The 57,671-nt window shown below is 42.2% G+C and carries 43 protein-coding genes and 2 pseudogenes (2 of these 45 only partly in view); 25 read left to right on the top strand and 20 right to left on the bottom strand.

Annotation, left to right across the window (positions count from 1 at the left end):
- From ppsR to ACQ96U_RS06180, 3 genes are all read left to right on the top strand, one after another.
- Positions 1-520, top strand: the 3' portion of a protein-coding gene (ppsR, locus tag ACQ96U_RS06190) for a posphoenolpyruvate synthetase regulatory kinase/phosphorylase PpsR (protein ID WP_431720373.1). It extends 299 nt beyond the left edge of the window; the window shows 520 of its 819 coding nt (coding positions 300-819); the start codon falls outside the window, past its left edge; its stop codon occupies positions 518-520.
- A 397-nt stretch (positions 521-917) separates the two neighbouring features.
- Complete coding sequence (locus ACQ96U_RS06185; protein WP_431720372.1) at positions 918-2,261, top strand: SH3 domain-containing protein; 1,344 nt, start codon at positions 918-920, stop codon at positions 2,259-2,261.
- A gap of 168 nt (positions 2,262-2,429) precedes the next feature.
- On the top strand, positions 2,430-3,500 hold the full coding sequence (locus ACQ96U_RS06180; protein ID WP_431720371.1) for a hypothetical protein: 1,071 nt from the start codon (positions 2,430-2,432) through the stop codon (positions 3,498-3,500).
- 241 nt (positions 3,501-3,741) lie between these two features.
- Here ACQ96U_RS06180 and ACQ96U_RS06175 read toward each other — a convergent pair whose 3' ends face one another.
- The 5 genes from ACQ96U_RS06175 to ACQ96U_RS06155 form a co-directional block, all read right to left on the bottom strand.
- The gene (locus tag ACQ96U_RS06175) at positions 3,742-3,960 is read right to left on the bottom strand and encodes a GDCCVxC domain-containing (seleno)protein (RefSeq protein WP_431720370.1); all 219 of its coding nucleotides are present in this window, start codon (positions 3,958-3,960) and stop codon (positions 3,742-3,744) included.
- A 204-nt stretch (positions 3,961-4,164) separates the two neighbouring features.
- Positions 4,165-5,613 (bottom strand): bifunctional 2-methylcitrate dehydratase/aconitate hydratase, encoded by a 1,449-nt coding sequence (locus tag ACQ96U_RS06170; protein ID WP_431720369.1) that lies wholly within the window; start codon positions 5,611-5,613, stop codon positions 4,165-4,167.
- Between the two features lie 70 nt (positions 5,614-5,683).
- Positions 5,684-6,808 (bottom strand): bifunctional 2-methylcitrate synthase/citrate synthase, encoded by a 1,125-nt coding sequence (prpC, locus tag ACQ96U_RS06165; RefSeq protein WP_431720368.1) that lies wholly within the window; start codon positions 6,806-6,808, stop codon positions 5,684-5,686.
- Positions 6,809-6,966: 158 nt separating this feature from the next.
- Complete coding sequence (prpB, locus tag ACQ96U_RS06160; protein WP_431720367.1) at positions 6,967-7,860, bottom strand: methylisocitrate lyase; 894 nt, start codon at positions 7,858-7,860, stop codon at positions 6,967-6,969.
- A gap of 109 nt (positions 7,861-7,969) precedes the next feature.
- Positions 7,970-8,674, bottom strand: a complete 705-nt coding sequence (locus ACQ96U_RS06155; protein WP_431720366.1) for a GntR family transcriptional regulator — start codon at positions 8,672-8,674, stop codon at positions 7,970-7,972.
- Between the two features lie 209 nt (positions 8,675-8,883).
- Here ACQ96U_RS06155 and ACQ96U_RS06150 point away from each other — a divergent pair, with 209 nt between their 5' ends.
- Positions 8,884-9,762 carry a carboxylate/amino acid/amine transporter gene (locus tag ACQ96U_RS06150; protein ID WP_431720365.1) on the top strand — a complete coding sequence of 293 codons (879 nt, stop codon included), beginning with the start codon at positions 8,884-8,886 and terminating at the stop codon, positions 9,760-9,762.
- 262 nt (positions 9,763-10,024) lie between these two features.
- On the opposite strand, the gene ACQ96U_RS06145 is transcribed toward ACQ96U_RS06150, so the two are convergent.
- Complete coding sequence (locus tag ACQ96U_RS06145) at positions 10,025-10,756, bottom strand: hypothetical protein (RefSeq protein WP_431720364.1); 732 nt, start codon at positions 10,754-10,756, stop codon at positions 10,025-10,027.
- Between the two features lie 550 nt (positions 10,757-11,306).
- Between ACQ96U_RS06145 and ACQ96U_RS06140 the strand changes: the two genes are divergently transcribed.
- On the top strand, positions 11,307-13,313 hold the full coding sequence (locus tag ACQ96U_RS06140; RefSeq protein WP_431720363.1) for a carbohydrate binding domain-containing protein: 2,007 nt from the start codon (positions 11,307-11,309) through the stop codon (positions 13,311-13,313).
- Between the two features lie 81 nt (positions 13,314-13,394).
- Here ACQ96U_RS06140 and ACQ96U_RS06135 read toward each other — a convergent pair whose 3' ends face one another.
- Positions 13,395-14,285, bottom strand: coding sequence for an ROK family protein (locus tag ACQ96U_RS06135; RefSeq protein WP_431720362.1), 891 nt, complete (start codon positions 14,283-14,285; stop codon positions 13,395-13,397).
- Positions 14,286-14,435: 150 nt separating this feature from the next.
- A complete protein-coding gene (gene asnS, locus ACQ96U_RS06130) occupies positions 14,436-15,836 on the bottom strand; it encodes an asparagine--tRNA ligase (RefSeq protein ID WP_431720361.1) in 1,401 nt (466 codons plus the stop codon).
- A gap of 255 nt (positions 15,837-16,091) precedes the next feature.
- Here asnS and ACQ96U_RS06125 point away from each other — a divergent pair, with 255 nt between their 5' ends.
- The 3 genes from ACQ96U_RS06125 to ACQ96U_RS06115 all read left to right on the top strand — a co-directional run bounded on the left by ACQ96U_RS06125 (position 16,092) and on the right by ACQ96U_RS06115 (position 20,838).
- Positions 16,092-17,690 carry a methyl-accepting chemotaxis protein gene (locus ACQ96U_RS06125; protein WP_431720360.1) on the top strand — a complete coding sequence of 533 codons (1,599 nt, stop codon included), beginning with the start codon at positions 16,092-16,094 and terminating at the stop codon, positions 17,688-17,690.
- Positions 17,691-17,746: 56 nt separating this feature from the next.
- Positions 17,747-19,735: a methyl-accepting chemotaxis protein gene (locus ACQ96U_RS06120; RefSeq protein WP_431720359.1), complete on the top strand. Its 1,989-nt coding sequence runs from the start codon at positions 17,747-17,749 to the stop codon at positions 19,733-19,735.
- A gap of 113 nt (positions 19,736-19,848) precedes the next feature.
- The gene (locus ACQ96U_RS06115; protein WP_431720358.1) at positions 19,849-20,838 is read left to right on the top strand and encodes a BMP family lipoprotein; all 990 of its coding nucleotides are present in this window, start codon (positions 19,849-19,851) and stop codon (positions 20,836-20,838) included.
- Positions 20,839-20,977: 139 nt separating this feature from the next.
- Here ACQ96U_RS06115 and ACQ96U_RS06110 read toward each other — a convergent pair whose 3' ends face one another.
- A complete protein-coding gene (locus tag ACQ96U_RS06110) occupies positions 20,978-23,299 on the bottom strand; it encodes a response regulator (RefSeq protein ID WP_431720357.1) in 2,322 nt (773 codons plus the stop codon).
- A gap of 242 nt (positions 23,300-23,541) precedes the next feature.
- Here ACQ96U_RS06110 and ACQ96U_RS06105 point away from each other — a divergent pair, with 242 nt between their 5' ends.
- Entirely contained in the window at positions 23,542-24,318 is a 777-nt protein-coding gene (locus tag ACQ96U_RS06105) for a substrate-binding periplasmic protein (protein ID WP_431720356.1), read from the top strand.
- A 352-nt stretch (positions 24,319-24,670) separates the two neighbouring features.
- On the opposite strand, the gene ribA is transcribed toward ACQ96U_RS06105, so the two are convergent.
- The 3 genes and pseudogenes from ribA to rlmJ form a co-directional block, all read right to left on the bottom strand.
- Positions 24,671-25,312, bottom strand: a complete 642-nt coding sequence (gene ribA, locus ACQ96U_RS06100; protein WP_431720603.1) for a GTP cyclohydrolase II — start codon at positions 25,310-25,312, stop codon at positions 24,671-24,673.
- Positions 25,304-25,723: pseudogene (locus ACQ96U_RS06095) on the bottom strand (NADAR family protein); the annotation flags it as partial. The gene ribA and the pseudogene ACQ96U_RS06095, both read right to left, overlap by 9 nt.
- Positions 25,724-26,123: 400 nt before the next feature.
- A complete protein-coding gene (gene rlmJ, locus ACQ96U_RS06090) occupies positions 26,124-26,984 on the bottom strand; it encodes a 23S rRNA (adenine(2030)-N(6))-methyltransferase RlmJ (protein WP_431720355.1) in 861 nt (286 codons plus the stop codon).
- Positions 26,985-27,778: 794 nt separating this feature from the next.
- Between rlmJ and pabB the strand changes: the two genes are divergently transcribed.
- The 3 genes from pabB to ACQ96U_RS06075 all read left to right on the top strand — a co-directional run bounded on the left by pabB (position 27,779) and on the right by ACQ96U_RS06075 (position 30,467).
- Positions 27,779-29,185 (top strand): aminodeoxychorismate synthase component I, encoded by a 1,407-nt coding sequence (gene pabB / locus ACQ96U_RS06085; protein WP_431720354.1) that lies wholly within the window; start codon positions 27,779-27,781, stop codon positions 29,183-29,185.
- A gap of 180 nt (positions 29,186-29,365) precedes the next feature.
- Positions 29,366-30,091: a phosphoadenylyl-sulfate reductase gene (locus tag ACQ96U_RS06080; RefSeq protein ID WP_431720353.1), complete on the top strand. Its 726-nt coding sequence runs from the start codon at positions 29,366-29,368 to the stop codon at positions 30,089-30,091.
- Positions 30,092-30,128: 37 nt separating this feature from the next.
- Positions 30,129-30,467: a hypothetical protein gene (locus tag ACQ96U_RS06075; protein WP_431720352.1), complete on the top strand. Its 339-nt coding sequence runs from the start codon at positions 30,129-30,131 to the stop codon at positions 30,465-30,467.
- A 140-nt stretch (positions 30,468-30,607) separates the two neighbouring features.
- On the opposite strand, the gene cysB is transcribed toward ACQ96U_RS06075, so the two are convergent.
- Positions 30,608-31,582 carry an HTH-type transcriptional regulator CysB gene (gene cysB, locus ACQ96U_RS06070; protein WP_431720351.1) on the bottom strand — a complete coding sequence of 325 codons (975 nt, stop codon included), beginning with the start codon at positions 31,580-31,582 and terminating at the stop codon, positions 30,608-30,610.
- Positions 31,583-31,740: 158 nt separating this feature from the next.
- Between cysB and ACQ96U_RS06065 the strand changes: the two genes are divergently transcribed.
- On the top strand, positions 31,741-32,523 hold the full coding sequence (locus tag ACQ96U_RS06065; RefSeq protein WP_431720350.1) for a sulfite exporter TauE/SafE family protein: 783 nt from the start codon (positions 31,741-31,743) through the stop codon (positions 32,521-32,523).
- On the opposite strand, the gene ACQ96U_RS06060 is transcribed toward ACQ96U_RS06065, so the two are convergent.
- Positions 32,520-33,455 (bottom strand): 5'-nucleotidase, encoded by a 936-nt coding sequence (locus ACQ96U_RS06060; protein WP_431720349.1) that lies wholly within the window; start codon positions 33,453-33,455, stop codon positions 32,520-32,522. The genes ACQ96U_RS06065 and ACQ96U_RS06060 overlap by 4 nt on opposite strands.
- A gap of 50 nt (positions 33,456-33,505) precedes the next feature.
- Entirely contained in the window at positions 33,506-34,432 is a 927-nt protein-coding gene (locus ACQ96U_RS06055) for a putative 2-dehydropantoate 2-reductase (protein WP_431720348.1), read from the bottom strand.
- A 108-nt stretch (positions 34,433-34,540) separates the two neighbouring features.
- Here ACQ96U_RS06055 and ACQ96U_RS06050 point away from each other — a divergent pair, with 108 nt between their 5' ends.
- The 3 genes from ACQ96U_RS06050 (at position 34,541) to ACQ96U_RS06040 (ending at position 41,876) form a co-directional block, all read left to right on the top strand.
- Positions 34,541-37,273, top strand: a complete 2,733-nt coding sequence (locus tag ACQ96U_RS06050) for a hypothetical protein (protein ID WP_431720347.1) — start codon at positions 34,541-34,543, stop codon at positions 37,271-37,273.
- Positions 37,270-40,656: a UvrD-helicase domain-containing protein gene (locus ACQ96U_RS06045; RefSeq protein ID WP_431720346.1), complete on the top strand. Its 3,387-nt coding sequence runs from the start codon at positions 37,270-37,272 to the stop codon at positions 40,654-40,656. Before ACQ96U_RS06050 ends, ACQ96U_RS06045 begins: the two co-directional genes overlap by 4 nt.
- A gap of 143 nt (positions 40,657-40,799) precedes the next feature.
- Positions 40,800-41,876, top strand: a complete 1,077-nt coding sequence (locus ACQ96U_RS06040) for a 3-deoxy-7-phosphoheptulonate synthase (RefSeq protein WP_431720602.1) — start codon at positions 40,800-40,802, stop codon at positions 41,874-41,876.
- Positions 41,877-41,938: 62 nt separating this feature from the next.
- Here the strand turns inward: ACQ96U_RS06040 and ACQ96U_RS06035 are convergent, their stop codons facing one another.
- The gene (locus tag ACQ96U_RS06035) at positions 41,939-42,280 is read right to left on the bottom strand and encodes a hypothetical protein (RefSeq protein ID WP_431720345.1); all 342 of its coding nucleotides are present in this window, start codon (positions 42,278-42,280) and stop codon (positions 41,939-41,941) included.
- 111 nt (positions 42,281-42,391) lie between these two features.
- On the opposite strand from ACQ96U_RS06035, the gene greB reads away from it, so the two are divergent.
- The 3 genes from greB (at position 42,392) to ACQ96U_RS06020 (ending at position 44,908) form a co-directional block, all read left to right on the top strand.
- Positions 42,392-42,892, top strand: a complete 501-nt coding sequence (gene greB / locus ACQ96U_RS06030) for a transcription elongation factor GreB (RefSeq protein WP_431720344.1) — start codon at positions 42,392-42,394, stop codon at positions 42,890-42,892.
- 572 nt (positions 42,893-43,464) lie between these two features.
- Positions 43,465-44,409, top strand: coding sequence for a lipase family alpha/beta hydrolase (locus ACQ96U_RS06025; RefSeq protein WP_431720343.1), 945 nt, complete (start codon positions 43,465-43,467; stop codon positions 44,407-44,409).
- A gap of 148 nt (positions 44,410-44,557) precedes the next feature.
- A complete protein-coding gene (locus tag ACQ96U_RS06020) occupies positions 44,558-44,908 on the top strand; it encodes an ArsR/SmtB family transcription factor (protein WP_431720601.1) in 351 nt (116 codons plus the stop codon).
- Between the two features lie 238 nt (positions 44,909-45,146).
- On the opposite strand, the gene nfuA is transcribed toward ACQ96U_RS06020, so the two are convergent.
- Positions 45,147-45,725: a Fe-S biogenesis protein NfuA gene (gene nfuA, locus ACQ96U_RS06015; protein ID WP_431720342.1), complete on the bottom strand. Its 579-nt coding sequence runs from the start codon at positions 45,723-45,725 to the stop codon at positions 45,147-45,149.
- Between the two features lie 256 nt (positions 45,726-45,981).
- Here nfuA and metH point away from each other — a divergent pair, with 256 nt between their 5' ends.
- The 3 genes from metH (at position 45,982) to ACQ96U_RS06000 (ending at position 52,298) form a co-directional block, all read left to right on the top strand.
- Positions 45,982-49,680: a methionine synthase gene (metH, locus tag ACQ96U_RS06010; RefSeq protein ID WP_431720341.1), complete on the top strand. Its 3,699-nt coding sequence runs from the start codon at positions 45,982-45,984 to the stop codon at positions 49,678-49,680.
- Positions 49,681-49,936: 256 nt separating this feature from the next.
- Positions 49,937-51,259 carry an MATE family efflux transporter gene (locus ACQ96U_RS06005; protein ID WP_431720340.1) on the top strand — a complete coding sequence of 441 codons (1,323 nt, stop codon included), beginning with the start codon at positions 49,937-49,939 and terminating at the stop codon, positions 51,257-51,259.
- Entirely contained in the window at positions 51,213-52,298 is a 1,086-nt protein-coding gene (locus ACQ96U_RS06000) for an aminopeptidase (RefSeq protein WP_431720339.1), read from the top strand. The genes ACQ96U_RS06005 and ACQ96U_RS06000 overlap by 47 nt, the downstream gene beginning before the upstream one ends.
- A gap of 15 nt (positions 52,299-52,313) precedes the next feature.
- Here the strand turns inward: ACQ96U_RS06000 and ACQ96U_RS05995 are convergent, their stop codons facing one another.
- Positions 52,314-53,345: a hypothetical protein gene (locus ACQ96U_RS05995; protein ID WP_431720338.1), complete on the bottom strand. Its 1,032-nt coding sequence runs from the start codon at positions 53,343-53,345 to the stop codon at positions 52,314-52,316.
- A gap of 408 nt (positions 53,346-53,753) precedes the next feature.
- Between ACQ96U_RS05995 and ACQ96U_RS05990 the strand changes: the two genes are divergently transcribed.
- On the top strand, positions 53,754-54,134 hold the full coding sequence (locus ACQ96U_RS05990) for a hypothetical protein (RefSeq protein ID WP_431720337.1): 381 nt from the start codon (positions 53,754-53,756) through the stop codon (positions 54,132-54,134).
- Between the two features lie 95 nt (positions 54,135-54,229).
- Here the strand turns inward: ACQ96U_RS05990 and ptsG are convergent, their stop codons facing one another.
- Positions 54,230-56,011: a PTS glucose transporter subunit IIBC gene (gene ptsG / locus ACQ96U_RS05985; protein ID WP_431720336.1), complete on the bottom strand. Its 1,782-nt coding sequence runs from the start codon at positions 56,009-56,011 to the stop codon at positions 54,230-54,232.
- A 232-nt stretch (positions 56,012-56,243) separates the two neighbouring features.
- Between ptsG and ACQ96U_RS05980 the strand changes: the two are divergent.
- A pseudogene (locus ACQ96U_RS05980) lies at positions 56,244-56,439 on the top strand (alpha-amylase family glycosyl hydrolase); the annotation flags it as partial.
- Positions 56,440-56,724: 285 nt separating this feature from the next.
- On the top strand, positions 56,725-56,895 hold the full coding sequence (locus ACQ96U_RS05975; RefSeq protein WP_431720335.1) for a hypothetical protein: 171 nt from the start codon (positions 56,725-56,727) through the stop codon (positions 56,893-56,895).
- A gap of 221 nt (positions 56,896-57,116) precedes the next feature.
- Here ACQ96U_RS05975 and ACQ96U_RS05970 read toward each other — a convergent pair whose 3' ends face one another.
- Positions 57,117-57,671: the final stretch of a sphingomyelin phosphodiesterase gene (locus ACQ96U_RS05970; protein ID WP_431720334.1), read on the bottom strand. The gene runs 1,173 nt beyond the window's last position; only the last 555 of its 1,728 coding nucleotides appear in the window; the start codon falls outside the window, past its right edge; the stop codon is at positions 57,117-57,119.

The following is a 57,671-nucleotide window of genomic DNA, read 5'->3' as shown; positions in this document are numbered from 1 at the left end:
GGAATTACAACAACCTTCTAACCACAGTATTGGGCAAAATCGCGTGATAGCGGCTGACCCCCGCTATCATCAACGTATCACCGCCGTTCATTTTGCCCTGGATTTCGATGATGGTGCAAAAACCTATGCTTATGATCAAGCTGACGTGATTTTGATTGGCGTATCACGCTGTGGAAAAACACCTACCTGTTTATATCTTGCGCTTCAGTATGGTATTAATGCAGCGAACTACCCATTAACCGAAGAGGATTTGGATAATCAACGGTTACCTGGAATATTACTAAGTCATAAGGACCGTCTATTTGGACTGACCATTGATGCAGAGCGACTGGCGGCTATTCGTCACGAGCGTCGACCGGAAAGTCGTTACGCTTCTATCAAACAATGTCGACAAGAGGTCAATGAAGTAGAAGCGCTAATGCAAGAGGCTCATGTACCTTTTATTAATACTACACAGTTTTCCATTGAAGAAATTGCGACTCGTGTGCTCTCTCTTACGGGCATTCAACGACAGTTTTAAGTAAGTATTATGCCCATAGTCAGATAAAGCACATCGAATGGCTTGTCGCAAGGATGCAGTAACCATGCCTTCCAGGGAAGGGTTCAGGACGTGTTTGAAGGGGGTAACAGTAACTATATGCGATTGCCCCGATTGCTGAGCAAACCTGTATTATTTTTATTACGACAATTGTAGATTAGTACCTAAGAAAATATTTCTTTATTTCCCATTTTTTTCCTACCAATAAAAATAACGTCTTAAAACTGAACGTTCATACTTGTTATGAGTTAACTGTCTATTTATATTGTTTGATTTTGATGTTCTAAATACGACAACTAATTTATATAAATATTTTGATTAAGGTCAAAGGATGTGCCTTTTAGCTGCTTAAATAATATATTTTTGAAGGGTGATTAGGATGGAATGGAAAATAAATCAATTTCGAACTGTGACATTAATTGTCGGAGTAATGTTTGCCACTTTTGCTCAGCAGGGATTAGCAGAAACATGTTCAGCTATAAAAGTAACAAATTCATATTTAAATGTTCGATCTGGACCTGGCACCAATTATGAAAAAATTGGGACGATGCACAGTGGTGAGTATTACATTGCGACAGGGAAAACATCAGGCGCATGGAAGCAGGTTTGGTTTGATGGAGGGAAAGCGCGTTGGATCTACAGTCAGTCTTATACCTCTACAGCAAAAGTGAATTGTGATGTGGTATCTACCGCGGCGTTAAATGTACGCTCAGGTCCTGGTACCCATTATCGTCTTGTGGGGACAGCGCCAAGTGGTTCCCATTGGGCCGTTATTGGTTCAGATGGCGTGTGGAAAAAAGTCTGGTATGCAAGTGAAGCGCGTTGGATTCATAGTGGATATTTAGGAAATGGTAGCTCAAACACGGCTATTCAGCTAACGGGTTTTAATATAAATAAAAGTGCAGCGAACACCAGCAGTCGGTTTGTTACAGTATACAGTACATACAGTGGATCAACACCCATCATGTATCGTATTAGTGAGAAGAGTAACTTTTCTGGTGCCACATGGAAAGCATTTGAAAATAAAATAACATTCACGTTATCTGCCGGTAACGGTGCTAAGAAAGTTTATTTTCAACTGAAAAATCAACAAGGACGTTTATCCAATGTGATGTCTGATAGTATTGCCTTCAAGGCAAGTTCGTCAGCACAAGGTTTTAATATCAAACGCAAGGAGTTTTATAACAAGTTCAGGGCAACATTTGGTCGGTTATCACAAAGTCAGGTTGATGGCATTAACTACCTTTTAGTTAATATGGAAAAAGACACACGACCCGCAATTAAAAATAAAACGGTATGGATGCGTCAGATTGCGTATATGTTTTCTACAACAAAACATGAAGTAGCAAACACGTATAAACCGATCACTGAATATGGCAATGAAAACTGTCGTCGATATGATGGTGGTTGTCGTTATAAAGGTAGAGGTTATGTACAGTTAACACATAAATACAATTATCGAAAAATGTCTTCTATTGTAGGTGTAGATTTAGTAAGTAATCCTACCAAAGCACTAGAGCCTAATATAGCATACACCGTCATGTCTTATGGCATGTTTTATGGTGTATTTACAGGGAAAAAATTGGGAAGCTATATCCTGGCCGGCAAGACAGACTATGTTAATGCACGTCGTGTTGTAAACGGCTTGGATAAGGCGCAGTTGTTGGCAGGTTATGCCCGGAGTTTTCAAAAAATCATGGAAGCATCAACTGTCGCGCGTTAATAGTAGCTATTAACGTTTTACTTATGTGCTGGCTGAGTATTGTTAAGAAACTAAAACATGCTCAGCTAGCCTATATAGATATGATTCGTGAAGGGTATCCTTCAATGAAAATTATATATTGCCAACCATTACTGTTGTGCATTTTCTGAATTAAGGTCGTAACTTGCTATGAAAAAACTTTCATTTATCATTAGCGCTGTGGCTGGGGGGGCATTAATAGCGGGAGGCTATTTTTTTCTTACTTCTCCGGATACAGAAAAAAACAGTCCAAAATTACCAACGAGTAACATAACATCTCACCCTGACAAAACCCAAAAGACGTCAACAGCGGTCACAAAATCAGCCCAGTCACTCATGGTTAAAGATGAGCATAAGCAGGATCAACATTCCTCAAATAGAGAACAAGAAATACTGGATGAGGCCCCCATCCAGACTTCACCTTACGATCTGGCCAGTGCGACTGTGGATAATTTGCGTTTGTTACTTGCTGAAGCTGAAGGCCCAGAAAAACAAGGTAAAATACAATCTATTTTACAGTCTCTGCTGGAAAATGCCGAAAAAGATTCTTCTGCCCTCTCTAGTATTATTGATAACTATAAGTTAGAACCAAACTCTGAGATGGGTTCGCTGCTACAGACTGTATTGGCAGAAATTAAAGATCCACAAGTTGAAACGGCTGCATTCGACTTGGCGAAAAGTGGTCAGGTAGAAGAACAATTAGCAGGTCTTGATTTATTAGCTCGACTTGATATCCCCAGTAAAAAAACATATAAACTGACAACCGGTATTCTCAGCTCAAATGATAATCCTGATATTTTAATGGCCGCGCTAAATGCTATGCCTGTGATTACCTTACCAGAACATGAATCACAACAAACCATTCAGCAATTAACGTCTCTTGCAACCGCAAATACTGATAGTGGGGTCAGATCAGCGAGTATCTTTAAAGTGGGTCAGTGGGCTAAAGATGAAAATGACTTAAGTCCGATAGTGGGTATTTTGAATAAATCAAAGAACCCTGATGATCGAATTAGTGCCATGATGGCAATACAGGAAAGCCGTATTGTTTCCAATCAATTGCGAGAAACATTGACCCAATTAATTGTCAATGATCAGGAACTTTGGGAAATCAGAAGAATGGCGGCTGAATCATTAAATCGTTATAAGTTATCGCCCAAAGAGTATGCAGCTTATCAAGCATTTCTTAAAGAGCAAGGTGATGTCGCTGCGGGAAATTAAGTGAATCAGGCTTAGCAGCCTGAAGTTTGTAATGGCTTGCAAGAGTGGTCAGTAACAACCTGACAATTTTTTAGCAGCTTATTGATACACGAAAGCAGCCACTCATCTTCATTCTATCATCTATCACGTCTATTGAGGCTTAACGTGTCCGATGTAAAAACATGAAGGCAATCTTGCGAGCGGGTAAGTCACTGACGTTCCACAAATTGCTAAAACATTGGGGCTTACTCGACAGGTTGTACTATCCACATTGTCGTAACCGTTGTTTTGAAGGACATGGCACTGTGCCATAGGAGCAAAAAACACAGCAGTCACCAGGTTTGGGACGCATCATAAATTTGCAGGATTCGCAGGGTAGAAACCATTGGCAGGCATTGGTTGGCATATACCCAGCTTGCTTATGACCACATTTGGGACAGGTGATAATGGATTCTCGAGTGACAGGTGGCTCAACCATCATGAGTAGAAACCTCTTACGACATATTACTACTAAAAAGTTTGTATAGTTTACTCTCTTTTATAGTCTAGTAATGATTTATGAGGATGTGATTGTTTTGTTGAAATAAGTTTATTCACCAGCCTTAAACCGTGCAAACTGGCTTGAGGGCACTGCTAAAAATGCACTTTTTTAGCGGTACCCTTGAGGCAAGTGCTATTAATTTTACTAAATCATGAATAAATCCATAAATGTATTCACTGGGGTGCGTTCTAACTGCTGTTGGTCATTACATAGCTTATAGATTTTATTAGCGCGGATTTTAGGAAAGCGAGTGGCTAAATTATCCCTGAATTTTTCCTCTAACAGAGGAATCCCTTCTTTTCGACGGCGTTGATGACCAATAGGGTACTCCACAGTAATTTGTTCGGTTGCAGAACCATCCGTAAAAAATACTTGTACTGCATTGGCAATGGAGCGTTTGTCGGCTTCTAAGTACTCTCGACTAAAGCGTTGATCTTCGATGACGGCCATTTTTTGGCGGAGTTGATCAATTTCAGGGTGCGCATTGTGGAATGCGTCTTCATAGTGCTCAGCGCATAAACTGCCACATAATAATGGGACCGCTATCATGTATTGGAGGCAGTGATCTCGATCAGCCGGGTTATTTAACGGTCCCATTTTACTGATAATACGAATCGCGGATTCATGAGTATGAATGACAATTTTTTCAATTTCATTTATACGAGATTTAACCTGGGAATGAAGAGTAAGGGCTGCTTCGACAGCTGTTTGGGCATGAAATTCGGCAGGGAATGATATTTTAAACAGCACATTTTCCATAACATAACTATGAAGTGGTTGAGCCAGTTTCAGTGATTCGCCTTTGAACAGCACATCCTGAAAGCCCCACTTAGGTGCTGAAAGCACACTGGGGTAGCCCATCTCTCCTCTTAGGACAATATCCGCAAGTCGTACAGCACGTGATGTTGCATCTCCAGCCGCCCAGGATTTACGTGAGCCGGCGTTAGGCGCATGACGGTAAGTACGCAATGCTTGACCATCAAGCCAGGCTTGAGATAGCGCATCAATGATTTGTTCGCGTGTGCCTCCCATCATATGTGTTATCACTGCTGTCGAGGCGACTTTGACTAAAACGACATGATCAAGCCCAACCCGATTAAAACTATGATTTAACGCGAGCACACCCTGAATTTCGTGGGCTTTAATCATGGCAGTGAGTACATCATGCATGGTTAGTGGTGTCTGCCCCTGGCTGATACGCTGTTGAGAAATATAATCTGCAACCGCTAGAATGCCGCCAAGGTTATCTGATGGATGCCCCCATTCAGCCGCCAACCAGGTATCATTAAAGTCTAACCAGCGAATAATGCAGCCAATATCCCAGGCTGCTTTTACAGGGTCCAGTCTTAATTGGGTTCCTGGTACACGAGCGCCATGGGGGACAATAGTACCCTCCACAATCGGACCCAGTAATTTGGCGCATTCAGGAAAACGTAATGCTAATAATCCGCAGCCCAATGTATCCATCAGACAGTGACGGGCTGTGGTATAGGCTGTTGTAGAACTTATCGTGGTTTCACACACATAATCTGCGATTTCAACCAATAAGGCATCAGGTGCTGTACGTTCGTTAATATCAACATTAGAGCTCATAATAATGATTAATCCTTAATTTAGTCGAATACGTAAAATATCCATCACAAGAGGTATATAGCTTAAAAAATTAGCGTTGTGCTATTGGTAGCCAGGGGCGATTTTCAGGGCCTGTATAGTCGGCTGAAGGACGAATGATGCGGTTATTTGAACGTTGTTCCATGACATGAGCAGCCCATCCTGTTAGTCGTGAGCAGACAAAAATAGGCGTAAATAACGGGGTTGGAATGCTCATAAAATGATAGGTTGACGCATGAAAAAAATCAGCATTACAGAATAAGTGTTTTTCTCGCCACATCACTTCTTCGCATCGAACTGAGACAGGATACAGTACACGATCATCGTGTTCATCGGCTAAACGTTTTGACCATGCTTTGATAATGGCATTACGAGGATCAGATTCACGATAGACTGCATGACCAAACCCCATAATTTTTTCTTTGTTTGCCAATTTTTCGAGAATGCCCTTCTCTGCTTCTTCTGGGGTACGCCATTGACTAATCATAGCCATCGCAGCTTCATTTGCACCTCCATGTAATGGACCTTTCAAGGTGCCAATTGCGGTTGTAATACAAGCATAAATATCTGATAGCGTGGAAGCACACACGCGGGCAGCAAAGGTCGATGCATTAAATTCATGTTCTGCATAAACAATTAATGAGGCATTCATAGCATCGCAGTGTATGGCTTTGGGTGCCTGACCATGGAGTAAATGAAGAAGATAACTTCCCGTCTCCTTGTCATCCAGTTCAATATCAATTTTTACCCCTTCTTTATGATAGCGATACCAGTAACAAATAATGGCAGGGAATAAGGCCAACATACGATCAATATGTAATTGTTGCTCGGAAAAATCATGCTCGGGGGTGATGGCGCCTAACATTGAGCAAGCTGTGCGCATCACATCCATAGGGTGCGTGCTGGCGGGCATTAACTCCAACGTTTTACGTAAGGCATCAGGCATTTTTCGTAGTGTTACCAACTGCGTAAGGTAACTGTCCAACTGCTGGCGATTGGGTAGCTCTCCATGAAATAATAAATAGGCTACTTCCTCAAAGCGGGCGTGTTCAGCTAAATCGGCAATATCATAGCCACAGTAGGTTAAGCCTGCTCCACTTTGCCCTACAGTACATAATGCGGTTTCACCCGCTGAGCGTCCACGAAGTCCTGCAGAATCTTTTTTATTATCAGACATTATTATTCTCCTAATTGATAAGGTTATCCTTTATACCTTTCATAATACTTTTCATTAGTTATTTATTTGACAATAAAAAGCATTTTTTTGTTTATATCCATTTAGGGTGTTATTTTTATTTTATTTTGCCATTTATTTAATAATGATGCGTTTTAATCTCATTTTGTTTCTTTTGAAAATAAGCGATCTAAAGTTTGCTCATAATGATGATAATTAAGCGTTTGATAGAGTGCTTCACGGGTTTGCATATCAATGGTTAAATCACGCTGATGCCCTTTTTCTTTTAATTGTTGGTAGACATTGAGTGCTGCTTTACTCATGGCACGAAAAGCACTCAGTGGGTATAACACCAATTGAACGCCAACAGAGGCTAATTCTTCACAACTAAATAATGGTGTTTTACCAAACTCTGTAATGTTAGCTAACACTGGCACATTAACGGCTTGGGTAAAGCGCTGATAATCATCAAGTGTTGCCATCGCTTCAGGAAAAATCATATCAGCACCGGCTTCAACACATAAACATGCTCGCTCAATGGCTGACTCCATGCCTTCTACGGCTAATGCGTCAGTGCGTGCCATGATGACAAACGTTTCATTGACGCGCGCATCAACAGCGGCTTTTACCCGATCCACCATCTCTTCAGGTGAGACTATTGCTTTATTGGGACGATGCCCACAGCGCTTTTGTTGAACCTGATCTTCAATATGAACGGCTGCTACCCCTGCTTGTTCCATCCCTTTAATCGTTCGCGCAATACTTAAAGCACCACCAAACCCTGTATCAATATCAACTAATAACGGTAACTGACTGGCGGCTGTAATACGACGTGCGTCTTCTAACACCTCAGAAAGTGAAGTCATGCCTAAATCTGGGAGGCCAAAAGAAGCATTAGCAACCCCTGCACCGGATAAATAAATAGCCTGATGCCCTGCTTGTTCGGCGAGCATGGCACAGTAGGCATTGATGGTTCCCACAATTTGTAAAGGGGATTGTGATGCTACCTGCTGACGAAAGCGAGCGCCGGGTGATTGTTGGGAGGTTGTATTCATCCTTTCTCTCCAAGTTGCCTATATAGCTTTCGTGAAACTTTTTATGCTTATTATGTTTTTAACGATGGTGAGTGATATGTACTTTTTACAATTTACGTAATAAAAATAATTAAGTGGTTAAGATATATTTCAAACGTTTTCGCGCTCGGGCAATATGTTTGCGCATGAGTATTTCGGCCAACTCTCCATCCCCTTCAATGATGGCTTCTGCAATGTGTAAATGCTCTTTGAAGGCGAGTTGTGGTTGTTGGTAACCGCTATCACGGAACTGCCGACGATAAAGTTGTAACAAAGGGTATAATTCATCGCCTAATTGACGGAGCAAAAGCGCGTTTTGACTACTACGAATCAGTAAGTAATGAAAGTCCAGATCCCCCGATTGAGGGTAGTATTTTTGATGTCCACCATCTTCTAAATAGCGTCGATGGGTTTCCAGTAATGTCCTTAACTCATCTTTAGCGTGTTCAGTCATATGTTGTGCTGCCAGTCGACAGGCAAGCCCTTCTAGAACCTCTCGAATTTGGTACAGCTCGGTGAGTTGTTGGTCAGAAAGAGAGACCACACGTGCACCAACATGGGCTTCTCGCAGAACTAAATGCAAGCCTTCCAAACGTTGCAGTGCTTCACGAAGAGGACCTCTGCTACACCCATGGCGTGCAGCTAATTCTGCTTCGTTTATTTTGCTACCAGGTACTAGCTGACCAGAAAGGATAGTTTGCAGTAATTCATTAAAAATTCTGGCTGAAGCCGTTTGCTTGCTGTTCTCAAGTGATGGGTCTGCGTGTTTATGACTGGACAAAGGAGTACCATCCATACATTGTCAACAATCTTATTATTTAAAACGAAGTTAACGCCTTAAATTGTTTCAGTCAAGCCAATATTGTTGACAATCTATCGTATTGAATGCTCTAGCTAACGGTGCTGGCACATGCCTTGTGAATCTGGCATTATCGCTGGCCTTTTCATGAGCAATTTTTTGTAATGGTGAACAAACCGTTCAGCGTAGAAATTTTAGGAGGGATAATGTATTACTTGTCAGCAATTACCCTGTTGTGGGCTTTTTCATTTAGTTTGATTGGGGTATATCTCGCTGGGCAAGTTGACGCTTATTTTTCTGTTCTGTTAAGAATAGCGCTGGCCTTTTTGCTATTTATACCATTGTTACGTAAGCAATGGTTGCGGTTGGATTATGTTTTGCCACTGATGCTGATTGGCGCCATTCAGCTAGGTTTTATGTATATTTTTTACTATCAGTCCTTTTTATTACTGACAGTACCTGAAGTTTTATTATTTACTACATTAACGCCTGTTTATGTTGCCTTATTGTATGACATTTGGACATTAACTTTTCGAACACGGTATTTATTAGCAGCCATATTAGCAGTGTTAGGTGCTGTGGTTATTCGTTACGATAATATTACGCAAGATTATGTGTGGGGTTTCTTGTTAGTCCAAGGGGCTAATGTGTGTTTTGCGCTTGGTCAGGTTAGTTATAAAGTATTTATCCAACATCGTGGTCAACATTTACCTCAACATGCAGTCTTTGGTTGTTTTTATGCTGGCGCCTTAGTGGTTGCATTGATTGCCTGGTGGTTTTTAGGGACTGATCGTTACCCGACAACTTCTGTGCAATGGGGAGTATTATTGTGGTTGGGGTTAGGTGCTTCTGGCCTAGGGTTCTTTTGCTGGAATAAAGGGGCAACCAAAGTGGATGTTGGTACCTTGGCGGTGATGAACAACGCTCTCATACCTGCTGGTTTGGTAGTAAACCTGATTATTTGGAATCATGATGCTGATGTGGTTCGACTGTTGCTGGGAGGAGGCATTATTCTCGTTTCGTTATTGTTGAATCATTATTGGGAAAGAAAAACACGTGCACTGTCGTGTTCGTTGACTCATTAAATTAGTATTATATTGTTCACGTCCGCATAACGCCCTTCGAACACGCCGTAAATCCTTCCCTGGAGGCTTGGTTGCCGCGTCCTTGCGGCAAACAGTTCTACATGCATTATCCAGCCTTTGTTGACCATTGGGACACATCAAAATACGGCTTGTGTTTATTTAATCATCAAAAAGTGGGCTTGCTGTGTTTGAATGGGTTTGTAAAATAGACGCTGGAAGTTCCGTAAGCAGTGGTAATTGCCCTGGACAGGGGCCTCTAAGACTAAACTTTTGATAACAATGGTGTAAGGACACGTTTTCCCCAATATCGTAGTTTACCCCGCCAGGGAATTCGTCGGCCTAATCCCTCTTCTATTGTGTATCGACAAGGGTTGCATGTACCACAAGGTTGTAGGTTGGTTAAAGGTTCATGGCAAAACCAAGTCATTTCTAAAATATCTGAAAAACCACTCGATTCAGCTTGTTGAGCCATTTCCAGTTTGGTGTGTTCAAATAAGGGAAAGCGAAAATAATGAAAGAGCTGATATTCTGGCGTATTTTTAAGCTGAGGATTGACGACCCAGTAAGGCCCATGTTCATCCGCCTGTTTGACAACATAGGGCAGTAAAACATCGTGGGCTTTGTCATCTTTGTGTATTGAGAGTTCAAGGTCGTGTAAATTAAGCTGATGAGCAAACTTAGCCAGCCACTCATATTGAGGACCAATGTATTGGCTTTTTAATATGTCATCGTAACTCTCAATTAAAGTATCAACCGCTTCCACATCATTAGCAGCTCGAAAGACAGTGGGTGATAATCGCTTAGCCCTATCAGGCCACTTGTGCTGTATGGCGCGCTTTATTCGGGTCATTGTCGATAACTCAATGCCGGTTGACGTACGGTCAGTATTGAGAATGTAGTATGGCACGACAGGTGCCGCTTTGTTGATGAGTAAATCTAATAACCGAAATGTGGAATCCCAGCCACCCGTCCAGAGCACATGGTAGATAGCCATAACGAATGAGTCCTTTTTAAGTAAACGCCGTTGCTTTTATAAAGCAGTGTAAATGACTCGTTCTAAGAGCGGTGACAATTTCTATTAATTCTGTGTGGTAAAAAAAAGACAGTTTTGTTTTTTTGATGTACTTACATATTACCTTGTGACGCTTCTACCTTTAAATTTTTACCTTCTATACGTGCCAGGATTTTTTGCACGCCTGATAGGTTTTTACCCAGGAATTTAATTACACAACACATTGTGCTTGATGTTGCTTACGAAAACTTCGTGATCACTTTTGCGAATTTTTGTTTTTTGGTAGGCGTATTTTGTAACTGTGTTATGTATCGCGTTTTATTTTATGTTATTTCGTTAATTTAAGTAAAAACGACTGCAAAAAGCAGCATATTTTGTGTGTTTTTAACCGTTTTGATGCAGCTTGTCACAATTAATTACAAAACAAATTAACACACTGTTATACGACAAGTTTTTAGCAAGTCCATTACCTTTGGCAGTTTTTGTCAGGTAAAGCATTTTGCATAATTAATGGGTAAAGAAGGTTTACATTATGAAGTTTAAGCAGCAGATCTTGACAGGTCTGGCTGTGGCATCGCTAGCCTCAGTTCAGGCCATGGCTGCAACCACGCTGGATGTACTGGTTGTTTATCCTACAGGTAATGTGGGTACTAATGATATTAAATCCCTTGCAACAACATTTGTTGAATATGCTAACCAAGCATATATAAATAGTGGCGCCAATATTCAATTACGGCTTGTAGGGGTTAAGCCGCTTAGTCGTAGTTATGGTGTTGTTAGTGAATATGCATTAAATAACATTACACGAGACAGTGAAGCTGCTCGACTAAGACAACAATATGGTGCTGACTTTGTTAGTTATGTAGCACCCCGTAATGGTGGACTTTGTGGTATTGCTTGGGTTCCACCTGGGCGGAATGGGCAATTTTATCGTGGTGCTGCAGACCAAGCTTATAGTGTCGTTGCTTCTAACTGTGGCCTGAGTGTATTTGCGCATGAGCTTGGCCATAACATGAGCTTAGGCCATGGGTTGAAACAGCAAAGCAATGGCGGTATTTGGAGTTGGGCACGAGGTTATGGTGTGAATGGTTCATTTACCACCGTCATGGCCTATCCCCATGTTTATAATGCCAGAGGCTTGCAGTACTTTTCTAACCCCCGCGTTCGTAAATGTAATAATCAGGTATGTGGAGTTGATAAAAGTCGGTCAGATGGTGCGGATTCTGTTACTAACTTAAATGCCGTTGCTGCACAAATGGCTGAATGGATGCCAACCAAGGTCAGTAATCCGAACCCCAACCCTAATCCCAACCCGAACCCCAACCCGAACCCCAACCCGAACCCCAACCCTAATCCCAACCCGAACCCAACAGATCCCACGGACCCAACAGATCCAGGTTGGCCTGACCCTGATGGACCTAAACCTGATCCTAATGGTCCTGGTTGGCCTGACCCAGATTCACCTAATCCCGATCCAACCGATCCAACCGATCCAACAGATCCGACAGATCCGGGCTGGCCTGATCCAGATAAGCCGGATAATCCAGACCAACCAAAACCGGGTACGTGTGATAAGCCTCAGCTTAAAAAGAGCTTAGTGAAATCACCTGACTTTAATAGTCTTGATGGGTGGAGCACATTTAAAAATAATTCGGTTAACCTTGCGCAAAAACAGATTAAGGTAAGCTGTGGTACAGATAATCTGTTACATGTTAAGGGAAGATCGGCTTACTATGATGGCGCTATCCAAGATATTACTGAAAGCTTAAAGTCAGCTGGAGATATCACGGCAACTGAGTTTGAGTTGAGTTTAAATATGCAGTTAGCGGCAAAATCTCAAGCGCGTGACAATGCCAGTATTGTACTGCAAATTGAGAATGACCTGGGTATTCAGTATCAAACCCTTGCTCATAAATCCATTACCTCAAATGAAGCGACCAAAATTACCACTAAATTTAAGGTAGAAACATTTGGTAAGGTCAAAAAAGTTAAACTGTTGATCTTTGGTCCTAAAGAAGGTGTCGACTTCTATGCGGATGAGGTCATGTTGACTAAGGCGGGTGAACAGCCAGGACAAGATGATAATGATGTCATTAATCATAGTTTTGAAAATGATAATCAAGGTTGGAAGCCTTACTTCGGTTTGAAAAAAGCAACCCGTACTACGGCATCGGCTAACGCGGGTAATTACAGCCTGTCTCTCACTGGACGTGAAAAGTGGTATGCAGGTATTTACCTGAATGCCAGAGGCTTACTGGAAAGTGGTAAAACCTACAAATACAGTTTTGATACACGTCTGGCCGATAGCGTTAAAGAAGAACAGTATGTTGATATGCAACTGTTTTTTGAAGATGACGATGGTGCTCACTGGACACGAGTTAAGTATGAAACTGTTCCTGCGAATAAACAGTGGATGACTATTAGTGGTGACTTTTCTTACCAGGCAAAAGGTAAAGTTAAGCGAGCATTCCTGTTTGTTTTCGGGCCAAAATCAGGTAATGATTTCTTGGTAGACAATATCCAGTTTAAACGGCAGTAGTAGTATAAAATAACACGGTATTTAATATGATTAAGGCGGGAAATATTCCCGCCTTTTTTTATATATTGCTATCGTGATTGTTTACTCAAGCAATGCAGCCCCTATCGCCCCTGCCCAGTCTCCATAAACAGGGGATAGCAATGGGGTGACAGGTGGTTTTAACATGTAGTTTGCCCAATATTGAGGAACGGTTTGATAGAGTTCCGGTATGGTTGACATTCCGCCACCCAGCACAATACAGGTTGGGTCTAAAGTCTGAATGATCGTCGCTAGCGCATGGGCAAGATAATGGGTGTAACGACGAAATACCTCACTTGCTGCTTTTTCTTGATTACGGTAACGACTAATAATTGCTGGTGCGTCAAGCTGTTCGCCAGTGTGTTGAAAATAGAGAAGTGAAAAACCAGACCCTGATAAATAAGTATCAATACAACCTCGTTGACCACACTGACACGTCAGTTGTTGTTCCGTAGGAATTAATGATAAATCCGGCAATGGGTTATGCCCCCACTCCCCTGCTAAGTTTTGTGTTCCGGACCATAGTGTGCGATTCGGTAACACCCAGGCACCACCTACACCTGTACCTAATACCGCAGTAAACATAACCTCATTTTTACCCAGTTGATGACCATGCGCTTGAGCAAGTGCAAAACAGTTTGCATCATTTTCGATAGAGAGTGGTTGTGCTATGTGCTCTTTGAATAATGCCTCAATACACTGTTGATTAATTGCCCCCATATTACTGGCATTAAGCATACCTTGCTCATTGACAACACCAGGAATACCGATGCCAATATGAGATAACGTACCTACCTGGGTTAAGGCTTGTTGAATAAGTTGATTAATACATAACAGAAAGTCATTGAGGTTCTGCTTGGGGGTGGGAGTGGATATTTGCCAAAGGATATCCAGCTTTGGCGAAATGACGGTAGCGGCTATTTTTGTACCACCAATATCAAGACCTAGGCGCAAACATCACCTCCTAACCACGTCGAGAAATTCAAAAACTATTGCAGGTTTAATCTTTTGCAACATATTTTCTAAGTTGTGGACTAAGGGCTAGTTAAATTGATAGCCCTTAGGCTGTGTACTACATGCGTAATTTACATGCTGAAAGAGATATTAGAAATCAGCATTGCGACGGGTTCGTGGAAAAGGAATAACATCCCGAACGTTAGCCACTCCCGTAATATACGACACCAGGCGTTCTAAGCCGAGGCCAAAACCAGCATGAGGTACTGTGCCATAACGACGTAAGTCGCGATACCAGCTATAGTCCTCTTTATCTAATCCCATTTCTTCTAAACGATGATCCAGCACATTTAAGCGCTCTTCCCGTTGCGATCCACCAATGATTTCACCAATACCTGGGGCCAGAATATCCATTGCTGCCACAGTTTTTTGGTCGTCATTAAGGCGCATATAAAAGGCTTTGATATCTTTGGGGTAATTGACTACGGCAACAGGTCGACCAATATGTTCTTCACTGATATAGCGTTCATGTTCAGTTTGTAAATCAATACCCCAACTTACAGGATGCTCAAACTGTTTACCTGACTTTTGTAGAATTTCAATCGCATCTGTGTAATCTACGCGAGCAAAGTCATGATTGATGATATGTTCAAGTCGGCTAATTGCAGTCTTTTCAACTCGTTGAGCAAAGAAGGCCATATCATCAGCACATTCTGTTAATACACAACGGAAAACGTATTTCAGAAGATCTTCCGCCAAATCGATCAGATCATTGATATCTGCAAACGCAATTTCTGGCTCTATCATCCAGAACTCAGCAAGGTGCCGACTGGTATTAGAGTTTTCTGCACGAAACGTGGGGCCGAAGGTATACACTTTTGACATCGCCAAACAATAGGCTTCTAAGTTCAATTGTCCTGATACGGTCAAAAAGCTTTCTTTGCCAAAAAAGTCCTGAGAGTAGTCAATGGCGCCAGATTCGGTGCGCGGCAAGTTAGCTAAGTCCAGGGCGCTGACGCGAAACATCTCCCCTGCTCCCTCGCAGTCGCTAGCGGTAATGATAGGTGTGTGAATCCAGCAATACCCATTCTCGTTAAAAAAACGATGCACCGCTTGCGATACACAGTTTCGAACACGCGTTACGGCACCAATCAAGTTAGTACGGGGACGTAAGTGAGCAACCTCTCGTAAAAATTCTACTGTGTGGCGCTTGGGCTGCATTGGGTAGGTATCAGGGTTATCTACCCAGCCGATGACTTCAAGTTGAGTGATCTGAATTTCATAGGCTTGACCTTTCCCCTGGGAGGCAACCAATGTGCCTGTTGCTGAGATTGAGCAGCCACTGGTAATTTTAGTTATTTCTTGCTCAAAATTAGGCAACTCCTGAGGTACAACTAACTGAATAGGGTCAAAGCAAGAGCCATCATGTAGTGCAATAAAAGCAATACCCGCTTTTGACTCACGTTTTGTTCTTACCCAGCCTTGAACACTGACTTCACTACCTTCAGGACTCAGGCCTGTTAATAGCGATTTGACGGAACTGAATGTCATAAATAAGCGGCTCCTTAGCGGTTAAGTTATAACCTGTGGTGTATTGATGACTACTACCATTCACATCACGAGGCTATCAGTTAAATAGGTGCTTTGAATATACGTTATAGAAAAAGGCTATAAGTTTACTCTAGATTGAGCAAAAACGGGCATTTTAGCGAATAAGAATTAAATCGTCGCGACTTGTTTTAGCGAAGTGGCTGTCATTGGTCTTTAATTAGACAGTAACGTAATACGGGTTGCGGGGGTTATGCTGTGCGCATCAATATGCCAGTTACTGAAAAAGAATTCAGCTACGACGAGAAAGCTAATCTACTTTCTATTACTGATTTGAATGGAGATATTACCTACGTAAACCAAGACTTTATCAAGGTTAGCGGCTTTAGCCAGGAAGAGCTAGTAGGTCAACACCACAATATTATTCGTCATCCAACAATGCCACAGGAAGCCTTTGGAGAGATGTGGCAACACCTTAAGTCAGGTAAGTCTTGGATGGGAATCGTTAAAAATCGCTGTAAAAATGGTGACCATTATTGGGTGGATGCTTTTGCTACGCCACTTAAGATGAACGGTGATAGCAAAGAGTATCAATCGGTCAGAGTCAAAGCACGACCAGAATATATCAAGCGCGCTGAAGCACTGTACAAAGCGTTAAAGGATAAACAATCACTTCGGTTAACGCCCTTTTTCACCTTATCTCAAAAAATACTGACAGGGTTATTAATTGTTCCTCTTTTAGTGATGGCTGGGTTATGGCTGCAAGGACTCGTTGATACGGCGGCTGTTCTGTTATTTATGGGTATGGCTATTTTGATGTGTGGTTATGCCTGGTGGTTAATTAATCCAGTGGTTCAAGCGGCTGAAGAAGCACGATCTTTTTATTCTGACCCGCTCGCCCGTTTTGTTTATACCGGGCGTAAGGATGAAGTGGGTGATATTTTATTAGCGTTTAAAGCACACCGCAGTGAGTTAACCGCCACAATAGGTCGCATTAATGATAGTGCCCACGGGATTGATAACGAACTTAATAGCTTACGTAAGCGGATTCAAAATAATATGCAGGAAACTGATTCATTATTTTCGCAAATCGATCAAGTTGTTACCGCAGTGACAGAAATGTCGTCTTCTATTCAGGAAGTTGCTGACAATGCGCAAAGTTCTTCTGAACGGGTGGAAACGGTGAATGATGAAGCGCAGACGAGTAAGTCCACGATCAATAATGCTTGTGAGCAAATGCGTCGTTTACAGGTTGAAATTCAGGAAACCAATGATTTTATTGATCAATTACAAGCGAACAGTGAAAATATTAATGCCATTGTTGATGTGATAAGAAATGTAGCTGAGCAAACTAATTTACTGGCACTCAATGCCGCTATTGAAGCAGCACGTGCTGGTGAGCAAGGCAGAGGGTTTGCCGTCGTGGCTGATGAGGTGAGAACATTGGCAAATCGTACTTATGAATCAACCGATGAGATCACTACGATTGTTAACCAGTTGCGAGATATGTCTTCTAAAGCAGCAGAGCTGATGAAAAAGTCACAACAAAGTGTCAGTGACAGTGTCGGTGAAGTTGAACAGGCTACGGAGTCTATGGATCGCATTGCACAGTCAATTGATGCTGTTAATGATATGAACCTGCAAACAGCGACTGCCGTTGAAGAACAAAGCTCGGTATCTGAGTCTATCAGTGAAAATGTTACAGGGGTAAGAGATCTCACACAGCTCTTACAAGAAAGCGTTGAAGAAAATGATTCCAGCTGCACTCACTTACAAACGTTAAGTGTGAAACTGAGTGGCATGGTTAATCAGTTTTGGGAACAGCGGCTGACAAGAATGTCACAGCGAAGAGGTTAATTAGCAAACCTACATTTAAGGAAGGTAACTCTCAGAGAAAGAAGTAAATTAATGATATGACGGTTGTTCAGAAAATAGTAACAGGTTTTATTGCCGTTCTTTTTTTATTGCTTGCCAGTGCGGGTATGAGCTTACTTGAACTAATGGCGCTTAATAAAAGGCTTGAGTTTAGTACCCAGCAAACACTCCCTACTCTCGTTAATCATAGTGAGCTAACCCATTATTTACTGCAAGCCAATAAAGCACTGATGTTTTATACCAGTATGCAGGAAGCTTCATCGCTGTCATCAATAAGGCTCGATTTTGATAATGCAATACAAAATTATGAGCATCATTATCAGCAGTTAATCGCGTTAGTTGAAGCTCAGCCTGCTCTTAGATCAACGCTGGCCACTATTCACCAAGAGAATAAAACGCTAACTTCATTAAGTATTGAGCAGATGCAGCGTCATCAAGAGATTTTAAATCTTAAGAAAAGCCTGGAACAAAAAAAGCAAACATTTGCGGATGATCTTGGTTTTATGCAGGATGATTTAGTCTCAATTGAAGAAATGGCTGAGTCTAATGAGCTTAAGTGGGCGGCCCAATTCATAGCACAGCAATCAGCGGCAGTATTGGCAAATATTGAGCAGTTATTATTAAAAGATAAGTCCAAAACCGTTCTGGAAATACGGAAAACGAACCAAAATATTATTGATAATTTAACAGCGCGGCTTAAGGTTGTTGAACAGCAGGATGCAGAGGCTCACAGCACGATAACACCCTACATTACGGTGTTAAAACAAGCGAATAATGCTGATGAAGGGATTGTTAATAATTGGTTATCACTATTAACGTTGCAGGATAAAAGTTACCAGTCAGTTAATACCATTACTCAACAATTGAATCAACGTTTAGCGGATCTTAAACACGTCACTGAACAGTTACAGCAGCAGGCTGCAGCATCAGAACAGCAGGCTAAAACCAATGCTCAGCGTGCTATCTATACGATTGTGGGGATTGCTGTAGCCTCAACTATTATTGCTTTATTGGTCACACTGAGTGTCGGCCATAGCATCAAGCAGCCATTAAAAGTCATGATGCAGTCTCTTGATACGATTGCTCAGGGAGATTTAACCACAACTATTGCTATTAAACGTCGTGATGAATTTGGGCAGATAGCCTCATCGGTTAATCACCTGACCGAAAATCTACGACATTTGGTAAGCAATATTATGAATATGGCAACACAAATTGGTCAGGAGTCAGACAAGGCAACCCAGACGTGTGACAACACCAAACAATGTATTGGTCAGCAAAGCCTGCAATCTTCATCTGTAGCTACCGCGGTGGTTGAAATGGAATCAGCTGTACACGAAGTCGCTAAAAGTGCTGAAACAACGTTAGCCGAAGTTATCGCGGCTGATCAGTTAGCGAAGGATTCCCGAGTAGCCATGGATGAAAATATTCGACATGTTGAACAACTTAATCAAGAAATTAATCGGGCGGCAGATGTTATCAGTGCGTTAAGAAAGGAAAGTGACAATATCGGTAAAATTCTGGATGTGATTCGTGATATTGCTGAACAAACAAACTTATTAGCACTTAATGCGGCCATTGAAGCGGCCAGAGCGGGTGAACAAGGGAGAGGTTTTGCCGTAGTTGCAGATGAGGTCAGGCATTTAGCCATGCGGACTCAGGAGGCAACCAACGAAATTCATAACATGATTTCGGTCTTACAGGAACAAGCTCAACAGGCAGTGACTATTATGAACAGTAGTCAGCAACAAACCGTGGAAAGTGCTGAGCAAGTGCGGGACTTTGCTGGTGTTATTAATAATATGCAAAAAACACTGACTCAAATACATGATATGTCAGCACAAATTGCGGCAGCCGCAGAGCAACAAAGTAATGTGGCTAAAGAAATCAGTGAAAATGTCGTTGAAATATCACAAATGGCTGATGTGGCTGTGGAAGATGCGAATAAAACATCAGAAACCAGTAAAAACTTAGCTGAGTTGGCACACCAGCAAGAGTCCCTCGTGAGTCGATTTAAAATTCAATAATACTGAAAACAGCTAAGTGAAGTTGTTATTGGTCCTAGAGAAATACAACTTAAGATGTATGTTAGTCATTAAGCAGCAATGACTAAACGTCAAAACATTTAGTGGAGAGGGTAATGAAAGTATTAACAACAGCTTGGATTGGTATGCTGTACTGCTCAATGAGTTTGGCGGCACCTTTTAAACCGGCTGTTATTTATGACACCGCAGGTAAATTTGATAAATCATTTAATGAAGCGGTTTATAAAGGTGGCGTTCGACCGCTTGTGGAAAAGCACAGCACTAAGGTTCGAGAAGTTTCGCCAAAGTCAGAGACACAAATTGAAAGTGGACTCGTCAAGTTAGCGAAACGAGGTTATCAGCCCATTGTTGCCGTTGGGTTTTCAATGAAACCCCATGTTGAAAAAGTGGCTAAGGCTTTTCCTGATATTCAATTTACCATCATCGATGCCAAAATTGATTTACCGAATGTGCAATCCATTTTGTTTAAAGAACATGAAGGTTCTTTTCTAGTAGGTGCGCTTGCTGCACTGTCAACGAAAACCAATAAGATTGGGTTTATTGGTGGCATGGATATTCCCATGATTCATAAGTTTGCGTGTGGTTATCATCAAGGTGCTAAACAGATTAAGTCTGATATTACGGTGCTACAGACCATGACCGGTAATACACCTATGGCATTCAATGATCCGGCAAAAGGTGCCAGTCTGGCGAAGACTCAAATTAAGGAAGGAGTAGATGTTATCTTTGCCGCTGCGGGCAGTACAGGTATTGGGGTCTACGCGGCAGCCAAACAAGGAGAAATATATGCTATTGGTGTGGACTCAAACCAAAACCATTTGCAGCCAGGCACCATGTTAACGTCGATGTTGAAGAATGTGGGGGTGGCAACATTACAGACATGGCTGGAGGCTCAACAAGGTCAGTGGCAACCTGGCGTTAAATTGAAAGGTTTAAAAGAGGATGGTGTGGGCTGGGCACTGGATGAACATAATCGGTCCCTGGTGAGTGAAGAAATGGAAGCTCAAATTAATACGCTTAAAGACAAAATTATTAGCGGCGAAATTAAGGTTCATGACTATACTGATAATAATGAGTGTCCTTAAGATGTAAGTATTCTGTGAATACTTGCTGATGTAACTTGCTGCTTCATTGTCATTTCTCCAAGGAAAATTTACAGCCCGTTTGGGCTGTTTTTTTTTTGCTTGTCAATTTTGTCAGTCAGGTTACCTAAATATGGAGTATTTAGGTGGTAGGTACTGTGGATTCTGACGCTTCGGCATATTTGCTTAATGCGCTTTGTAATTGCTTTAAGGTAACAGGTTTACTGATAAAACCACTCATGCCTGAAGAGAAACACTTATCCTGCTCCTCTTGAATAGTATTTGCGGTTAACGCAATAATTGTTGTGTGATGATTAAGGTTGGCTGAATCACCTCTTATTCTTGCTGTTGCGGTAAAACCATCCATAACAGGCATTTGGCAATCCATTAAAATAACATCAAATAAATCCACCTGGCTGTACGCAAGGGCCACTTTACCATGTTCCGCAACAGTGACATGACAGCCGAGTTTTTCAAGCATAGTACGCGCCACTTTCTGATTAACTAAATTATCCTCTACAAGCAACACATTTAAATTTAACGATGGCGTTTTGGATGGCACACTGTGTGCTGAGCGACGGCTAAGAGCATAGCGCGTAATCAGCTCTTGCTGGGGACTGGCGTGTAGACAGGCGAGTAACATCTGTTTGAGCACTTTTTTACGGTAAGGGCGAACTAAATATCCCGTAAAACCAGCTTCAAGACATTTGTTTTTGTCTTCTGCCTGGGGTTCTGCTGTAGACATTATCAGCTTGCAGTTAGCAATATGGTTGTTGCTCTTAATTGCTTTTGCCACTGAAAAACCATCCATTTCAGGCATCACCTTATCAATAATGGCCAGGTTAATAGGACGCTTTTCTTTACTTGCGGTGATCAGCGTTGCCAGTGCTAACTCAGGGTCTTCGTGACTGATCACTTGTAACCCCCAACTACGAAGTTGATCTGCTGTAACTCTTAAGTTAAATGAGTGGTCATCAACAACCAATACCCGCTGACAGGCGAGTTGTTTTTCTTCAGCAAACTGCACTTCAGGTTGCTCTTGACTAACATGTAACGCCAAACTGAAATAGAAACGACTGCCTTTGCCTACTTCACTGTCAACACAAAGTGTTCCCCCCATCAGTTTGACCAGTTGTCGACTAATGGCTAAACCTAACCCTGTTCCCCCATACAGTCGGGTTGTCGAACTATCGGCTTGGGTAAACTGCTCAAAAATCTTTTGTTGGCGGTCTTTACTAATGCCAATGCCTGTATCCTCAACCGTAAAACTTAATTCACACTGATCTTGGCTGCAGTGTAAACAACGAATATCAAGTCCGACATAGCCTTGATGGGTAAATTTAACGGCATTATTCATCAAATTGGTGAGTACTTGCCGAATTCGCCCTGCATCACCCAGTAAAGAAGGAGGCACTTGATCATCAACATAACTGTAAAGGGCAATGGCTTTCTCTTGAGCTTTGATATTCAGCAAGTCTGTCAGGTCTTCCACTAAATCTAATAAGTTAAAATCAACATCTTCTATATCAAGTTTACCGGCTTCGATTTTCGAGAAATCCAAAATATCATTGATAATACTGAGTAGTGCATGGGAGGATGTATAAATAATGTTGGTGTATTCAAGCTGTTCATGATCGAGCTTGGTATTTTTTAATAATGAGGACATACCAATAACCCCATTGAGTGGGGTTCTGATTTCATGGCTCATATTAGCCACAAATTCACTTTTTTTGCGGTTCGCTTTTTCGGCAGACATTTTAGCCAGTTTCATTTGTTTATATGCATGTTGTGTTTTTTGTTGCATATGGTTGTAACTGTTTATCACATAGGCAAGTTCATCTTGGTAGTGTTTTTTTCGTTTAAGAGTCAGTGGTTTGAATTTTTTATTGCTGAGGTCGCTGCTGCGCATTGATTCTGCAAGGTCTTTTAAGTGACTGGTGATAAGCCAATACACAATAAAAAAGATAAACGTTGAAACAATAAATGTTTTTACACTTTGCGATGCAAGAACGATTAAGACTTTATCTCTGAGCCGTTGAAATACCTGAGAAAGACTGGCGACGAGCTCTATTTCTCCGAGTTTAATCGGTTCGCCGTTATAGTCCTGCTCAATCGACCACTTTTTAGTAATGGTATAATCGGACGAAGGGGTACCTTGGGATATGGTTACCTCTCCATTTCTAATAATTGCAATATATTCAATGTCATCTAAAGAGTGTATTGCAGATAACTGGACATCTAACTGCTCTTCATCCTCAACCCATAAACTGGCAGTGATAATAGGAATATAACTAGACTCTACTTGTTTTATACGGTCATCAATAGCTGATACATCATTGTAATAGTCAATATAAAGTTGAAGTACCGTGATACCCAGAGTCAGAAAAGAGCTTGATAATAAGATCCAAAAAATTAAACGCTTGGCAATGCTATCTTTGAAAGGCTGTTTTGCAGGCACGTCCATGCAGTGTAAACCATAATTGATTTAATCGTTAATTCAATACTAGGAAATGAATAATACCTATACAAGAAGAACTCCTTATTAGTATAGGGCCAGAATGATTTGTTTATTTATTCTTTTTAGTTTGTCTAAACGATAGGAAATGTACTATACATAGGTTATAAAGCACTGCTCCTACTATATAATACATGCTTCTTAGCAGTGACAATTTAGGGACAGTATTATTTCTCAACCTGGAAGAAAATATGTTTAGATTACTTCTTCTGATAAAGCGTGTTTGGCTTTGGATTATTTTATTGGGCATGGCTTTTCATGCGAATGCTAAGGACATCAATTACGTTGTTATTGCAGATCAAGCCCGCCCATTTCAGATAGAAAATAATGGGCATGACCACAGTGGCATTATCACAGAGATTGTTCAAAACATTTTTTCAGGCGATGACTGGCAGATTAAAATACATACGTTTCCTTATAAGCGAATGGTAAGCATGCTGGAAAGTGGTCGAATTAAGCGTTGGATTACCTATGGATCACCAGAATGGAAAAGTGTTCGTGTTCAGTCAGAGCATTTATCTGAATATCCTTTGGTGACGGTTAAACATAACTTGTTAAGTTATCAGCAACCAGGTTTTAAATTTACCAAAATAGAAGACCTGTATGGTAAAACAGTAATAGTGTTATTAGGGTTTCTTTATCCTGGACTTGATCCTTACGTTGAAAGTAAGAAAGTAAAAGTGATGTGGGTAAAAGGCTATGAGCAAGCATTTCGTGTACTTAAAAGGCTAAAAGATGATGCTTTCATTCTGGAAATGGCTTTCCGCTTAAAGTATAACCTTAAAAAGAATAAGGAACCATTAGATCAGTTTCAGTTTCACAATTTCTCATTAATCATACCTGACTATCAAGTATATTTTGCCTATTCTTCAGACATGGATCCTGAAACGGTTTCTTTTATGAATCAACGTTTGAAAGCTATGCATGACTCTAATGCCATTGACGCTATTGTAGCTCATTATGACTAAGTTATACCCTTCGTTATGGGTATAGCTGATGGGCTTTTTCCATTCAAGCACTGCAAACCCTCATTTTGCTTTACCTCAATCATGATTAACTATCTGTGATGTTTCGATTTGCACCCGTGGTAGCCAAAGGCTGAATAATGCCCATCGAACTGTTTGCTGCAAGTCAGCGGCAACCAAGCCTCCAGCTATAGAATAAAGCTATAAAATAAGGACAACCACCGTCCTTGGTGGTTTATTGTCCACTGTAAAAGAGAGAATAAGTAAGTTAAGGAGGAATGCTTCACCGCTGACTTAGCGTGTACTCTTTAAAAAACGGATGTGTTTAGTCATGTTTTATTTAAACGGTATTTATTTAGACTGGAGAAATGACATCCAGCATATGACCGAGCTTAGTTGCTTTGACGGAAAGATAACGTTCATTGAATACGTTTTGGCCTTCTTGTATAGCGACTCGCTCTACAACATTAATACCCACTTCTCTCAATGCTTTTACTTTCCTTGGGTTATTCGTCATGAGTTTCACCTTGTTAATATTAAGGTAATGAAGAATCCCCCGACAAAAGTCGTATTGTCTTAGGTCAGCAGCAAAACCCAGAGCTTCATTCGCTTCAACGGTGTCTGCTCCTTGATCCTGTAGATGATAAGCACGAATCTTATTCAGTAACCCTATACCACGCCCTTCTTGTCGTAAATAAAGGATTGCCCCTGTACCGGCTTGCGCTATATTTTGAAAAGCCCTACGTAACTGTGAACCACAATCACAGCGTTTACTAAACAAGGCATCACCAGTAAGACACTCAGAATGAAGCCTTATTAAAACGGGTTCATCTTCTTTCCAGTGACCGAAAGTGAGTGCGACATGTTCTACACCTGTATCAGGGTCTTCAAAACCGTGCATATTGAAGATGCCCCAATCTGTGGGTAAATTAGCGCTCTCAATAAAGTGAATTAAATTATAGGGGGGAGTGATACTGAGCTCTTGGCGTAAGTTCATGAGTAAATGGCCAAGCCGATTTTTGCCATGACCATCCCCTCCATCCCCCCAGTAATCATCTTTGAAAGAGTGCTCTGTGAGGGTATGAGGGCGGGTTGCCACTAACCAGTGTCCTATGGCATGGTTTTGGGTAAACTTCATTTGAAGTGCATCACGCATCACCGCTTCTTTTCGTTGATGCCAATCGGCTCTGACTTGCTCGTCGTATTGTTTGCCTAGCGCATATGCATCAGCAGGTGTGCGTGCATGGTGAATTTGGGCAACAATATTAGGGTTATTAAATTTTTGTGCCTGATAAAAGTGCTCTACCGTTTTCCAGGTTACGGCTCCATCATTAATGGGAAAACGTGCGAAGTTGGATAAGAAACCATAAGGAGCTTCAGGTTCATAAAATAATATTGGATTTTCCATAAATCGATTCCATGGCCTATTAACTGGTTTTTGATGATGAGGACGTTATTAACTTCTTACTGCGTATGAACAAAATATATTTCGCATCCTAGCTAGGTTAAAACCACTTATCTTCCATGAAACCCTGACAGCGAATATAGTTATAAAAAATGTGATTTTTTATTCATGATAATTAATGAATGCATAAACACAATTATATTAAACTGCTGTCTTGTTGATATATTTTTTTTGGGTTATACATGGTATTTATATATCTATACTTTATTGGTTTGGTTGTTTGTATTATTTATTAATTATTGATTATTTTTTTGTGGTGGTTTTTATTTGTTAATAATATATTTAATTTATAATGCTAAGTCTAAGTTGTTAAAACACTTATTTATTGAAAACAGTATGATCATTATTGGAGTGGTCCAAAAAAGCAATGACCCGAATACTCCATAAAAAGTGAAACTAAGCCATCCAGAATGGGCTGAATTTCACTCAGTACCGCGGGGGGGACATTAATAAAAAGTAATCCACACCCTACCAAGCGGTCGTTAGGAAAAGGTTTTCTGACAACTAAGTCCATTTGCCAACATGGCGTTGGTATCACTTGTTTTATCGTATTGAAAAGTTTAAAACTGAGGTCTTCTTTATAATGGGGATACCATAAAATAAGACTTCCCTCTGGCCATTGGTGGTGAATACTATTAAGCGTCAATGCAACTTTTTCATAATCTGTTTCCTGCTCATAAGGCGGATCCATTAACAATAAACCAGGTTTGCCCTGCCATTGCTGAGCAATATTGGGTAACCATGTATGGCAATCACCTTGATAAAAATGAACGTTTGGTGCTGAATTTGGTGTAAAAAAGCTATTTTCTAGCTCTTTTATACAATGCTTCAACTGATTTAATTCTGAAGCGTGCAAGTCACCAAAGTATAATTGGTCTTGGGCACGCAATAACAAAAAAGCTAATGCTGGAGAGCCCGGATAACACTGTAGAGGCGTATGGTGCTGGTTACAGCGCAAGACAGTATTTTTCCAAGGTGCTAATAAAGGATGCTCACAAAAAGCAGAGGACCATAATTTACCAATCCCTGATGGCCAGTCTTGTGCTGCCGCTATGGAGTAGACACCTGATGCCGCATGACTGTCAATAAAATAAAGCTGTTGATGTTCAGCACGAAATCTGGTCAATAAATGCGCTAATACCGTATGCTTTAGTGCATCACCATGATCACCTACATGTTGTATATGACGGTATCGGTCAGTCATTACGCTTCATTTCCCTTTGAGCAAGCACTTTCTATCTTGCATAAATAAAACAATAATGCTTTTGTCGTAAGTCGCTTTGTCCTTCATGTTGTTAAGCCTAGTATTGGTTGAGTGAATGATCCACTACCTGTCTTTTTATTAGTGACGACGAATAGAGGGGCACCTCTATTTCATTATTTTTAGAGGTACCCTAGAGTCATTAATAAAATGTCATAATATTGAGGCTATATTGCTTCTGCCTATAAAAGAATTCTGGTTATAAACAATCGTACTTGGAAAAGTGTGACTTTTGTCACTAGTATTGATTTGCTTTATCTGTCACTGAAGGGAAACCAGTGGATGTATCAGAGGGGGATTCAAAATGGAAGCAGTACAGCCAATGAAAGTTATTACATTTATTGTATCTTTGGTCTTGGTTTGGGGACTGTTTAATTTGGCCCAAGCCAATTGCGATTTGGCAAATGACATTTGCACGTTGCCGTGGCCTTAAATACAAGATACGTGTAACCGTAAGAAAACATCGCTAGCATGAACTCTTCTAGTCTTACAGCTTATTTATGCTGAGAGGCAGTGGTTTTGTGCACTCACTTAGTTCAACGGTCGATACTTGACGTTTGCGATGTCGAGTTGTGTCTGTATTCAACAATAACAGGCAGGACTTTCTGTTGGTTTAATTGGTTGGGAGGGATAATCCTAACGACTACCCAATGATATTTTGCTTAACTGCTTTGCTATAGATGCATTTGCTTTATCAAGACGTTAGAATGCGCCCGTGTTAAGCGGTAGTAAGCGTCATGAACGAGCCAACACTAACAGTCATTCCTATTCCCTACCAACCTTCTTGGTTTTATTTTTCTCGATTACGAGCTTGGTCTTATGCAGCATGGCTAGATAGTTCAGCTAAACCTGCCAGTTACTCTGATAGTCAGATTGATATTTTGACGGCAGCACCTGAGGTCGTTTTGGCCTGTCATGAAGGGCAGGTTTATAAGAATGGTCAACGTTATACAGCAGATGATGCTGTGCCCCAAACAGAATCATTGACTCAATCCCCTTCCCCGTTTCGCGTGATGCGTGAAATTGCGGCTCATTATGATGTTGCAGATGAAGATGTTGCTGAAGATATTCCATTCTCTGGTGGTTGGCTTGGTTGGTGGGGGTATGACTTAAAGGCGACTATAGAACCTCGCCGGTTTTCAAGCAAACCAACCCAAACTGATATGGTGGTTGGCTTATACTTATGGGCAATTGTGCTTGATCATCGACAACAGCGAGGGTTTGTCGTTGTCCATAAAGCATGTCATCTTGGTCAAGCAGAGATACTGGCCCGCTTATTTAGTCAGGTCAATCGTTCGCTGGAACCGTTTCAGTTACAAACACAATTTCGTTCTGCTACTTCTGCTCATCAGTATCAACAGCAGTTTAATGCCATTCAAAACTACATCCGACAGGGCGACTGTTACCAGGTCAACTTAACCCAGCGCTTTTCAGCTACTTTCTCTGGGGATGTTGCTGATGCCTACCTTGCTTTGCGTGAGGTCAGTCCTGCCCCTTTCTCTGCATGGTTAGATTTCCCAGATAAAACCATTATGTCGATTTCTCCTGAACGGTTTATCCGGATTCAAGACCGTAACGTTGAAACAAAGCCTATTAAAGGAACACGACCGAGACACTCCAACCCAGTGCTTGATCAGCAGTTTGCTGATGAGCTAAGGCATAGTCGTAAAGATCAAGCTGAAAATGTCATGATAGTGGATTTGCTGCGTAATGATTTAAGTAAGCATTGTAGACAAGTACGAGTACCTGAACTCTTTGCCCTAGAGCGGTTTGCAAATGTACATCACTTGGTGTCTACCGTGACAGCCACATTAAAACATGATGCAGACTGCTATCATATATTAGAAGACAGTTTTCCAGGTGGTTCGATTACGGGTGCACCTAAAGTGCGTGCGATGGAAATTATTGATGAGTTAGAGCCGGTATCTCGGCAGGCTTATTGTGGCTGTATTGGTTATATCAGTTTGAATGGGGCGATGGATACTAACATTGCAATTCGCACACTGGTGGCAGAGAAGAATCAACTGCACTGCTGGGGTGGGGGTGGTATTGTGGCTGACTCTGATGCTGAAGCGGAATATCAGGAATCAATTACGAAAGTGCGTAATCTACTGACGTGCCTGGAAACATTTCAACATAAATAGTTGGCGACGGGATACTACTTTTATTAGTAAGAAGTAGCGTATATAGCGGCTACTTATATTGTTAGCGGATGTTTTTATTTTAATGCGGATCAGGCTTTTTGTTATAGTTAACTTATTCTTTATAACTATATAGTTAAGAACACTTATGTGTTCATATTAGCCTGAGTGAGGAGTTCCTCTGTGTCATTTAATATTACGCAGCTCAATTTGGAGTATAGCAATCAAGACCCGGTAAAAATTATGGGGTTGGCACTTGAGTTGTTTCCTGAGTTAGCGATTTCATTCAGTGGTGCTGAAGATGTCGTTCTTATTGATCTAGCTTCCCGGGTCAGTGATGATTTTAAGGTTTTCTCATTGGATACGGGCAGATTACATCCTGAAACCTATCAGTATATTGAAGCTGTTCGAAACCACTATGGCATTATTATTGACGTACTTTCTCCTGATGCCCACGCTGTTGAAACATTGGTTAAAGAAAAGGGACTGTTTAGTTTTTATAAAGAGGGTCATCAGGAGTGTTGTGGGGTGCGTAAAATTGCGCCATTGCGAAAAAAACTCAGTTCTCTGCCCGCATGGGTGACTGGGCAACGTAAAGATCAAAGTCCAAGTACTCGGGCTCATATTCCAGTGCTTGAGCAAGACCATACATTTGGCAGTGAACAGCACCCATTAGTGAAGTTTAATCCATTGGCAAATTGGTCCTCAGAACAGGTGTGGAATTATATTCGAATGTTTGAACTTCCTTATAATCCACTTCATGAGCGCGGCTTTGTCAGTATTGGCTGTGAGCCTTGTACACGTCCAGTTTTACCCAATCAGCATGAGCGAGAAGGTCGCTGGTGGTGGGAAGAGTCGACGCAAAAAGAGTGTGGTTTGCATGCTGGGAATATTCCACAAGCAGACTAAAGTAGTTGATAAACATTAAAGCCTGATAGGTTGCGGAATGGCAGGATCCAGTAAACCTCAGATCACAATGGTAAAAAAAATTCTGGCAGATGGTTCTGCCTGCCGGAAATGTATTGATGTGCAGCAGCGCTTAGATGCGTCTGGATTTATTGATCTCATTGATGAGGTTATTGAGGCTCATGAAACGGACCCGTTTTCACCTGGCATGGTCAAAGCGGCCGAGTTGGGAGTCACTCAAGCACCCTTTTTTATTGTTGTAGACCCAAATGAAGGTACTCAAATCTATACTGTTTATTTCAAGTTGGTGCAAGAAGTACTAAAACCGTATCGAAAACAGCTTGAAGATGATCCTAGGGGTTATATACCCAAACTGTAGTGGTTTCTTTTGAAAGATATACCTGAATGCGAATGCAAAGAGGAAGTGCATAAAAAAGTTGAGCCTCACTTAAATCATTATGGAGGGTTATGTGAGACTCAACAGTGATTATTGTTTACTGCTTATATAGGTTTTTATGACTAATAAGTCGGTAGACTGATATCTTTGAAAAAGTCTTCAAGCTCCGCTTTATTGTGGTGATGATAAGCTTCATCAACAATTTCTCGAGTGAGATGGGGCGCAAACTGTTCGATAAAATCATACATAAAACGTCGTAAGAATGTGCCTTTTCTAAATCCTATCTTAGTAATACTTGGTTCAAAAAGATGGCTGGCATCCAGTGCCACTAAGTCACTGTCTTGCTCAGGATCAAATGCCATTTTAGCAACAATACCAATACCCAACCCAAGTCGTACATAAGTTTTGATAACATCGGAGTCAGTTGCGGTAAAAATGACTTTCGCAGTCAGGCCGCGATTAAAGAACGCTTCATCAAGCTTGGAACGACCCGTAAAGCCAAAAACATAAGTAACTATGGGGTGCTTAGCGACTTCTTCAAGGGTCAAAGGGTTTACTTGGGCTAATGGATGACCTTGTGGAACCAGGATGCAGCGATTCCAGCAATAACAAGGCATCATGATTAAATCACTAAAGTGTTCCAGCGCTTCAGTGGCAATAGCGAAGTCAACCGTCCCATCATTCGCAAGTTCAGCGATTTGCATAGGCGTCCCTTGATGCATATGCAGTGACACATCAGGGTATTGTTTGATGAATTTTTTGATAACAGGTGGCAATGCATAGCGAGCTTGGGTATGTGTGGTGGCAATTGATAATGAGCCTTTCTGCTCGTTACTAAATTCCTGCGCAACCTGTTTTATACTTTCTACTTTACGAAGTATTTCACCTGCTTTTTTGATGATTGCTTCACCAGCAGGTGTGATACGGGTTAAATGTTTTCCACTCCGAGCGAAGACCTCAACACCCAGTTCATCCTCTAATAACCGGATTTGCTTACTAATGCCGGGTTGGGAAGTATAGAGGCTTTGCGCTGTCGCGGAGACGTTTAGATCATGATGCGCCACTTCCCATATATAGCGCAGCTGTTGCAACTTCATTATACCCTCCATTTTGTATTATACGCATAGAGTATAAAAATATAAGTAAATATTCTTTTTAAGAATAGATCTAAACCGCTACATTTACCAGAGCAAACAGGGCATATGTTGCGAATGTTTACTTCCCGCTCACTATTTATAACCTTAGACCATATTTGATGGAAATTTTGCTTTATATCCTTACAGGTGCATTAGTCGGTTTTGCGGTCGGCTTAACAGGTGTTGGCGGTGGTTCATTGATGACTCCCCTCCTCTTACTGTTTGGCTTTCCCCCTCATATTGCGATTGGTACTGACTTATTGTATGCATCACTTACTAAGGCCAGTGGCGTTTTAATTCACCACCGCCAACAAACAATTAACTGGCGAGTCGTTGCCGTTCTGGGTGCAGGCAGTGTACCTGCAGCAGGATTAACCATTTTAGTGCTTCATTATTTCTTTACTGGCAGTCAGACCTACAGCCATATACTGACCTCTAGTCTGGGGGCCATGCTGATGTTGACGGCATTGGTACTACTGGCTAAGAAGTGGTTAATTCCAGCAAAACAGCAAACTGATCCGAGCTTACAGTTGTTTTATCAGCGACACACTAAGCTGCTGACATGGTTGATGGGGATATTGTTGGGTACTTTTGTGACTCTTTCTTCCGTTGGCGCGGGCGCTATTGGTACTGCAATATTATTAGTACTTTACCCTTGCTTAGCATCAAACCGCATTGTTGGAACTGATCTGGCCCATGCTGTTCCTCTTACGCTGGTGGCAGGTCTAGGCCATGTATTTTTAGGTAATGTGGATTTTCAATTACTTGTTAGTTTATTGATCGGTTCACTGCCTGCAATTTATGTTGGCACTCGTATAGGCAGTCGATTACCTGATAGAGTCATGCACCCTGTACTCGCAAGCACCTTGCTTGCTTTAGGGGTTAAGTATGCCTTTTTCTAATGATTTTGCTGTTGAGGATTATCAGCAGGTTGCTCATTAGCAATACCATGAGGGACATGCCCGGTAGTGACATGCTCGCTTGCTGACTCACAATGCACGGTTTGATCATCGAAAAAAACATCAGCATGGAAGGCTTTCAAAAAAGCGGCTTTAGTTAGACCTCCTAAAAAAAGCGACTCATCAATTCGAATATTCCACTCTCGTAGTGTTTTAATCACACGTTCATGAGCAGGTGCCGAACGGGCCGTCACCAATGCAGTTCTAATGGGACATTCATTGACAGGAAACTGTTGCTGTAAATTATGCAACGCGGATAGAAATGCTTTAAAAGGACCGCCAGATAAAGGCTCATTCGCTGCGGCCTTTTCACTGGCACTGAATGCGGCCAAACCTGATGATTTATAGATGCGCTCTGCTTCATCTGAAAAGATAACGGCATCACCATCAAAGGCAAAGCAGAGTTCCCCTTCTTCAGCCTGCTGGGTTTTACGTGGGGTTGGTAAGATAGTCGCTGCCGCATAGCCAGCTTGTAGTGCACTACTCACATCTTCTGCATGAGTGGATAGAAAAAGATGGCAACCAAAGGCTGAAACATAACGATAAGGACTGCGCCCGCCACAAAAAGCCGCTCGTTCAATGGGTAGCTGGTAATGGCTGATAGAATTGAATACCCGTAGTCCTGTATCTGCGGAGTTGCGAGATAATAAAATAACTTCAACTCGTGGGGCTCCAGGGAGTTGTTGATTAATGGACAGTAATTTTTTGACTAAAGGAAAAGCTTGTCCTGGGGCGAGAATTTCATTTTCATGGGCAATTTGATACTCAGAATACGCATCTAGCCCATCCTCCAGAAAAATACGATGGCCTTCATCCAAGTCAAAGAGTGCTCGGGATGAAACGGCAATGACGAGTTTTTCAGGTAGTTTTGTCATGGGTATATTTTACTTTAACTATATAACATAACTTATTGATATAAATAAGTTTATTGTTTGTTTTGTTGATCAAGAAATGCCAACTGCTGGGCAATGACTCGGGTTTTACTCATGTTAAAACCACGTTCAGCGGCTGTACGAATTGGCTCCCAATAAATACTTTCCAGCTCTAAAGGCCGTTTATTTTGATAGTCCAGTAACATACTTGGTTGATAGTCAGCCATTTTGTCTGTGGCATGCAGTAAAACATGGGCATATTGAGCCTGAATGGTAAAACCACAATGGTTAGCTGCTTCAATCACTTCTTCCATTAACTCTATCAAAAGATCACGGCAATGGCGGTCAGTGAGTAGACCTTGAGTAGACTGCTGTAAAATAACGGATAAACCATTAAAAGGAATATTCCAGACCAGTTTTTCCCAGCGAGCTTGTAATAAGTTGGGGGTGAAATGGATTGAAATGCCTGTATTAGCAAACAACTCAGCAATTGCGCGCATTTTAGGTGTTATACCTGCCTCTTGCTGAGGGCTGTATTCACCTAAACGAATAGCGCCTTGATCAAGGTGAAGGATGTGCCCTGGACCAATTTTGCTGCAGCAAATAAAACAAAGGCCACTGAGTAAACTGGTATCAGGGTAGTGTTGTGCCAGGAACTCCTCTGCACCCAGTCCATTTTGGAGGAGCAATAACGTGGTTTCAGGTTTAAGTAATACATCAAGTATGGGTGCTAATTGCATGTTTGCTGTAGTTTTTAAGGCAACAATAACGACATCACATTGGGGCATGTCAGCAGCATGTTGGTAAGCATTGACCTGGGATAACTGAAAGTCACCCAGCACAGAGTCAACCCTAAGTCCATTGCGTTGTACGTGCTCAAAATCACTGTGTAATAAAAAGTGTACATCATGACCTACATGGGCCAGTAAACCACCATAGATACCACCAATTGCACCAACGCCAACTACAGCAATTTTCATAAGCATCCTTTTAGTATGTTTATAGTCAGTTACTTGGTAATTTAGTTCTTATCGTTATAATGCGCTCGTATTATGTATTTCGTAAAGGGTAAAAGGAAACATTAAGCTTTGAGTAAAGCCTTGTTTGATTTAACAGCACTTCGTCCTGCATTGACGGAGCAACATACGATTATCACGCCAAACCGTCGTATGGCTGCAAAAATTCATGCGGCTTATGCTCAAGAAAAAGTCGCGATGGGACTTCATGCCTGGCCAACCCCTCGGGTAATGGCGCTTGAGGCCTGGCTGCAAAGCCAATGGGCGCGGCTGGCTGATCTTGGCTACCGACCCGCACTGACCCGAACGCTATTAACTGAATTTCAAACTCAACTGATGTGGGAGCAAATTTTACGCCAGGATGAAGATGCGAGTGCACTGTTACGGGTAACGTCAACAGCGCATACAGCACATAATGCGTTTAAACAATTGGTATTATGGCAAGTTGAACTTGATGATAATGAGCTAGCGACAACCTCAGAGGGTGTCATGCTCCAACGTTGGAGCGTCAAATTTTTAGGACAGTGCCAACAACGACACTTGTTACCTGTCGTCCAACTAGCAGAAGCACTCAGTAAAGCCTGGCAACAGCAATGGTTAACAAAACTAAATGAGGTATGGTTGGTTGGCTTTGATACGTTGGCACCTTTATATCAGTCTCTTTTTAAGGTAGCCGCTGATGCTGTTCATGATATTCGTCCTACCTGTGAACCAGAAACTAAAGCGCTAGCCTGTTTACCTCGTTTTCATGATGAGTTACGGGTAGCCGCTCAATGGGCAAAATCAGTATTGACTGAAAACCAAGAGGCGATGATTGGGATTATTGTTCCGACCTTAAGTCAGTGCCGCGATCAGGTTGAGCGAATTTTTCAGCAGGTGTTTGAGCCTCAGTACATGTTGGCGGGTACAGCTCGTTATACCTTACCATTTAACTTTTCAGCAGGAACGCCGTTAAGTCAGCAGCCGATTGTCGTATCAGCATTAATGATGTTACAGCTCAATAGGCCTCATCTCTCCAACAGTACTTGGCAAGCATTATTCAATACACCTTTTTGGCGTATTTCTTTATATGAAGAAGGATTTCTGGCGTATTTCTTAAGAGAGCTAGCTGACCTACAACAAGAACAGCTGTCCACCTCGTTAGTACGTTATCGGAGTCAAGCCAGTTATTCGCGATGGTATCAGTTGCAGCAAGTGAATCCCCAAGGAGATTTACTCGATGAACCTTCCTGTTATTTAACACAACAGTTACAACGTTTTGAGCAATTGAAGATTGAACATCAGGGGGGCTATCAAGGAAACAGGCAATGGCCAAGCCATTGGGCAAAGTTGTTCGCTAAGCAGCTTGAGCTATTGGGCTGGCCAGGTGAACACCGATTAGACAGTGTTGAATATCAACAAGTCACCTGCTTTTATGAAGCGCTTAAGCATTTTGCAGGGCTGGATGGCTTTACAGAAACACTCACATTGCAGGAAGCACTGGCGCTGTTTCAACGTCAGTTACAGCAGAATACCTTTCAAGCACAGACTAAAGACTCACCTATTCAAATCTTAGGGGCACTTGAAGGGGCGGGTTTGCGTTTTAGTCACTGCTGGTTAATTGGCTTTGATGATAGTCATTGGCCGCCATCGCCAGCACCCAACCCTCTGATTCCCATTGCTATGCAAGTTAGACTGCATATGCCTCATGCTTCTGCTGAACGAGAATTGACGTTTACGCAGTCACTGATTTCGGGTTATCAGCACAATGCCCAGCATGTTGTTTTTTCCTATGCTAAACATGAAGGCGAACGTGAGCAATCGCCCTGCCCCTTACTCAATGACTTACCATCTTTGGATATCAACCGCTGGTTGAAGCCTGTCAATAATTATGCAGATACACTACTTGCTCATCGCCACTTGGAACGTTGGCGGGTAGATCATAGCTCAGGGGTTGCACAACCAGCGCAAGTTAGAGGTGGCAGCCGTATTCTACAGAATCAGGCACTTTGCCCCTTTAAGGCTTTTGCAGAACATCGGCTACGGGTAAATCCATGGCCTCAGGTGGTGTTTGGTATTACCCCACAGGATCGTGGGCAGTATTTACATCAGGCACTGGCTTTTTGTTGGCAACAGCTAGGAAAACGCCAGGAGTTGATGGTATTGACTGAAGAACAGGAAGAACAACTGGTCAATGCTGCAGTTGACGAGGCCTTGGAACAATTTCGTAAACGTCAGCCGCAATTAATGACGCCCCGCCTTTATAAAATGGAGCAGCAACGACTTAAGGAAACCTTGCTGCAATGGCTTTCGTTAGAAAAGGCTCGGCCGGATTTTGAAGTGGTGGTCATCGAAAAACGTCGTCGCTGTGAGTTCGCAGGTCTCCCCTTACAGCTTCAGGTTGATCGGATAGATCGGTTGGCTGATGGCACGTTATTGTTGATTGATTACAAAAGTAGTACGAGCCAACTACAAGGCTGGTTGGGGGAACGACCGGATAACCCGCAATTGCCTCTTTATGTATTACAAGCCAAACAGCCCGTCACTGCGTTAGCGTTTGCCGAAGTGCGGCGTGGACTGTGTCAATGGCAAGGACTTGCAGCCGCTGCAGTGGGTATTGAAGGGATTGATGCTTTGACGGCCAATAAGCGCCGTATTGCCCTTCCTGCGCAGTGGGATGAACTGATCGAACAGTGGCAAACTCATTTAACACGCCTGGTTAAAGATTTTTTACAGGGGGATATCCGTGTTGCGCCTAAACGTCCTCAAGTCTGCCAGCAATGTCAACGTCAGTCTCTGTGTCGTGTTCAGGAGTTGTTATTATGAACCAGCCTGCAGATCGTCATGCCAGGTTAACTGCGCTTGATCCGGCCCAGTCATTTGCAGTAACGGCCCCTGCAGGATCAGGTAAAACAGGTTTGCTGACACAGCGTGTGTTAACACTGCTGGGTGCTGTCGAAAAGCCAGAAGAAATTCTCTGTATTACCTTTACCCGCAAGGCCGCCGCTGAGATGCGTGTGCGTATTCTCAATGCACTGCGTCAAGCCGCTAGTTCTTCTTGTCCTGAAGATCCCTATTTAGCTCAGACTTATCAGTTAGCGCGTCAAGCTTTACTGCAAAATGAAACAATGGGTTGGCAGCTATTAGAGAATGCTAACCGTCTACGTATTCAAACTATTGATGGGTTTTGTGCTCAGCTTGCCAAGCAGTTACCCATGCTGTCTGGGTTTGGCGGTATGCCTGACATTGTTGATAGTGCGCAATTACTTTATGAAGATGCGGTTAAACGCTTGCTTGCTGAACTCAATATTCAAGATGTGATTGGTGATGATATCGCTTTGCTGCTGGACCATTTAGATAATCGCATGGATCGACTCCAGCGATTGTTGGTCAGCTTGCTGGAGCGTCGAGACCAGTGGTTACAGTTCATGGTGGCTTGTCACCAGGATGAACAATTTCAAGTCAAGTTGGAGCAGGCAATCTATCAGGTAAATTGTCAGCTTTTGCAGGAGATTCGAGACAAACTTGCGCCTTATGGCAGTGACTTGGCGATGTTGGCTGATCAAGCGGCACAACAGTTAGTCAGTGAGATGCCAGACCATATTCAGGTGTCATGTCTGGGCATGATTGAGTTACCCAAAGCTGAACCCTCTGACCTTTCGCAATGGCTTGGTTTGGCTGAAATGCTATTAACGCAAAAAGGCCAATGGCGTAAGTCAGTGACTAAAAAGCAAGGTTTTCCTGCAGGGAAAACAAAAGTGGAAAAAGAGCAGCTAGATCCACTGAAACAAGCAATGAATGCATTGTTGGCGACTTTATCTGAGCAACCTGGGTTGGCTGAGGCATTACAGCAAGTTCGTATCTTGCCACCCATTACCTATGCACCTCAGCAGTGGCAGGTACTTAAAGCATTAAGCCATGTATTACCCCGTTTAGCAGGACATTTACTGTTAGTATTTCGCGACCAGGGCACAGTCGATCATAGCCAAATTACTGAAGCCGCACTGGTGGCTCTGGGGCAGGATTTAACACCCTCTGATTTAGCATTACGCCTGGATTATCAGATAAAACATATCTTAGTGGATGAATTTCAGGATACTTCATCACCACAATTTGCATTATTAGAGCGTCTGGTCCAAGGCTGGATGCCTGGTGATAGTCGTTCACTGTTTATTGTCGGAGATGGTATGCAGTCCTGCTATGGTTTTCGGGATGCCAATGTAGGGTTATTTTTACGCGCTAGACGTTATGGTGTGGGGGATGTTTCATTAACGCCTTTGCAACTCACTACCAATTTCCGTTCACAAGCAGGGATCATTGACTGGGTCAACCAGGTTTTCCGGCAGGCTTTTCCTGTGCATGAAAATATTCCTTTAGGCGCTGTTCAATACAGTGCTTCTACCCCTTTTTGCCCTGCATTGGATGAAAATCCTGTGCTGTGTATTGGTTGTGAAGACAGCTCACGACAGTTGGAAGCTCAGCAAATTACTCAGTTAGTACAAAAGCATTTAGCTGAAGAATCACAGCAAACAATAGCCATACTTGTTCGCAACCGAAGCCACCTTAAAACCATTATTCCTGCACTTCAGCAAGCAGGTATTCGTTGGCAGGCGACTGATATTGATCCTTTAGCCAGTCGCCCGTTGATTCTTGACCTTTTAAGCTTAACCAGAGCACTGACAAATATGGCAGATAAGCTTGCCTGGCTAGCGGTGCTTCGAGCACCTTGGTGTGGTTTAGGTCAGCAAGATCTGGAAGTAATCGCTCAAACAGAAGCTCAAACGGTTATTCAGAGCATACAATCCCCTGAAGTGATTAGCCGTCTCAGCCAGGATGGTGTACATCGTTTACAACGTGTAGTCCCAATTTTGTCTGATGCTTATCAGCAACGTCAGCGTAAACATTTGGTGTCGCTGGTACAGGGTTGTTGGCTGGCATTAGGAGGACCAGCAGCGACACTTGATTTAGTCACGTTAAATGACCTTGATGCTTTTTGGCTGGTATTGGACAACATGCCATCAACCGTCATTAACCCGTTTAATCATACCGAACTTGAAGAAAAAGTGGCGAAGCTATATGCGCAGGCGGACCCAGAGGGTGATCCTCGCGTGCAGATAATGACGATTCACAAGGCTAAGGGGTTAGAGTTTGATACGGTTATTTTGCCAGGGTTAGAGAAGCGAGGTCAGGCTGACAGTTCCTCATTATTGTTGTGGCAGCAGCGTTTAAGTGAAGATCAACAGTCTCCCACTTCGCTGTTAATGTCTCCCCTACACCGTTATGAGGATGAACAAGGCGATAAGCTTTATGAGTTTATTCGCCAGCAGGAGCAACAAAAGCAGCGACTAGAGTCGATTCGTGTACTGTATGTAGCCTGCACTCGGGCCAAAAAGCAGCTTTATTTATTATTTTCAGGTGACCCGAACAAAGAACCCAGTAAAGATGCATTGCTTGCCGCCATTTGGCCTGCTATTCGCCACCAAATACAATGGCAAGCGCTGACCGCTTCTACTGAAGAATCTGCAACTGAGAATGTAATAAATGGACAGTTTCTCCATCGGCTTCCTGCTGAATGGTTGAGTCCAACCTTACAACGTGGTCAGCTGTTAAAAGACTACCGAGGTGAAGAGTATGATGATGAAGAAAACTTGCCTGAACTGATTTGGGATGATGTTCCTCGTCATGTGGGTACAGTTGTGCATCGGGCGCTATATCATATTACCATCACCGGAATAGAACAGGTGTCGGCGCAAGCGGAGGCTTATTGTGAGCAGCGTCAGGCTATTTGGTTACAACATCTACGTCAGCTCGGGGTGGGTCGTGAGGATTATGAACGTGCGCTGCAATCAGTCAGAGCGGCAGTGTTGAAGACATTGCAAGATTCCCAAGCCTTGTGGCTTTTGAATCACATCCAGGAAGATAGCCAATGCGAATACCCTATTACTATGCAGGTACGTGGAAAAATGCTGCATTATGTTGTTGATAGGACATTTATTGATGCTGAAGGTACCCGCTGGATTGTGGACTATAAAACAGTTGAGTTGGATGCACGAATGGGTTCGCTGGATAAATTAATTCAGCATGAAGTCACTGAATATAAATCACAGCTACAAAATTATGCACAAACGTTTCAATTAATGGAGGCTCGGCCGACTCAAGCAGCCCTTTATTTTACCAATATTTCTCGTTTAATTAAGGTTTCGGTATAGCTATTCATCCTCGTATAAAGTTTTTTTAGAAAAAATGTCATCATAGACTCTGTTTATTGCGCAGGTTTTATTACAATAAATTCACTTGGTGCTGATGAGCCAAGTTAAACAAGATAGGGTGTAATAAATAAATAGGAATCATGATGTCTAACTTACCCATTGATGACTTAAATGTTGTCGCACAAGACTTACTGATAACGCCGACCCAGTTGAAGCGTGATATTCCGTTATCAGATAAAGCTTATGAGGTTGTAGATCAAGGCCGAGAAACTATACGAAATATTCTAGACCATAATGATCACCGTTTAATGATAGTGATTGGTCCCTGCTCTATTCACGATACTGAAGCGGCGATTGATTATGCTCATCGTTTGAAAAAGCTGGCTGATGCAGTGTCAGATACCCTCTATCTTGTTATGCGTGTGTATTTTGAGAAGCCTAGAACCACAGTGGGTTGGAAAGGCCTTATCAATGACCCCTATTTAAATGATTCCTTTAAAATTGAAGATGGGCTACATATCGGTCGTAAACTGTTGCTGGATGTTGCAGAAATTGGATTACCTACGGCGACTGAAGCGCTGGACCCCATTTCACCTCAGTACTTACAGGATTTAATCAGTTGGTCAGCCATTGGCGCGAGAACGACTGAATCTCAGACACACCGGGAAATGGCCAGTGGTTTGTCTTCTGCTGTTGGTTTTAAAAATGGTACTGATGGCAGTCTGACTGTAGCAATCAACGCATTACAGTCAGTTTCCAGCCCTCACCGTTTTCTGGGGATCAACCGTGATGGCCAGGTCGCCATCATTCATACCCGAGGTAATCCTTATGGGCATGTGGTGCTCCGTGGGGGGAATGGTAAGCCTAATTATGATTCCGTCAATGTGACTCTGTGTGAGCAGGCATTGATAAAGCATGGTATCACGCCCAATTTAATGATTGATTGTAGTCATGCCAACTCTAATAAAGATCCAAGCTTACAACCACTTGTGATGGAAAATGTGACGAATCAAATCATTGATGGTAATGAGTCCATTATTGGGTTGATGGTTGAAAGCCATATTGGCTGGGGTAGCCAATCCATTCCTGCTAATTTGGAAGACTTGAAATATGGCGTTTCAATTACTGATGCGTGTATTGACTGGGAGACTACAGAGAATAGCTTGATTGAAATGCGTAACAAGCTAAAAGATGTCTTACCAAATCGCAACGTTAAATAAGGACTAAGTTCACCCAGGGCTTGGCTATCAAGCCCTGATAATAAACTGGTTAAAAGTTGATTTTACTTTAACAGCGAAAGTTGTTGAGGGGAGATCTCAGCAGAGCGCTCTTCTTGATGTTCTTTTAATGCCTTAGACTTTTTACTGGGGTGAGGCATATTTTCAATTCGACGTAACAGTATAGCTTTACAGATAAGACATACCTCAGACATGCGCTGGTTAGTAAGCACATCTGCGAAGGAAGCATGTTGAATCACCTCTGTACATAGCGTGCGATTTCGTTGCCCTTCTTCAATGTCATAATTTGACTCCACAAGATGGTGTTCATGACTTTCAGGGTCAGTAATCACAAAGTAATCAGAAAGTATACTCTGCTTGTAGCGTTTCACCGTATCGTCTGTCATTCCTGGCAAAAGGCGGCTAAGATACACGATTTATTGGCTTTTGAATAGACTACAGTTAATCCGACCTGGTACGCTGGTTAGCAACTGATACGGTGATTGATATTTTCTGCTATGAGCAAAAATACATTTTCTCGCCCCCCCTATATTACGCCTGAGGGGGCAAAAGCACTTCAGAATGAGCTGGACTACTTATGGCGTATTAAACGTCCTGAGGTTACACAGGCTGTTGCCGATGCGGCAGCACTGGGTGATCGTTCTGAAAATGCTGAATATATCTATGGTAAGAAACAACTGCGAGAAATTGATCGTCGAGTGCGGTATTTACGAAAGCGACTAGAACATATAAAGGTCGTTGATAGCCTGCCTGAGCAAAGAGATAAAGTATACTTTGGTGCTTGGGTCACTGTTGAAGATGAAGATGGTATTCAGGCGCGTTATCGGATAGTGGGTACAGATGAGTCTGATGCAAGTCAGGGATTAATCAGTATTGATACGCCTGTTGCTCGAGCAATGATTGGTAAAACGTTGTTTGATGAAGTTGATCTGGTTCTACCATCAGGACAAAAGACAATTACGGTCATTGCCATTGACTATACTGAACCTTCACCGTGAATACCCGAAAAGTAAAAAAATAAAATGACTTTATGGCAAAGGTGGGACAGGCGTATTTAATCAAGAGGCGTCGATTGGCTGTTATGAGCTGAGACAGTACTGGAACGGTTATGTTTAACATTAATGGTTGGGCGAACTGATTAGTTAAATTTTAATAATTTTATACGATAGTTTTGGTTTTGTTTGAAAAAGGCATTTTTTCACGTCTTTATTTGATTTAATGGTTTAGTCGCACTATTTTATCAACGGGTTGATAAAAAGTTTTATCTGCGAGTGATGTGCGTATTAACAAAAATATGCCGTAGTCGACACAATAACCAGAATTGTTTAACAAAACGCTTGACTAATTCACGCTAAATATAATCAAATAACCAATGTCTTATTCACTTAGGCATTTATAAGCTTAAACTGAAATGTAAGACAGTTTTTTTACTAATTATAAGTGTGAATAAAAAATTAAAAATATAAAAATGGGTATTTCTTTAAGGGAGGTGACAACTTAGATATAGCTCCTGAGATACGTGAATAATAATAACAATTAAGGAATATATAATAAAAACAAAGGATCAACTATGAAAATGTCAATTAAGCTAGGCGCGTGGTTATTTGGCGCTACTTTAGTTGTTTCATCGGTTTCTAGTTTTGCTACAGAAAAACGCAGTGCTACACAATATACGAAAACACGGTATCCCATTGTTTTAGTGCATGGGATGTTTGGTTTTGACTCTGCTTTAGGCGTAGATTATTGGTACGGTATTGTCTCTGACTTACGTCGTAGTGGTGCAGAGGTCTATGTAGCTCAAGTGACAGCGTTGGAAGACAGTGTTCATCGTGGTGAAGAGTTATTGCATTATCTTGAAGAGCTTAAAGCGATAACAGGACATTCTGCGTTTAACCTGATTGGGCATTCGCAAGGTGGTCCTACTAGTCGTTATGTTGCTGCAGTACGCCCTGACTTGGTTAAATCTGTTTCTTCAGTTGCCTCACCTCATAAAGGCAGTAAAGTGGCTGACCTACTGATGACAAAACCTGGTGGCAGTATGGGTGATAGACTGTTGGAGAAGGTATCCAACGGCTTAGCAAAGCTTATTGGTATTGCATCTGGCTCTCCGCAAGACAAACAAGATTTTCAACGAAGTGTCTCCTCTCTAAGTACTTACGAATCAGCATTGTTTAATGCCCAATTTCCTGCAGGTATTCCGTCATCTTTTTGTGGCGAGGGGAAATCGCTGGTTAGTGGGGTACGCTATTACTCTTGGGCAGGCAGCTCAACGCTGACAAATGTCCTTGATGCCAGTGATTATGCGTTATCTGCAACAGGGCTGGCTTTTTCAGAAGAGAATGATGGAATGGTTGCCCGTTGTAGTAGCCACTTGGGACGTGTTATTCGGGATAATTTTAAGATGAACCATTTAGATCAAATAAATCACTTTTTTGGTATTCACCACTTATTTGAAACTGATCCAGTGACGGTTTACCGTCAGCACGCTAACCGCCTTCAGCTTGCAGGATTGTAAAATTTTGTATCAAGGTTGTTAGTTTTGTGACATCGTTAAGTGATTAGTTGTCATTTATGTTTAGTTTCATTACGATACACAAAAAGTGATCACTATGGTAAGGCAGTCCATGACATCACCAACTTGTACAACTGTAAACCCTGATCATATGAGAGAAAATGCACGTACTGCAGTTAATTTTCTCAAGGCAATAAGTAACGAAAATCGACTTATGATTTTATGCTACTTGGGGGAAAGGGAGTTTTCTGTTTCGCAGTTGAACGACTGTCTCGATCTGAGTCAGTCAGCCCTCTCACAGCATTTAGCTGTACTGCGCAAGGATGGTCTGGTGACTACGCGCAAAGAAGCGCAAACAGTTTACTACTCTTTAGCCAGTGAGGAAGCCAAAGAACTCATTAGCTTACTGGATAAATTATTTTGTCCAGCCCCTACTTCAGCCGTTACTTCAGAACTTCCATCCACTTCTTCAGCCTCGGTAAAAAGTTATGAAGTAGTTTAATAAGTTAGTCCTGGTATTTTTTTTGATCGGAACTAACACATAATAATAACGTTCACATACTTGCACTTTATGTTATTTCACCGAGTAATTTTTTACTCGGTGAAATAACACTAAAAAGTATATTTGATAATAAATAGAATTATTTTTTAGCCCTTAATATTGATATTATTAAAAATTAAACATATTTGGGCTTGTTAGTGGCCTAATTCCATCCATTTTGAGATAAATTATTTGTAAGCTAGTAGTAGGCTTGTGTTGTATCAGAGTGATCAGTGACATCTCTCACTCCTTTCAGCTCAGGTATACGCTCCAGTAATGTTTTTTCAATACCTTCTTTTAAGGTCAGGTCGACCATACCACAGCCTTGACAACCGCCACCAAATTGTAAGACAGCAACTTCATCAACGATTTCAATCAATTCTACTCGTCCACCATGGGCTGCAAGCCCAGGATTAATTTCTGTGATGAGAATGTAATTAATGCGTTCATTCAGTGGGCTATCTTCGTTGATGCGAGGTACTTTAGCATTCGGCGCCTTAATGGTTAGCTGACCTCCAAAGCGATCTGTGGCGTAGTCCACTTCAGCTTCTTCCAGGTATGGCTCACTATCGCCTTCAATCCAGGCACTAAATCCCTTTAATGGCATTTCAATATCACCTTCCTGCTGTTCCTCTGGTTTGCAGTAGGCGATACAGGTTTCGGCATAAGGCGTTCCTGGCTGTGTGATAAAAATACGGATGCCAATCCCTTCAACTTCCTGTTTTGCCAGTAGTTCTGCCAAGTAGTCTTGGGCAGACTCAGTAATTTTGATATTCATTTATGGCTCTCAGTAACACACTTCAGACTAATTCACATTCTAATTAGACAGTGTATAGCAAGTTCAATTCCGAGTAAATTGATCGGGTATTGATAGGCGACAGTTTATTACTAAAGCATCGCTTAAGTATAAAGGTTTTTGTTAGAATGCTTGGCTTTGCTTGCATATTTCTAACTAATAAACCGCTGTGAAGTGTTAACAGACCTTTTTATGGGCTGAACCGACTGACTGTTAACCCATCTTCAGGAATAAAATAATGACAGTAAAAAACCAACGCACCACATTGTTAATGGACCAGTTACAGCAACGGATATTGATTCTGGACGGTGCAATGGGAACCATGATTCAAGCCTACCGCCTAGAGGAGCCTGACTATCGTGGAGTACGTTTTGCTGATATTAACCGAGAATTGAAAGGCAATAATGATCTTTTGTCGTTAACGCAGCCTGATATTATCTTAGCTATTCATAAAGCTTACCTGGAAGCGGGTGCTGACATAATTGAAACCAACACATTCAACTCAACTCAGGTATCACAGGCTGACTATGGCCTTGAAGCGTTGGTTTCTGAGCTGAATTATGAATCTGCTCGTTTAGCACGTCGTGCAGCCGATGAAATGACTGCATTAACACCAGATCAACCCCGCTTTGTTGCAGGCGTATTGGGGCCGACAAGCCGTACTGCAACGATATCCCCTGATGTTAATAACCCTGGTTTTCGCAATATTACCTTTGATCAATTAGTTACCGATTACACAGAAGCGGCACAAGCGCTCATTGATGGTGGTGTTGATCTTATTTTGATTGAAACGGTATTTGACACCCTGAACTGTAAAGCAGCTATTTATGCAGTACAAACCCTGTTTGACCGGATAGGGGCAACACTACCGATTATGATATCAGGGACCATTACCGATGCTTCAGGTCGAACGCTTTCTGGGCAGACCACTGAAGCTTTTTGGAACTCAGTAGCCCATGCTAAACCTTTGAGTATTGGCTTAAACTGTGCGCTTGGTGCGAAGGAGCTGCGACCTTATCTTGAAGAACTGGCATTAAAAGCAGATACCTTGGTCAGTGCCCATCCTAATGCCGGATTACCTAACGAGTTTGGTGAATATGACGAGTCCCCCGAGAGCATGGCGGCAGTAATAGAAGAATTTGCTCAAAGTGGGTTTGTTAATATTATTGGCGGCTGCTGTGGTACCACGCCTGCCCATATTCAAGCGATCGCTAACACGGTGGCTAAGTACCCTCCCCGTCAGCCACCAACTGTTAACGTGGCCTGCCGACTCAGTGGTTTGGAAGTCTTTAATATTAAAGCGGACAGCTTATTTGTTAACGTGGGGGAACGCACCAATATCACGGGCTCAGCCCGTTTTGCACGACTCATCCGTGAAAATGACTATGAAACTGCATTAGACGTTGCACGAGACCAGGTTGAAAATGGTGCTCAAATAATAGATATCAACATGGATGAAGGCATGCTTGATTCTGAGCATGCCATGGTGACTTTCCTTAACTTGATTGCTGCTGAGCCTGATATTGCCCGGGTACCTTTGATGATTGACTCTTCTAAGTGGGATGTCATTGAAGCTGGTTTGAAGTGTGTCCAAGGTAAGTGCATTGTTAACTCAATTAGCTTAAAAGAGGGTGAAGCTGACTTTATTGATAAAGCAAAACGCTGCATGCATTATGGCGCAGCGGTTGTGGTGATGGCTTTCGATGAGCAAGGCCAGGCCGATACAGCGGCACGAAAAATAGAGATCTGCCAGCGTTCCTACGATATTTTAGTGAATAAAGTAGGTTTTTTACCTCAGGATATTATTTTTGATCCCAATATTTTTGCAGTGGCAACGGGGATTGAAGAGCACAATGATTATGCCCAAGCTTTTTATACAGCATGCCGTTATATCAAACAGCATTTACCTCATGCTTTGATTTCAGGTGGAGTGAGTAACGTTTCATTTTCATTCCGAGGAAATAATCCCGTACGTGAAGCGATTCATGCTGTTTTCCTTTACCACGGAATTCAAGCGGGCTTAGACATGGGCATTGTTAATGCTGGGCAATTGGCAATATATGAAGAAATTCCCCAAAAATTACGCGACTGTGTTGAAGATGTTGTATTAAACCGAAATGAAAATGCCACTGAAGCATTATTGGAAGTAGCTGATGAGTTTCGTGGTGATGGTAAGGCAGCATCAAAATCAACTGAAGACCTTAGCTGGCGAAGTATACCCGTTGAAAAACGGTTAGAGCATGCATTGGTGAAAGGTATTTCTCAATTTATAGTTGAGGATACAGAAGCAGCCCGACTGGCTGCTGACCAACCTGTTGAGGTTATCGAAGGTCCGTTAATGTCAGGCATGAATGTCGTTGGTGATCTATTTGGTGCTGGTAAAATGTTCTTGCCTCAGGTAGTGAAAAGTGCGCGTGTGATGAAACAAGCTGTAGCCCACTTAGTGCCTTTTATTGAAGCGGAAAAAAGTGAAGGTGCAAAAGCCAAAGGTAAGATCCTAATGGCTACGGTAAAAGGTGATGTGCATGATATTGGTAAAAATATTGTGGGCGTGGTCCTGCAATGTAATAACTATGAAGTGATTGATTTGGGCGTAATGGTGCCTTGCGAAAAAATTCTGCAAACCGCTCGTGAGCATGATGTTGATATTATCGGTTTGAGTGGTTTGATTACCCCTTCTCTGGATGAGATGGTGCATGTCGCTAAGGAAATGCAGCGTCAAGAGTTCAAAATACCGTTACTGATTGGTGGAGCAACAACGTCGAAAGCGCATACTGCCGTAAAAATTGCACCTCAGTATAAAGGCGCAACAGTTTATGTACCTGATGCCTCTCGCAGTGTTGGGGTTGCAACTCAGTTACTAGGTGCTCAGTTTGAAAAATTTCTGGCGGCACTCAATGAGGAATATGACATTGTCCGTGCCAGAAATATGGGACGAAAACCAAAGGCGGGCCCTGTACCCTATGCGGACTTATCCTCTCACAAACATGCTATTGATTGGTCAACGTATACACCACCCAAGCCAGCTTTTACGGGGGTGAAAGTGTTTAACGACTATGACTTAAAAGCGTTAATTCCTTATATTGACTGGACGCCTTTCTTTATCAGCTGGGATTTGGCGGGTAAGTACCCTGCTATTCTCCAGGATGAAGTGGTGGGGGCTGCGGCTACTCAGCTGTATGCTGACGCGCAACAGATGTTGCATAAACTCATCGATGAACAGTTGATTAAAGCAGAGGCAGTTATAGGTATTTGGCCTGCAGGCCAGCAAAATCATGATGATATTGTCGTGTATGAAGATGAAAGTCGCTCTTCGATTAAAACACGCTTACATCATTTGCGTCAGCAAATTGAAAAGCCGCAAGGTAAACCACAACATTGTTTAGCCGATTATATTGCACCTGAAGAAAGTGGTATTCATGACTATGTGGGTGGGTTTATTGTCACCACGGGTATTGGTGCAGACGAACTTGCCCGTCAGTATGAGTCGGCTCATGACGATTACAACAGTATTATGGTTAAAGCACTTGCGGACCGGTTAGCAGAAGCCTTTGCAGAACATATGCATGAGCGTGTTCGCAAAGAGTTTTGGGGGTATGCTGAAGCCGAGTCCCTTGATAATGAAGCACTGATCAAAGAGCGTTATCAAGGTATTCGCCCTGCTCCAGGCTACCCCGCTTGTCCTGATCATACTGAGAAAGCAACATTGTTTGAGTTGCTAGACGCAGAACAGAATTCCACGGTTTCATTAACTGAGCACTTTGCCATGTTGCCAGCGGCTTCTGTCAGTGGCTGGTATTTTTCCGCACCAGAAGCGCGTTATTTTTCAGTGGGAAAAATAGCGCGAGATCAAGTTGAATCTTATGCTGAGCGGAAAGGTATTACGGTTGAAGAAGCTGAACGCTGGTTGGCACCAAACTTAAGTTATGAACCTTAATGCCAACTGAATTACTTTCTCTCTCTTAAGTTAGCGGCTGTCGTAAAAGCTCGGTAGTGTTGCGACAGCCTCCTTAAGAAGGAGTAAAAATGGGTGCTTTTACGTATTATCTTACCTTTATTCGTATCTTTTGGGATTCTACGAATATCTTAGTTATCTACCTTATTTAAAAAATTAGGATGAAATAAAATCCTAACAAGGCATGATAAGTCACAGCTGTTTAGTTGAACGCTCATAGCATGTATTGGGGGCACGGTTGCAACTTCAACGTATTCAAACCATTTTATTGCTCGGTTTACCCATCATTGGTGGTATGTTATCGCAAAGCCTTTTAAACCTGGTTGATGCGGCAATGGTTGGGAGTTTGGGAGAAATATCGCTGGCGGGTGTGGGTATTGCCAGCTATGCCAACTTTATGTGCGTATCATTAGTAACAGGGTTATCTTCAGGCGTCCAAGCGCTTGTTGCTCGTCGCAATGGACAGCAGCGAACAAAAGAGTGTGCGCAACCACTGCATGTAGGTTTGCTAATTGGCGTTGGGGTGGCATTACCCGTCAGTATATTAATTTACTGGTTTGCGCCTTGGTACTTAAAGCTACTGAATAATGATTCTGGTGTGCTCTCAGAGGCTATTCCTTATTTTCAATGGCGCGTTTTGAGTGTGGCAGCCGTTGCTTTTAATTTTTCATTTAGAGGGTTTTGGAATGGTATTAATCACTCCATGATTTATCTTCGTGCCTTGTTATTAATGCATATTATTAACGTTATTCTGTCGTATTGTCTTATTTTTGGCTGTTTTGGGTTACCTGCAATGGGTTCAGCGGGAGCTGGATTGGGTACAACAATAGCCATGTACTTCGGTAGTTTGATTTATGCGTGGATGACCTGGCAGATGGGTCGCCGTTATGGTTTTATGCAAAGCACACCAGATCAACGAACCTGGGCTGGCGTACTTAAACTTGCGATACCCACATCACTGCAGCAAACTCTGTTTGCGACAGGTATAACGGCAATGTTTTGGATTATTGGGCAAGTGGGTAGTCATGCCTTGGCGGTTGGACATGTGTTGGTTAACTTGGCGCTATTCCTTATTTTACCTGGGGTTGGCTTAGGTATGGCGGCAACCACATTGGTCAGTCATTCTTTAGGTGAAAATAAGCCAGATCATGCTTATCAGTGGGGATGGGATACTGTCAAAGTAGCAGGTGGAATACTCATTGTACTGGGTATCCCCTTTTGGCTTTGTCCGGATCTTATTCTTAGCTGCTTCATCCATGATGAGCAAGTACGGGCAGTGGGTATACTTCCCCTGCAGCTTACAGGGTTAACGATGGTGCTGGATGCTACGTCGTTGGTACTAACCCAGGCTTTATTAGGTGCTGGAGCAAATAGGACAGTTTTGAAAATTGCGGTATCTATGCAATGGTTATTTTTCTTGCCGCTGGCTTGGGTGTTTGGTCCTTATCTTGGTTATGGCTTAATAGCTATTTGGCTCTTACAAATTATACAGCGAACATTAACTTCAGTAATTTATGGCATTATTTGGTCCCGTCGCCACTGGGCGAGTATTCGTTTGTAAAGTAGTTGTTTTACTGTTATTGGCAGCAGTGGTAACTGGTTGTGAGACAATTCATTATTATCAACAAGCGGCTTTGGGTCAGCTAGATGTGGTACAACGCCGCAAACCTGTCATCGAATATATTGATACAACAGATAATGTACGTCTTAAACAGCAGTTAGCAGTTAGTCAACAACTGCTGCATTTTGCCAAACAAAAACTGTATTTACCTGTTGGTGGTAGCTATCAGGATTATGTGGATCTTGAGCGTCCCTATGTGGTTTGGAACGTTTTTGCGGCACCTGCCTTATCTCTTGAGCAGAAAACCTGGTGTTATCCATTGGTGGGTTGTCTGGCCTATCGGGGCTACTACCATGAAGCGGATGCCAAAGCGACCGCTGCTCAACTTCAGGCTGAGGGCTTTGATACCTATGTCGCAGGTATCAAAGCTTACTCTACGCTGGGCTGGTTTAGTGACCCTCTGCTAAATACCTTTATACACTTTCCTGAAGCCCACCTTGCTGAGTTGCTATTCCATGAGCTTACGCATCAATGGTTGTATGTTCCTGGTGATACCGATTTCAATGAAAGTCTGGCCACCGTTGTGGCGCTTGAAGGTGTGAAGCGCTGGTATCGGCAGGCTCATCCTGGGGCTGATCCATTAGGACCATTACAAGATCGACTGCAATTTGAGGATGAATTTACCCGCTGGTTATTGGGGTATCGTCAGCAACTGGGTGCAGTTTACCGTAGTCATTTAGCGGATGAGCAAAAACTACAGCAAAAGCATGAAGTTATAGTGGCCATACAGCATGATTATAACCAGTTACGCCAAGGGCCTTGGAAAAAGTGGCCAGCGTATGATCAATGGATAGCCGCAGGGCTGAATAACGCTAAGCTGGCTTCTATTGCCAGCTATTATCGTTGGGTTCCTGCACTACAGGCGCTATTAGCAAAGCAACAAACTCTGTCTTCATTTTATAAAGCCTGTGAAGCACTTGAAGCGCTTGATCAAGCTGATCGAGAAGCTGCTCTCATGGAGTTGTCCCAGCAAGAGTGATGTCCCCTCCTCTACTTAATCTGTTGAGTCATCTTGCTGGTGACGGCGCAAAAGTTTGAGTTCAGCTTCAATATGTCGTAACTCTCGCAGCTGGTGTTCAAGCTGGTCATGGCGCTCTTGAATAACAGAAAACTGACCTTTAAGTTGCCCTAGCTGAACATGCATTTCCTGACGTCGTTCTTTTTCTTGCTGCAGTGCTTGTAAGGTTTGTTGGTGTTGTTCAGTCAGCGTGTCGAGGGATTTTTCTTTTTCCTGAAGACGCTCTTGAATAATAGCTAAATCGGCTTGGGTGCGAACAAGTTGGCTGTTCAGCTCATTTTTTTGTTTGCTTAAATCAGACGCTTCTTGTCTTAGTTTGTCATTTTCCTGGCCACTGCGTTTCTCCTGCTCTCTTAATGTGCGACGAGACTCATCTAACTGTTGATAAAGTTTATTTTCATTCGCTTCATAAAGATCACTGATTCGCTTCATTTCTTCATGCAGTCGTTTATTGGCGGCATGTCGTTCATCTTCAACTTTGCGTTGCAGTTGCTCGATCGTGTTTTTTAGATGCTGGTTTGTTTGGAGCTCTGTCTCATAACGTTGTTTAAACTCCAAACGTTCTGTTTTGAGCTGGCTCAGTTCAGTCCGCTTACGGTCGATATGACGCTCGCGCTCAGATACTGTATCTCTTAACTCTGCCAGCTTGGCATGCATATTAGCCAGCTCATCACGCTGTTTATCTTTATCGAGCTGGAATTGTGTTTGTTTCTCTTTTTCCTCAGCGAGCTCTGCTCTCAAGTCTTCATTATGTTTTGAGGCTTCAGACTGAAACTTTTCTTTAAGCTGTAGACACCATTCATTTAAACCTGCCAGAAGCTCATGATCTAAATACTCAAGGCCATTAAGTCTGGCATTGAGTACCTTCCACTCTTGTATCCAAGGTCCTAGCTTGGTGAATGATCCCCCGGTGATGGCCTGTACATCAGCTTGTTTTACATGGCCTGTTTCTTCAAACAACTTCTTACAAGCGGAAAATACCGCATCACGTGTAACTGAGCTTGCCATAGCGCTTCGTGTTCTCAATAAGTGTTTGTTTTTAGTTAAGTGTAGCCTTGTTTGATTAAATATTAATCAGCTTTGGCTGTTAATAATTATAATACGATATTTAGTATATAGTAATACGTATTATCAAAAATGGTATTATATTATCTTATAAGTAAAAAAATAGCCGATAACTGAAGTTATCGGCTATTTTTTTTGCTGAAGTGGATATTAATACCGTTTCAATATCTCTATGGAAGCTCAGAAGGCCTCTTAAGTGAATATGAGAAAATCCTGTTTGTGATTAGGGAAATTTGACGTTAAGCGACGTGAGCAACGGTTGGATTTATGGAAAACAGTGTCCCCTCGGCAACCGTGCGTGACTTCCCTGTTAGCCTTTTCCTCCATTATTCATGGTTAAGGAGAAGCCCCATGCAAGCGGTATCAGAATCTGAAACCCCTTTAACACTGGAAGCGGTCAAGGCTAAATTTGAAGCCTGGCGGCAGCGTCCTAAACCCCGTAAACCATTTCCTAATGAACTATGGCATGATTTCTTTCGACTACAGGAGCAGAAGATATTAACGACATTACGTCCTACTTGTGCTCAGTTTATGCGTAAACGTGCGGTGTTACTGGGAAAGGCTGAGCATCTTACGGAGAAAACGCCACCTAATAAGTCATCGTCATCTAGTTCATCTCAAGTGACTGAGTTTATTAGCGTCGATCTTGCCACGACAGATGTTGTGTTCAGTGGATACATACGACCACTGCAGTGTAAAGGGCAAGGATCACTCTCTGAATACTCAGGATGATTCAAGACAATGGTTTCTGCAGCGGTATAGGCATCTGCAGCAAGCGTTATTGACTGTAACTCACGGTTGCCGAGGGGACACAATGCTCCAAATCGTTACTCAAGTTGATTATTCATTTCTTCAGCAAATGCTTCTGCATTTAAGCCAACTAGCAAGTGCAGTTTATTATTGCCTAGTTGGGCAACACCATGGGCACCTGCTTTTTCGAGAGCTGTTGTATTCACCGCAGCGCTGTCTTTAACCTCTATGCGCAAGCGTGTTGTAGCACAACATTCTACATTGTTGATATTTGAGGCTCCCCCCAACGCCAGAATAAAGAGCTTTACTTTCTCTGGTATGCTCGGGTCAGCACACGTTGAGCTGCTGGATTCTTCTTTCGCTACAATAGTCGCTGAGGTAGCAGGGGCTACAACTTCGTCTTCTCCTGTCGTGTTCTTTAGGTACTCTTCCATATCGGTTTTAAAGTTTTCAGACTGAGGTCCAAAAATTGCTTGTACGCCATTGCCAACAACGACACAGCCAGCAGCACCGAGGGCTTTAAGTTTAGCTTGGTCTACTTTCGCGATTTCATTAACGGAGATGCGAAGACGAGTAATACAGGCATCGAGACTCGTGATGTTTTGTCGGCCACCAAAAGCAATGACGAGTTGTTTAGAGAAAGCAAATGCACCATCAGCATGAGCTTCATCTAGTGTATGTTCTGAGATCTCATCTTCACGGCCAGGGGTTTTCAGGTCAAACTTAACAATTACTGCGCGGAAGATAACGTAGTATACGGCTGCCCAAATGGGACCGATAATTAAGAACCACAGTGCATTTGAAGACTGATTGAAAAGAACAATGTAGTCAATCAATCCGTGTGAGAAGGTAGTACCGTGCTTAATACCCAAAGCGATACAGGTATAAAAAGCAGCTCCAGCTAATAAAGCATGAATTCCGTACAAGATTGGCGCTACGAAAAGGAAAGCAAATTCGATAGGTTCTGTAATCCCTGTCAAGAACGAAGTCAATGCAGCGGACAGCATGATACCACCAATTTTGGCGCGGTTTTCAGGTTTAGCGGTGTGCCAGATAGCAATAGCTGCTGCAGGTAAGCCCCACATTTTGAATAAATAGCCGCCTGCTAAGTTGCCTGCTGTTGGGTCATAGGCGATGTAGCGATGGATTTCACCTCGAACAGTTTCACCAGTACTGCTAACAAACTCACCAACTTCAAAAAAGAAAGGAACGTTCCAGATATGGTGTAAACCGAAAGGTATCAATGCGCGCTCGATAATGCCGTAGATTGTGAAGGCTAACCCAGGGCTTTCATTAGCGGCCCAATGTGAGAAGCCTTGAATGCCTGCACCGATAGGAGGCCAGATAAAACTTAATATAGTACCCAGTAAAATGGCTGCAAAAGCTGTGATGATAGGTACAAAACGTTTACCTGCAAAAAAGCCAAGATACTGAGGTAGTTGGATGCGGTAAAATCGATTAAATAGAAATCCAGCAATACCACCAATAGCAATACCACCAAACACACCAGTATCAATCGACTTGATACCCATAATAAGCTTAGTTTCAACGCCATAAGCGCTAGAGACGACACCCATTGTACCTAGAAGCACTGCATACCCGACGACTGAGGCTAAAGAGGCTACCCCATCATTTTGGGTTAAGCCTAGTGCAACACCAATGGCAAAGATAAGTGGTAAATTACTAAAAATCGCACCACCCGCTTGCTCCATTACATGGGATAGAGTTTCAGGCAGCCAGCTAAAATTTGCTGCACCCACACCGAGTAAAATACCTGCAACAGGTAGCACTGATACCGGAAGCATTAGCGCTTTACCAATCTTTTGCAAGAATGCAAAAGAAGATTTGAAGTCAATCATCGTGTCCTCCTTCCTTTTTCAAGGAAACAGCTTTTTTATTAAATTGTTTTTGACTGCCTATTTCAATTTTCCAAGTTAACTGTTAACACGTTGGCTGAAAAATTTAAGTTTAGCGCTTTTTCTACTGAGTGTTTGACAGTCAACTTCAGGCTTCGAATCTGAGTTATTATTGCTGGTACAAGGAACACGAACACTCAACTCATCAATACTACAGACAACAAGTAGAGCAAAGGAAAAGAGTGCTCGTTGGGCCAGTGATGAAGATGGTTGTAAAGGACGTTTTTGGGAAGGACGCTTTAAAAGTCAGGCTCTATTAGATTGAAGCCGCATTATTGACCTGCATGAGTTATGTAGATTTAAATCCTGTCCGAGCTAGCATTGCAGAAACACCAGAAGCATCAGATTTCACATCAATCCATGCTCGGATGGTAGCGTGGGCTAAGCGGTAACAGGAAAGCTTGCAGAAAAGAAAACCACGAAACCAGGTTTTTGTACGAAAAACAAAATTGCCAAAACAAACCCTACCTGTTGTACCTTTATTGTGTTTTTCAGGTAATGAATGACAAGGAAAGAAAACGACAATTCCCTTTAAATTAAAAGACTATTTGCAATTAGTGGATTGATTAGGACGTGCTATCCGTGATGATAAACGTGGTACCATCAATGAACAACAACCACTTATTCTTGAGCGTTTAAATATCAATAAAGATGAATTGCTTGCATATGTAAGCCGTAAAGAAAAGCGTTTTATTGATGTGGTTGGAACGGAAAATAGTATCCAACAAGCAGTGACGCGATGGCAACGGAAATTTATAAAAGGGATTAGGCTTGCTAAGCAACTCTTTTCGGTCAAGCGTGTTCAATATACTGTGTCCTCTCGGTAAGTGTGTGCCAATAGAAAATTTTTCAAGTCACGCACGCCTGCCGAGGGGACACGGAAAACAGCAAGAGAAGGTTTATGATTCGGCACTAACTTCGATAGAAGCAAAATGGTTAAGTAGACACCATCTATCGATGGTGCCCGATAAAGTGAGTTAACCTATTTTAAGCACAGCAGACTAGAACTTTAGATGTATAGTGACTTTCATGTAATGGATTATCTTGATCACTCGTTTTTGTTGAAGTAAATCGGGCCTGCAATTTTATTATGGTCATTATCAAGTAGATAAGCTTTATAACGGCCGTTTTCAGCGATGGTTAGGCTTAATTGTCCACGATAGTCTGTGGTATATCCCCAAGCATAAGCAGAATTTTGATCTGGTGTCTCACTCTCACGATAGACTGCTAATCTGGTATATGCTCCTCCTCCGTTATAGCTGAAGGTATAGTTATAATTATCGAATGATTGGATTTCTAGATAGTTAGGGTTATTACGATTAGAGTCAAATTCAAAGTGACCATGTTTAGCAAAATGATCAGATAGGTACTGGCTTAAAAGGTACCCTCCTTTACCATTGTTATCATTGGTTTGCGGACTCATAAAGGGGATAACTTTTACATAGCTTGATACTGGTTGTTTATGAGCCTTGGAATAAAGTACATAATCAAGGGTGCCTGTGCCACCAGTCGCATCGCTGTTTCTTGTTTCATCGTGACTGTTTATTAATACGGCATCTGATAGGTAAGATGGATTTTCAGCATTAAGTGATGCCAACATCTG

The sequence above is a fragment of the Zooshikella sp. RANM57 genome (assembly GCF_050749885.1).
GTDB lineage: Bacteria > Pseudomonadota > Gammaproteobacteria > Pseudomonadales > Zooshikellaceae > Zooshikella.
This window is presented reverse-complemented; position numbering and strand designations above follow the sequence as displayed.

What these genes read in the sequence shown, in the direction of transcription:
- asnS (WP_431720361.1), bottom strand. Translation starts at nt 15,836, where the DNA reads ATGACATTCAGTTCCGTCAAATCGCTATTAACAGGCCTGAGTCCTGAA.
- ACQ96U_RS06055 (WP_431720348.1), bottom strand. Translation starts at nt 34,432, where the DNA reads ATGAAAATTGCTGTAGTTGGCGTTGGTGCAATTGGTGGTATCTATGGT.
- rlmJ (WP_431720355.1), bottom strand. Translation starts at nt 26,984, where the DNA reads ATGACTGACCGATACCGTCATATACAACATGTAGGTGATCATGGTGAT.
- ACQ96U_RS06105 (WP_431720356.1), top strand. Translation starts at nt 23,542, where the DNA reads ATGTTTAGATTACTTCTTCTGATAAAGCGTGTTTGGCTTTGGATTATT.
- ACQ96U_RS06185 (WP_431720372.1), top strand. Translation starts at nt 918, where the DNA reads ATGGAATGGAAAATAAATCAATTTCGAACTGTGACATTAATTGTCGGA.
- ACQ96U_RS06155 (WP_431720366.1), bottom strand. Translation starts at nt 8,674, where the DNA reads ATGGATGGTACTCCTTTGTCCAGTCATAAACACGCAGACCCATCACTT.
- prpC (WP_431720368.1), bottom strand. Translation starts at nt 6,808, where the DNA reads ATGTCTGATAATAAAAAAGATTCTGCAGGACTTCGTGGACGCTCAGCG.
- ACQ96U_RS05990 (WP_431720337.1), top strand. Translation starts at nt 53,754, where the DNA reads ATGCAAGCGGTATCAGAATCTGAAACCCCTTTAACACTGGAAGCGGTC.
- ACQ96U_RS05995 (WP_431720338.1), bottom strand. Translation starts at nt 53,345, where the DNA reads ATGGCAAGCTCAGTTACACGTGATGCGGTATTTTCCGCTTGTAAGAAG.
- ACQ96U_RS06120 (WP_431720359.1), top strand. Translation starts at nt 17,747, where the DNA reads ATGACGGTTGTTCAGAAAATAGTAACAGGTTTTATTGCCGTTCTTTTT.
- ACQ96U_RS06025 (WP_431720343.1), top strand. Translation starts at nt 43,465, where the DNA reads ATGAAAATGTCAATTAAGCTAGGCGCGTGGTTATTTGGCGCTACTTTA.
- pabB (WP_431720354.1), top strand. Translation starts at nt 27,779, where the DNA reads ATGAACGAGCCAACACTAACAGTCATTCCTATTCCCTACCAACCTTCT.
- ACQ96U_RS06040 (WP_431720602.1), top strand. Translation starts at nt 40,800, where the DNA reads ATGTCTAACTTACCCATTGATGACTTAAATGTTGTCGCACAAGACTTA.
- ACQ96U_RS06065 (WP_431720350.1), top strand. Translation starts at nt 31,741, where the DNA reads ATGGAAATTTTGCTTTATATCCTTACAGGTGCATTAGTCGGTTTTGCG.
- cysB (WP_431720351.1), bottom strand. Translation starts at nt 31,582, where the DNA reads ATGAAGTTGCAACAGCTGCGCTATATATGGGAAGTGGCGCATCATGAT.
- nfuA (WP_431720342.1), bottom strand. Translation starts at nt 45,725, where the DNA reads ATGAATATCAAAATTACTGAGTCTGCCCAAGACTACTTGGCAGAACTA.
- ACQ96U_RS06175 (WP_431720370.1), bottom strand. Translation starts at nt 3,960, where the DNA reads ATGATGGTTGAGCCACCTGTCACTCGAGAATCCATTATCACCTGTCCC.
- metH (WP_431720341.1), top strand. Translation starts at nt 45,982, where the DNA reads ATGACAGTAAAAAACCAACGCACCACATTGTTAATGGACCAGTTACAG.
- ACQ96U_RS06000 (WP_431720339.1), top strand. Translation starts at nt 51,213, where the DNA reads ATGGCATTATTTGGTCCCGTCGCCACTGGGCGAGTATTCGTTTGTAAA.
- prpB (WP_431720367.1), bottom strand. Translation starts at nt 7,860, where the DNA reads ATGAATACAACCTCCCAACAATCACCCGGCGCTCGCTTTCGTCAGCAG.
- ACQ96U_RS06170 (WP_431720369.1), bottom strand. Translation starts at nt 5,613, where the DNA reads ATGAGCTCTAATGTTGATATTAACGAACGTACAGCACCTGATGCCTTA.
- ribA (WP_431720603.1), bottom strand. Translation starts at nt 25,312, where the DNA reads ATGAACTTACGCCAAGAGCTCAGTATCACTCCCCCCTATAATTTAATT.
- ACQ96U_RS06045 (WP_431720346.1), top strand. Translation starts at nt 37,270, where the DNA reads ATGAACCAGCCTGCAGATCGTCATGCCAGGTTAACTGCGCTTGATCCG.
- ACQ96U_RS06035 (WP_431720345.1), bottom strand. Translation starts at nt 42,280, where the DNA reads ATGACAGACGATACGGTGAAACGCTACAAGCAGAGTATACTTTCTGAT.
- ACQ96U_RS06140 (WP_431720363.1), top strand. Translation starts at nt 11,307, where the DNA reads ATGAAGTTTAAGCAGCAGATCTTGACAGGTCTGGCTGTGGCATCGCTA.
- ACQ96U_RS06060 (WP_431720349.1), bottom strand. Translation starts at nt 33,455, where the DNA reads ATGACAAAACTACCTGAAAAACTCGTCATTGCCGTTTCATCCCGAGCA.
- ACQ96U_RS06075 (WP_431720352.1), top strand. Translation starts at nt 30,129, where the DNA reads ATGGCAGGATCCAGTAAACCTCAGATCACAATGGTAAAAAAAATTCTG.
- ACQ96U_RS06110 (WP_431720357.1), bottom strand. Translation starts at nt 23,299, where the DNA reads ATGGACGTGCCTGCAAAACAGCCTTTCAAAGATAGCATTGCCAAGCGT.
- ACQ96U_RS06150 (WP_431720365.1), top strand. Translation starts at nt 8,884, where the DNA reads ATGTATTACTTGTCAGCAATTACCCTGTTGTGGGCTTTTTCATTTAGT.
- ACQ96U_RS06020 (WP_431720601.1), top strand. Translation starts at nt 44,558, where the DNA reads ATGAGAGAAAATGCACGTACTGCAGTTAATTTTCTCAAGGCAATAAGT.
- ACQ96U_RS06180 (WP_431720371.1), top strand. Translation starts at nt 2,430, where the DNA reads ATGAAAAAACTTTCATTTATCATTAGCGCTGTGGCTGGGGGGGCATTA.
- ptsG (WP_431720336.1), bottom strand. Translation starts at nt 56,011, where the DNA reads ATGATTGACTTCAAATCTTCTTTTGCATTCTTGCAAAAGATTGGTAAA.
- greB (WP_431720344.1), top strand. Translation starts at nt 42,392, where the DNA reads ATGAGCAAAAATACATTTTCTCGCCCCCCCTATATTACGCCTGAGGGG.
- ACQ96U_RS06145 (WP_431720364.1), bottom strand. Translation starts at nt 10,756, where the DNA reads ATGGCTATCTACCATGTGCTCTGGACGGGTGGCTGGGATTCCACATTT.
- ACQ96U_RS06115 (WP_431720358.1), top strand. Translation starts at nt 19,849, where the DNA reads ATGAAAGTATTAACAACAGCTTGGATTGGTATGCTGTACTGCTCAATG.